This is a genomic window from Embleya sp. NPDC059237 (assembly GCF_042754105.1).
Classification (GTDB): domain Bacteria; phylum Actinomycetota; class Actinomycetes; order Streptomycetales; family Streptomycetaceae; genus Embleya.
The window spans coordinates 1209710-1266750 of sequence record NZ_JBHZAE010000001.1; the positions used below are offsets into that span (position 1 = coordinate 1209710).

The window sequence follows — 57041 nt, forward strand, 5'->3', positions numbered from 1 at the left end:
CGGTGGGCGTTGCGCTTGTGGTTGGGGGTGCCGGTGCGGGGCGGGTCGGAGTCGACGGGTCGGCCGCCGCCGGCGTGCGGGGCTCCAAGACCCCGGGGGCCCGACGAGACAGGTGCATTGGTCGGCGGAAAAGCGGCCGGCAGCGGCGGGCAGGGTGAGGGGTCGGATCGGGTTTGCCGGGTTGCTTTTTCGAGGGGTCGGGCACTTCCGGTGGGCGTTGCGCTTGTGGTTGGGGGTGCCGGTGCGGGGCGGGTCGGAGTCGACGGGTCGGCCGCCGCCGGCGTGCGGGGCTCCAAGACCCCGGGCTTCCGGCGAGACAAGCGCATTGCTCGGCGGAAAAGCGGCCGGCAGCGGCGGGCAGGGTGAGGGGTCGAGTTGGTCCGTCGAGGAGCCTTCCCGAGTGGGTCGGGGGGTTTCGAGGGGCGTTTGCGGGAGGGTTGGGGGTTCGGAACCGGATCTCGGTGGGTGGTTGTGGGCTTCGAGGTTTCGGTGACCTGCGGTTTCGCGTGCTCGGCGGGCGAAGTCGGGCGTCGAGTGCCGGTTTCGTGTGCTCCGACGCCCTCAATGCCGGTGTGGAGACCGAAACTGTGCAGTCGCAGTCAGCTTCGTATGCTGCGACCTCGCAGAGGCCGTTGAGGAAACCGAAAGTGCCCAGTGGAGGCCGTAACCGGATCCCGAGGCCCTCCAAGCAACTGCTTTTCCTGCTGACCTGGGGTTTTCTCTCGCGCCGAGATTGGGGCACCCCGCGCCGTCCGGGTTCGTGAACCGTCCGTCACCCACACGCCCAGCGCACCACGAAAACACCACCCCAACCCCCTCGTGAAGGCTCCCCGGCGGACTCGACTCGGCCCCTCACCCTGCCCGCCGCTGCCGGCCGCTTTTCCGCCGAGCAATGCGCTTGTCTCGCCGGAAGCCCGGGGTCTTGGAGCCCCGCACTCCGGCGGCGGCCGACCCCACGACTCCGGGCCGCCCCGGACCGGCACCCGCAACCATAAGCGTGACGCTCGCCGGAAGTGCCCGACCCCTCGAAAAAGCAACCCGGCGGACTCGACCCCGACTCCTCACCTGCCCGCCGCTGCCGGCCGCTTTTCCGCCGAGCAATGCGCTTGTCTCGCCCGAAGCTCGGGGTCTCGGAGCCCCGCACGCCGGCGGCGGCCCACCACCGACTCCGACCCGCCCCGCACCGGTCACCCGCACGCCAAGGCGCAACGCCCGCCGGAAACACCCGACCCCCTTGGGCAGGCAATCCGGCGGACTCGACTCGACCCGACCCCTTACCCCCGGCCGCTCCTCCGCCGGGCAACAGACCCGCCTCGTCGGGAAGCCCCACCTCGGAGTCCCGCATCGCCACGTTCGTACGTCACCCGCGCCGATCCACGCTTTCGGGTGACGACGAGCGCCGACTTTCAAAGTAGTTTCAAAGTCGTGGCTCCCGAAAACGCTGCGGTGAACTTCTCCGAACTGGTGAACAAGAACAAGCAGACGCTTGCCCTGCTCGACGAATCGCCGCGGCTGCTCCTACACCGGAGAGATGGCGAGGATCTGGTCCTCACCACGGCGACCCGGGTCGAGCAGGACCAGAGTGTGGTGTCGGCGGCCACGCGGATACTGACCGCGCTTGCGCGCCGGGAACCGGGAAGCACGGCCTTGCTTCTCGATGTGTTGCCGGATGCCTTCCCCTGGGTGCGTCTCCTGCCGGAATCCGACGTCCACGCCTTCGCCGTCGAACTGGTCGACACGATGCGTGCCGCCGACTCCCTCGGCAACAACGCCTCGGCTGCCCAACTGCTCACCGCGTGGCGACACACCGCCGAGGTCTACTCGGACCCCGAACTCCTGGCCGCGCTGACCAGGGACCACGACGAGGACCACGGCCCGATCCGCGACCCGCGAGGTATCGCGTGACCCCCGGTCGCGGCGACCGCGCCGCCCCTCCGGCCCACACGTCGCGACGCCTGCTGGGTGACCTTTGCCGGGACGGGACACCCGGACACCCTCGGGACACCGGCCGCTCACCGTGATCGGCCCGTGCCACGCCGGGTGTTCCCCCGGTGACCACCCCCCCGAGTCGGAGACGGCGTCGGTGTCGGTGTCGGTGTCGTGTGGACGCAAGGGGTTCCCCCACGACAGGTTCCGGCGCGGGCCCTAGCGTGGCGGGTGGGGAACCTGAACGCGGAGTGGGGCGTCAGAGGGGCAAGGTTGTCGGGTGGGGTTCGTTCGGTGGAGCTAGGAGTGGGTGTGCGTCGCAATCGTGTGGGGAGACTCCGGGTCGGGGCCGTGGTGGCGGTGTGCATATCGCTCGCGGCGTTGAGTGCTTGTGGCAGCGAGTCGAGTCCCCTGTCCACCATCGAGAAGAGCACGCCGACCGCGCCGGTCACCGACAGCGCCTCGTCCGGGCTCGACGAGACCGTGCGCAACGAGGACCTGGACGTCGGCGAACTCGCGCGCCGCGCCAAGCAGTCGGCCGCCAACATCAAGACCGTGCACGTCGTCGCGGACATCGTCTCCGACGGCAAGGCGATCAAGCTGGACCTCAAGGTGGACCGCGGCAGCGAGGACTTCCAGGGCACCATCGAGCAGAACGACGTACGCCTGGAGGTGCGTCGGATCGGCGACGCCATGTACGTCCGGGGCGACGAACAGGCGTACCGCTCGCTGGTCGGCACGGTGGACGGCGAACTCGCCGCCAAGCTGCTCGCCGGGAAGTGGCTCAAGGGCGACGCCAACAGCGAGAAGCTGCGCGGAGTGCGCAACATCACCACCGTGGCCGACCCGGGCGCGGCGCTCAAGGATTTCCCCGAGGACGGCGTCAAGCTGCCCATCGAGACGATCAACAACCGGCGGATGATCCCGCTCACCGGCCCGCCCGGACGCGACGACGGCAAGGTCTACATCGAGGCCCAGGGCGGCAAGCCCTACCCGGTGCTGATCGTGTCCAAGGGTGGCAAGGGCAACAAGAGCAGCGGCTCGATCAGCTACGGCGACTTCGACGTCCCGGTGAAGGTGACCGCGCCGCCCGCCGCCGAGGTGATCGAGATCCCCGACCGCGGCACCACGTCCAGCACGCCCCGACCGGGCAGCACGGCCTGACCGACCCTTGGCCGACCCATACCGGATATCCCTCGACTCGGAGCGAACGACACACTCGCGCCGCCGGACTGATCCACTCGCCCTAGGATGCTCTCCAGCCAGACGCGGCCCGTCTCGGGACGGGCCGGCGCAATCGGGGAACCACCGTAGAGGGGAGTTTGCGATGACGGTCGTTCTCGCACAGGGGGAGAGCGTCACCATCGGCAAGGGCGAGGCCGGTTCGGCCGCGCGGGTCCGGATGGGGCTGGGCTGGGACGCGGTCAAGCACAAGGGGCTGCGCCCGGGTCTGCAGGCGCTCACCGGCGTCGACCTCGACGCGTCCTGCCTGCTGTTCGACGCCGACCACCACCTCGTCGACACGGTGTGGCCGCGGCAGTTGGTCTCCAAGGACGGCGCCGTCACGCACACCGGCGACAACACCACCGGCGCGGGCGACGGCGACGACGAGTCGATCATCGTCGACCTCGCCGCGCTGTCGCCGCGCGTGACGGCACTGGTCTTCACGGTCAGCGCCGACTCCAGCCACGCCTTCTCGCGAGTCGCCAACGCCTACTGCCGGCTCGTCGACGAGCACGACGACAGCGAGATCGTGCGCTACGAACTGTCCGAACACGGCGGCCACGACGCGCAGATCATGGTCAAGCTGGCCCGCGTGGCCGACGGCTGGCAGGCCACCGCGATCGGCCGGGCCGCCAAGGGCAACACGTACCACGACCTGCTGCCGGAGATCCTCAAGCACCTGTAGCCACACCGGCCACCTGTAGCCACATCGGCACGGACCGGGCCCACAGGGGCGGACTACGCCGCGACGACGAACCCACGCTCGCGCGCGTAGTCCGCCAACGCCTCGCGCAACCGCCGCCGCCCCCGGTGCAGGCGCGACATCACCGTGCCCAGCGGCACCTTCGTGAACGCGGCGATCTCCTTGTACGGAAAGCCCTCGACGTCCGCGAGGTACACCGTCACCCGGAACTCCTCGGGCAGCGCCCGCAACGCGGCCACCACGTCCGAGTCCGGCAGGTGGTCCAGCGCCTCCAGCTCCGCCGAACGCAACCCCGTCGACTCGTGCGAGGCGGCCCGGTACAGCTGCCAGTCCTCGATCTCCTGCGTGGTCGACACCACCGGCTGCCGCTGCTTTCTGCGGTAGGAGGTGATGAAGGTGTTGGTGAGGATCCGATACAGCCAAGCCTTGAGATTGGTGCCGTCGCGGAACTGATGGAAGGACGCGTACGCCTTGGTGAACGTCTCCTGGACCAGGTCCTCGGCATCGGAGGCATTGCGGGTCATCCGCAACGCGGCCGGGTAGAGCGGCTCCAGGAACGGCACGGCGTCGCGCTCGAAGCGGTCCAGCCGCGGGCCGGGGGTGGTCAGCAGATCACTCACGTCGTCGCTCCCGGATCGAAGGGTACGGAGGGTGCGGAGGGTACGAGGGACACGAAAGGCGTGAAGGGCGTGAAGGGCATGAAGAGCGTGAAAGGTAAGTACCCATCGGCGCCGTCTGCCCGGCCCATCCCTCATCGCGCCAGGGTCATACAACTCCCCTGCCCATCATGTGCTCGTCGACGCCGGAATCAGTCGTGACATTGGTCCCTCCGCACGGGGTATGAGGGCCCGGGCGAACCCACCGGCCCGCGAAGCCGGCGCGAAGATGACGGAGGGTCAATATCCGTACACGATATGACGATTCGCCGTCGTTCCCCGGACCGCCCGCAACCCGTACCATCGAACGATGGGTAACTGTACGCGCACGATCGTGATCACAGCGCAACGGTCGGCGGGTCGGCTCCCCCAGCCCCTTCCCTCACATCTTCGCCACCGCCAGCCTCGCCAGCGACACCAACTGCTCCTTGCTCGGCGGCGGGTCGCCGCCGCCCGCGTTCAGCGAGAACACCGCCGTCTCGTCGCCTCGCCGGGCCGCGACGACCAGTACGCCGCCGATGGTGTCGGGCTGCACGTAGACCGCCGCGTCGCCCACCCCCGCCACCTTCTCGGTGCGCGCGTCGCCCAGCGTGCCCAGGTATGCCTCCAGCGCCTTGTCCACCCCGCCCGCCTTGGAGCGCGTGGCGATCGTGCTGACCACCGGGGTGCCGTCGGCCGCCGCGTAGTCGCAGCCCAGCGGATTCTGCGCGGCCTTCAGGCCCGGCAGCGCCAGCGCCTGCGAGACCTGGTCGGCGGTCAGGATCGAGCACGCGTCCACCGCCCGCAGGTCGCCGCTCGCACCGGTGCCGCCGCTCGCGGCCGGACTCGCGCCCTTGTCCCCGGCCGCCTTCGTACCGCCCCCGTCGCCGTCGTCGCACCCGGCCAGCGGCAGCACGACGGCCGCGACCACGACCGCCACGCCCATCCGAACCCTCACGGCGTTCCCCGTTCCCGTTTCCCGGGTCGTCCCCGGCTCGACTCCCGGGTTGTCCCCGGCCTCCCGCATGATCCGACATTTGATCCGCCATGTCCCGGCCGACGGTGCGATCGGGCCGCGACCGAGCCGCGACCGGGCCCACGCCGACACGCCCGCCCGCCCCCGCCGTTCGGGTCGAAATGTCTCGCGATGCGGGCTGCGAGCAAGGTCACACCCGCCCCGATGAACCCGATATCCCCAGGTGGGACACGGAATCCCGGTCCGCCCGCCGTGCCCGGCATGTGGACCGGGCCTGCGGGGCACCTGCACACGTGTCCTAAAGTCACGCAGGGTTCGACCCGTTGCCGAGACTCCACCCAGGGCCCGGCACTTCGTCGTCTCGAGGTACCCGTCCGATTTCCCCCGCACCCGGACACCCCGGGCAAGGAGGTACGCAGCTCGTGATCCGTAAGCTGTTGGTGGCCAACCGCGGCGAAATCGCCGTACGCGCCCTGCGCGCCGCCACCGAGCTCGACATCACCACGGTCGCCGTCTACGCGTACGAGGACCGTCACTCCCTGCATCGGCAGAAGGCGGACGAGAGCTACGAGATCGGCGAGCGCGGACACCCGCTGCGCGCCTACCTCGACGTGGACACCATCGTCGGCGCAGCGATCGCGTGCGGCGCCGACGCGATCTACCCCGGCTACGGCTTCCTGTCCGAGAACCCGCTGCTCGCCGAGGCGTGCGAGGCCAACGGGATCACCTTCGTCGGCCCCTCGGCCGCGGTGCTCTCGCTCGCGGGCAACAAGGTGCGCGCGCTGGAGGCGGCCAAGGGCGCCGGGCTGCCCACCCTGCACACCGCGCCGCCGCAGGACGACGTGGACGCGTTGGTGGCCGCGGCCGACGAGATCGGCTTCCCGATCTTCGTCAAGGCCGCCGCCGGCGGTGGCGGGCGCGGGCTGCGCAAGGTGGACCGGCGCGAGGACCTGCGCTCCTCGATCGAGACCGCGATGCGCGAGGCGCAGACCGCGTTCGGCGACCCGACGGTCTTCCTCGAAGAGGCCGTCATCCGCCCGCGCCACATCGAGGTACAGATCCTGGCCGGCGCCGACGGCGGCGTGGTGCACCTGTACGAGCGCGACTGCTCGATGCAGCGACGGCACCAGAAGGTTGTCGAGATCGCCCCCGCGCCCAACCTCGACCCCGAACTGCGCGACCGGATCTGCGCCGACGCGGTGCGCTTCGCCGAGGCCGTGGGCTACCGCAACGCGGGCACCGTGGAGTTCCTGCTCGACGAGCGCGGTCGCTACGTGTTCATCGAGATGAACCCGCGCATCCAGGTCGAGCACACGGTCACCGAGGAGATCACCGGCATCGACCTGGTCCAGGCCCAGCTGCGCGTCGCCGCCGGCGCGAGCCTGACCGACCTCGGCCTGGTGCAGAGCGAGATCCGGATCCAGGGCGCCGCGTTGCAGTGCCGGATCACCACCGAGGACCCCTCGGCCGACTTCCGCCCCGACACCGGCACGGTGTCCGCCTACCGCTCGCCGGGCGGCGCGGGCGTGCGGCTCGACGGCGGCACCTACACCGGCGCCGAAGTGTTGCCCTACTTCGACTCGATGCTGGTCAAGCTGACCTGCCGGGGCCGGACCTTCGGCGACGCGGTCAACCGGGCCCGGCGCGCGGTGGCCGAGTTCCGCATCCGCGGCGTGGCCACGAACATCCCGTTCCTGCAGGCCGTGTTGGACGACCCGGCCTTCCGCGACGGACGGATCACCACCTCGTTCATCGACGAGCACCCCGAGCTGGTGCGCTCGCGCCCCGGCGCCGACCGCGGCACCCGCCTGCTCGCCTACCTGGCCGACGTCACGGTCAACCGCCCGTACGGTCCGACGCCGAGCATCGCGGTGCCGCACACCAAGTTCCCCGAACTGCCCGCCGGCGAGCTGCCCTCGGGCAGCCGGGACCGGCTCCTGGAGCTGGGCGCGGCCGGTTTCGCTCGGGCGCTGCGCGAGCAGAGCGCGCTCGCGGTCACCGACACCACCTTCCGCGACGCGCACCAGTCGCTGCTCGCGACCCGGGTCCGCACCTACGACCTCGCCGCCGCGGCGCCCTATGTGGCGCGCCTGACGCCGGAGTTGCTGAGCGTCGAGGCGTGGGGTGGGGCGACCTACGACGTCGCGCTGCGCTTCCTCAAGGAGGACCCGTGGCAGCGGCTCGCGGCGCTGCGCGAGGGCATGCCCAACCTCAACATCCAGATGTTGCTGCGCGGACGCAACACGGTCGGCTACACGCCGTACCCGGACAAGGTGTGCGTGAAGTTCGTCGAGGAGGCGGCCCGCACCGGCATCGACATCTTCCGCATCTTCGACGCGCTCAACGACGTCGAGGCGATGCGACCGGCGATCGAGGCCATCCTGGGCACGCACGCGATCGCCGAGGGCACGCTCTGCTACACGAGCGACCTGTCCAACCCGGGCGAGAAGCTGTACACGCTGGACTACTACCTGCGGCTCGCCGAGCAGCTGGTCGAGGCCGGCGTACACGTGCTGTGCGTCAAGGACATGGCCGGCCTGCTCCGCGCGCCCGCCGCCCGGACCCTGATCGGCGCGCTGCGCGAGCGCTTCGACCTGCCGGTACACCTGCACACGCACGACACCGCAGGCGGGCAGCTCGCCACCTACCTGGCCGCGGTCGAGGCCGGTGTGGACGCGATCGACGGCGCCGCGGCCGCGCTGGCCGGTACCACCAGCCAGCCGCCGCTGTCCGCGATCGTGGCCGCGACCGACTACACCGAGCGGGCCACCGGCCTGTCCCTGGACGCGCTGTGCGCCCTGGAGCCCTACTGGGCCGCGGTGCGCGAGGCTTACGCGCCGTTCGAGTCGGGGCTGCCCGCGCCGACCGGGCGGGTGTACCGGCACGAGATCCCCGGTGGCCAGCTGTCCAACCTGCGTCAGCAGGCGATCGCGCTGGGCCTGGGCCACAAGTTCGAGGACATCGAGGACGCCTACGCGGCCTCGAACCGGATCCTCGGCAACATCGTCAAGGTCACCCCGTCCAGCAAGGTGGTCGGCGACCTGGCCCTGCACCTGAGCGCGGTGGGCGCGGACCCGGCCAAGTTCGAGGCCGACCCGGGCGCGTTCGACGTGCCCGACTCGGTGATCGGCTTCCTCCAGGGCGAGCTGGGCACCCCGCCCGGCGGCTGGCCGGAGCCGTTCCGCACCCGTGCCCTCGCGGGCCGCACGGCAAGCTCGACCCGCACGGTGGAGCTGACCCCGGAGCAGGACGCCGCGCTGGACGGCGACCGGCTGCGCGAGACGCTCAACCGGCTGCTGTTCCCCGGGCCGGCCCGGGACTACGACGAGGCCGAGCGGTTGTACGGCGACGTCTCCGCGGTGCCGACCGTGCCGTTCCTGTACGGCCTGGTCCAGGGCGAGGAACTGGCCATCAAGTTGGCCACGGGGGTGTCGCTCTACCTCGCGGTCGAGGCGGTCGGCGAGGCCGACGAGCGCGGCTTCCGCACCGTGTACTGCCGGATGAACGGCCAGCCCCGGGTGCTCTCGGTGCGCGACCGCTCGGTCAAGCCGGCGCGTCCGGAGAGCGAGCGGGCCAACCCGGAGAACCCGAAGCACGTGGCCGCGCCGTTCAGCGGCGTGGTCACCCTCCAGGTGGCCGTGGGCGACGAGGTCGAGGCCGGCGGCACGGTGGCGACCATCGAAGCGATGAAGATGGAGGCGTCGATCACGGCGCAGAGCGCGGGCACGGTGGCCCGGCTCGCGATCGGACAGGTGTCCTCGGTCGAGGCGGGGGACCTGCTGCTCGAACTGGGCTGAGCCGGGTCGGGCGGGCCGGGCCTCGGCTTGAGCCCGGCGGGGCCGACCCGGTCCCACTCGCGCTTCGGCGCGGGTCGGAGTCGATCGAAACCCGGACCGACCCGATCGTTTTCTCGAACGGCCCGAACCACACGAACCACCACCCGAGCATTCGGGTGGTGGTTCGTGGCGTTTTACGGACACGTTTGGCAGACGTTTGATTATCGAATGTTCGCTTTCACTGCGCCGTATGGGCTGCTTTCGTGCGTTTTTTCCGTTTCGCCGGTCCGTCGTTTGCCGAGGTGAGCCCGCATGTCGCGATCCTGACCTCAGGACGTACCCCCGGAGGGCTCTTGATCTTCCTGTGCTTCAGGTCACAGACTCGATGTCGCTCGGGGTTATCGGTGTCCATCCATCCGGATTGGGAGACCCTGCATGGCCGTGCGCCTGAGCACCCTCGACACGACCGCGGAACCCCGCGTCGCGGCACCCCCGCCGGCGCCGACCGTAGATCTCGACGACCTGTTGGCCCACCCGCACCTGGTCACCCGGCTGCCCACGCCGATGGCCCGGGCGGCCGGCGATCTGATGCTCGCCCGGCTCGCCACGCTGGAGCCGGGCACCGTGGACCACTCGTACCTGCGCGGACTGCTCGTCGAGCTGAACCTGCCGATGGTGCGGCACGCGGCCGGGCGCTACCGGCGACGCGGTGAGCCGGTCGAAGACATCGTCCAGGTGGGCACGATCGGCCTGATCAAGGCGATCGACCGCTACGAGGCGGATCGTGGCAGCAGCTTCATGGCCTACGCGATGCCGACCATCATCGGCGAGATCAAGCGTTTCTTCCGGGACACCTCCTGGTCGGTGCGGGTGCCGCGGCGGCTGCGCGAGCTGCGTACCGAGCTGCTGCGGGCCACCGACGAGCTGACCGCGATGCACGGGCGTACGCCCACGCCGCGCGAGCTGGCCGAGCGGTTGTGCATCACCGAGGAGGAGGTGCTGGAGGGGTTGGACGCCTGCACCGTGTACACCGCGACCTCGCTGGACGAGACCGCCTACGGGGACGCGGACGGGCAGGAGACGGTCGGCGACCGGCTCGGCTCCGAGGACCATGCGCTCGACCTGGTCGAGTACCGCGAGGCGCTGCGCCCGCTGCTGGCCGAGTTGCCGCAGCGTGAGCGGGCGATCCTGGTCATGCGGTTCTACGGCAACCTGACGCAGGCGCAGATCGGCGAGCGGATCGGCATCTCGCAGATGCACGTGTCCCGCCTTCTGGCCCGCACGCTGGCTTCGTTGCGTGAACGGTTGATGATCCCGGGCTGACGTTGATGCCTGATGCCTGACGCCTGCCGGCTCGGATGGGGACGGCGGGTGCGAGTCGGCGGGGCGCGTGCGTGGTGCGCGGGCCGTGTACGGTGCGCCGTGCGGGCACGGCCGATCGCGCCTCCCGTGGCCGCAGTGGCGTGCCGAGGTCGCCCGCGCCGCCCGGGACCGTGCGGGCCGGCGGGGCGGGCCGGGCTCGCCGCACGGGTACCGCAGCCGGGCCCGAGCGGCCGGGCGGGTGCTGCCGCAGAGCGGGACGTCCGCACGCGGATGGGCAGCGGAGTGCGGCGCGACGCGACACGACGAGCGCGGCCCGGTCGCGACGCCTGAGGCAACCGTGACCGCCGCGACCACCCGACTGCTTGGCCCGCTGCGACCGCCTGGGCCCGTCGTGATCACCAGGCACGCCGTGCCCGTGGCCGCGACGATCGCTCGGGCCCGCATGGCCGTCGTGACCACCCGGATCACCGTGACCGTTTGGTTCTCGTGGCCGCCTTGGTTTGCCCTGTCGCCCGTGGACGTCCGGATCCTCCGACCGCCTGGGTTCGCCTGGCGGCTGCGACCGCCGCGGCCCGCCGTGATCGTATGGGGCTGCCACGTCTGCCCGGGCCCTCCATGGCCGCCCGGGTCCGCCGTGTCCTCGTGGCCGCCGTGTCCTCCGGGCCCGCCGGTCGCGTGGTCGACTATCCCGGAGGGCGGCGTGCGTACGGCCTGTCCAGCCGCGTCAGCGGAACAGGACCTCGAAGGGGCGGCGGAAGTAGGCCAGTTTTTCCGGGGGCAGGGGGATTCGGTCGTCGCGGCCCGGGACCAGTGGGGCTATCTGGGAGGCCAGGCACGACAACGCCCTTTCCTTGCGGGCCTGTTGCACCTCGGTCAGGTCGACCCGCAGTGCCCGGCTCCACGGCACCCGGGCGTCGTCCGGCCGGGCCCACTGCCACATCCGCAGCGGGAACTCGACCAGCCCGACGCCGGTTTCCCGGCACGCCGCGTCGGCCGCGCGGCCGGTGCTCTCGTGATCCGCGAAGCCGTCCTCGCGCCAGTTCGTGGCGCACAGCGCGAAGCCCGCGACGAGCGGGATCAGCCGCTCCGCCAGGTCGCGTTCGTGGCTGCCGACCGTGCGGTCCGGGATGCGCAGTCGGATCACCTCCACCGGGGCTACCCCACCGGGATTGCCGACCAGTGTGGCGAACGCCCGGTCGGATTCCCGGATGCGTCGGGCGGCCAGTACCGATCCGGGTAAGCGGCTGCCCGGATGGGACGCGTCGCCGTCGGTCACGCTGACCACCCGGACCGGCGCGCCGCCCGCCACCGCCCGCGAGATGAATCCGCCCACCCCGAGCACCGCGTCCTCCGGGTGCGCGGCGACCACCACGAGGCCGCCGGCCAGGACCGGCCAGTCCTCGGGGAGGGTCACCGGCAGCGGTTGCCGTCGCCATTCGGACGTGGTGGTCCACGTGCTCCCGGAGCTCGAATCGGGTACGGCTGTACGCGATCCGCGGAAGGTGGGAAGGCTCATTGGGGCTCCCTGTCGAGTGGCGGAGTAGGGGTGACGATCTCCCGGAGGGGTGGTCGGCGCCTGGGTAAGACTTACGAGCATCCGTCACCCGAGCGGGTTTGACCATGCGCGACACGGGAATTGATGTGCCGTCAGGTGGCCGTCGGCACGGCCTCGGTGTCCTCCGTGCGCTTTCGCGCCGGGATCTGCGCGGCTTCGACCGGTTTGCGTCCGGGGATGAACAACGCGACACACAGGCCCAGGACCGCCGCTCCGCAGCCCAACCACAGCGAGGTCGTGAACGCGGCGCGGGAGGGGAACTCCCGCCCACCCGAACGCATCGTCAGGTTCGCGACCACGACGCCGATCACCGCGCTGGACGTCGACGTCCCGATCGAGCGCATCAACGTGTTCAGACCCGTCGCCGACCCGGTCTCGCCGATCGGCACGGCCTGCATGATCAGCGAGGGCATCGCCGCGTAGGCCAGGGCCACACCGACCGCCGACAGCACCGCCATCGCGACGATCTTCCAGATCGCGTCGAGCATGAACACCGAGCACGCGTAGCCGATCGCGATCACCAGGGTGCCCACCAGGAGCGAGACCTTCGGCCCATGGGCGGCCGAAAGCCGGGCGGACAGCGGCGAGATGAGCATCATCACGATCCCGGACGGCGCCATGCACAGACCCGCGACCACCATGCTCTTGCCCAGCCCGTAGCCGGTGCTCTCGGGATTCATCAGCACCTGCGGGAACACCAGCGACTGGGCGAACATCGCGAAACCGACCACGATCGAGGCAAGGTTGGTGAAGAGCACCTGAGGGCGGGCCGAGACGCGCAGGTCGACAAGCGGCTGCGCGGTGCGTAGTTCGAGCCATCCCCAGCCGAGCAAAACCACGACCGCGAGGCCGAGCAGACCGAGCGTGACGGCGCTGCCCCAGCCCCAGTCGGCGCCCTTGGTGATGGCGAGCAGCAGGGCGACGAGTCCGATGGACAGGCCACCCGCGCCGGCGAAGTCGAATCGTCCCGGCAGCCGGATCGGCGACTCGGGCACCAGGAGCAGTACGAGGACGATGTCCAGCGCGCCGATCGCGCCGGCCGCCCAGAACATCATGTGCCAGTCGGCGTTCTGCGCGATCAACGCGGCCACCGGCAGTCCGATCGCGCCGCCGATGCCGAGCGTCGCGCTCATCAGCGCGATCGAGGAACCCAGCTTCGCGGGCGGGAGTTCGTCGCGCATGATGCTGATACCGAGCGGGATCACGCCGAACGACGCGCCCTGGAGGAGCCGACCGCCCACCATCGGGAGCAGCGAGTCGGACAACGCGCACAACACCGAGCCGGCGACCATCAGGCCGAGGCTGACGACCAGGATCCGGCGTTTGCCGAACATGTCGCCGAGGCGCCCCATCACGGGTGTGCAGACCGCCCCCGACAGCAGAGTGGCGGTGACCACCCAGGAGGCGTCGGCGGGCGAGGTGTCGAGCATCCGGGGCAGGTTCGGCAGCAGCGGGACGACGAGGGTCTGCATCAGCGCGACGACGACGCCGCAGAAGGCGAGTACGGCCACGACCCGGCCGGCGCGATCCACGGCGGCGGGCGGATGGGGGAGGACGCCTGCATCGGCGCCTGCACCTGCGCCTGCGCCCGCACCCGCCGGGCTCGGCTTCGGTATGCCGCTCGAACCGGTCACTGACTGCCTCCTGGGACTTGTGGCGTAGGGCGTGCGTGCGTAGGGCGTGTGTGGGGCTGGGGTGCCGGCAGCGGCGGAATGATTGCCGCGGTCAATGAATGTGCACGATACACATGATGTGTATCGTGCACATTGCCTGGGCCCGGCGCTAGGGTCGTACACGGCGCATCGGGTGTGAAGGCGGGAGTGGATGTGTTGGAAGGCATCGAGCGGGAGCTGATGCTGATCGCTCGGCACCACGTCATGGGCAAGCGGCGGGGCGACGGCATGGAGCGGTCGGCCTACCTGCTGCTGACTCGCCTGGAGGTCGAGGGACCGATGACGATCGGCGCGCTGGCAGAAGCGTTTCGGCTCGACACCTCGACGGTGAACCGTCAGGTGGCCGCACTCCTGCGGGCAGGCGACGCCGAGCGCATCGCGGACCCGGACGGCGGCCTGGCCCGCAAACTGCGCATCACCGAGGCGGGCACCGAACACCTGGCGGCGGAACGCACCGGCCATTGCCGGGGCCTGGAACGTGTATTGGCATCCTGGGACGAGGGCGAACGCCGCGAACTGTTCGAGGTCCTGACCCGCTTCAACCGCGCGGTCGAGAGCACGGAGGGCCGCGAATGGCCCCGCCGCGAACCGGACGACACAACGGGCGAGACCGCACACACGGGCGGCGTCGCGCGCACGGGCGGCGTTGCGCGCGGGTGAGTCGACGGGGCCGGTGGGTGCGGTGAGCCGGGTCGGGGTGGGGGCGCGGTGGGGGGCACCGACGTGATGGCTTGTTCCAGGGCGCCGTGGCGGCGAGCGCTGCGAGGAGCCCGGTGGGCGGATGCTGCGGGCGGAGCCGGGGGCGTCCGGGCCGGCTGGTCACCGAGGATGCCCTCACGCGGATCCACACGACCTCGCGCGGCCACCCACGAGCGGTCGACAACTCTCCCCATAGGCTCTCGTCGCCGCCCGCGCGGCCGTGGGCGAGGTGGTCGGCGAGTGGGAACTCGTCTCGTCCGGCCGGGAATCGGTAGCCGAGCTTGCGGATCGACCAGCGGGTTTGCAGGCTTCGCTCCGGGTGCACGGTCGCGGATGCGCATGCTCGGGTGTGGGGCGGATGCCGCCAGGAAGGAGGCCCACCATGATCCTCCCGAAGGTCGGAGACCCTCGCTTCGTGACGATCCGCCGTGGTGGGACCCTCACCGATTCGGATCACCATCTCCTCGCCCTGTGGGCGGCAGCCTGCGCGGAGCACGTCCTTGACCTCTTCGAGTCGGCTCGGCCTCAGGACCCACGACCGCGCCAGGCGATCGAGCATGCCCGCGCCTGGGTGCGTGGCGAGGTCAAGATGATGCAGGCCCGCGCGGCGGGCGGCCATGCAATGGGCGCCGCTCGAGACCTGCGTGGCGCAGCACGGCATGCCGCTTACGCCGCCGGTCAGGCCGCAGTCGTTGCGCACGTCGCCGCGCACGAACTCGGAGCGGCTGCATATGCGATCAAGGCCGCACGCGCTGCCGCGCCAGAAGACGAGAGTGAGGCCGCGGGACGACTCGAGTGCCAGTGGCAGCGCGATCGGCTCCCGGAGGCGATTCGCGAGCTCGTACTCGACGATCAGCGATTGCGCAACGACATCTGCTGGTCGGTGTTTGACTGCTGAGGCTGATCCACCGGCACCTCGCCGAAGAAAACGACACCTGACCGACGACGGCGCGCCGAAACACCAACCGGCGGGGCGTCGCCGTCAGAGTTCGTCGGCATTGCGAACGCCGCCCGCCTCGGGGGTGGAGTCCGGTGCCGGTTCGGGGTCGGGGTCGGTGTTTGTTGTCGGCGCCGGGGGCGGCTTGGGGGCTGCGGAGGCTGCGGGGCCGGTGTCGGGATCGGGCTTGCGTTCGGCGGCGGACTTGGGATGGGGCTGCGGTTCGGGGTCGGGGGTTGAGGGAGTGTTGGCGGTGGGTGCCGGTGCCGATGCCGGTGGCGCTGCCGGTTCGGGTGTGGTGCTTTCGTCGGGTGTGGGCTCGGGCTTCGGGCCTTGCTTCGTGGTGGTGTCGGCCGTTGTGGCTTTGTGTGCCGGGGTTGTTTTGGGTGCGGGGTCCGAAACTGCCGAGGTTTGCGTGATTGCCGGCGTGGTTTTGGTGGCGGGCTTGGGTGTGGGCTTCGGGGGTGTGGAACTCGGCTTTGGTTCGGGGGTGTTCGGGGGCGTTTTGGGTTCGGGATTCTTTGTGGTGGGGGAACTTTCCTTCGATTGTGCCGCGTTGGTGGTTGTTTCGGTGGGTGTGGTTGATATTGGGAGGTCCTTGATTGGCTCCTCGTCGTACTCGTCCTCCATCTCTTCTCCGTCGTCTGCGAATCGGCGGCGGCCCGCGAGTGCCAACAGGGCGCCGGCTGCGACGAGGACCAAGCCCGCGACGAAGATGGTGGGCTCGTTCCCACTGGCGCCCGCCATGTCCGTTGTGATCGGCGCCATGTCTGCGAGGGTCCTCAACGGTGTGATCCGATCCATCGGTGAACAGGTCCGGTCGTCTTACTAGCAGACGCGGCGAACACGGGGAAACCGGCTTCGGGACGGGAGTTTCCCGCGTGAGAGTTTTCCTGGACGAAACACGAGCGCGCGAGGATCGGCCCGCGAACAAGGGGGCCGCGATGACCGTCATGGCGACACGTACGGGGCTTGGCTGGGAGCACGGGATCGACGACGTACCGTCCGACGTCGCGATCGCGGGAGGGTTGTGTGTGGTCGCGGGGGTCGCCGGCGGGGTGCGTCTCCTCGACGCGGCGACTGGGCGATTCCTGGCCCGGATCGTGGTGCCGGGCGGGGTGTACCGGGCCGAATTCTCGCCGGACGGCTCCGTGGTCGCCCTCGCCGGGCCCACCGGCTACGCCCTGTGGCGGGTCACCGACGGCGCCCTGGTGTTGCGGACGCCGGGCCTGCCCGCCCGCTGCGCGTGGTCCGCGGACGGTCGTTGCGCGGTGTCCTTCGGCGGCGTCGTACGGGTGTACGCGCCCGGCACCGGGACCGAGTCGTGGCGCGCCGTGGACGGGCGGGTGCGGGTGGACGACGTGGTCTGGGTCGACGGGGGCGGGCTCGCGGTCGCGCTCGGCGGCGAGGTGCACATGTACGGACCGCGCGGTCGCACGAATGTGTGGACGTGGCCGATCCCGGTGCGGCTGTTGGCCGGTACGCCGGGCGGGGCCTGGTTGTGTGCGGCGGGCGACGTGCCGGGGGTGCAGGTGCGCGGGGCCGGCGGCACGCACGAGGACCTGGATTCGGTCGGCGACCTGCCCGCCGTCGGGCTCGCCCTCGACGCGGGCGGCGGCCGGCTCGCGGTCGAGGACCGGGCCGGGCTGACCGTATGGGATCTCGCCGCCCGAGGCGGCCGGGTACGCCCGCGCCCGCGTCGGCTGCCCGCGCAACCTCGGGCGTGCGCGCCGCGGTGGCGGCCGGCCGGTGGCGGTCTGTTGGCCACGTCGGGGGGTGACGGGATGCTTGTGGTGTGGGATGTACGGGCGGGGTCGGCGCGCAAGGCGGCCACCCCGCTCGCGCGCCGGCACGTCTCGGCGCCGGTGGCCGCGCTCGCTTGGCACGGGACGGACGCGCTGCTGTTCGCGGACCGCGCCGGACGGGTCGGCGCCCGGTGGTTCCCGGAGTTGACCAACCGCTGACCGGGGGGCACCGGTGCCGCGAGCCGGTTCGATTAGGTTAGCCTCGCCTTACATATGCTGTGTACGGCCGGGAGGTCCGCCCATGGAACTGCTCGTGGAAGATCTGCATGCCGGATACCCGGGCCATCGTGCGGTGTCGGGCGTCGACCTTTCCGTCGCCTCGGGCACGGTGGTCGCGATCGTCGGGCCGAACGGCTGCGGGAAATCGACGCTGCTGCGCTCGATCGCGCGCCTGCACCGGCCGGAGTCGGGTCGGGTCGCGGTCGGCGGCGCGGACATCTGGGGGCTGAAGCCGCGTCAGGCCGCGCACCGCGTGGGCCTGTTGCCGCAGAATCCGCAGGCGCCGGAGGCGGTCACGGTGTCCGGCCTGGTGCGGTATGGGCGGCATCCGCACCAGGGTCTGTTCCGCCAGTGGTCGCGCGAGGACGAGCGGGTTTGCCGGGAGGCGTTGACCGCCACCGGCGTGCTCTCGTTGGCCGATCGGCGGCTCGATCGGCTCTCCGGCGGGCAGCGGCAGCGCTGTTGGGTCGCGATGGTGATCGCGCAGGAGGCGCCGGTGATGTTGCTCGACGAGCCGACCTCGGCGCTCGATCTCGGGCACGCGGTCGAGGTGTTGGGGCTGGTTCGGCGGGTGGCCGCGGGTGGGCGCACGGTGGTGATGGTGCTGCACGATCTGGCGTCGGCGGCGCGCTACGCGGATGTGCTGGTCGCGATGCGGGCGGGGCGGGTGATTGCGTCGGGGCCGCCTCGGGAGGTGGTGGACGCGGCGCTGGTGCGGGCGTTGTACGACGTGGACGCGGACATCCTGCGGGCGCCGGGCGACGGCACGCCCGTGGTGGTGCCGAGGCCCACGGACGGCGAGGCCGCCACGGTCGCGCCGGTCGCCTCCGGCTGAGCCGTCGCCTCGGGTCGAGCCCGGCCCCTGGCCGGTGCGCTTGGCCCGGTCGCGGATGGGCCAGGTGCCCGCTTGCCGTCCTCAAACGCCGGACGGGCTGATTGGGGTCTGGCCCCGGTCGTGCGTGGGCCCGTGCCCGCTTGGCGTCCTCAAACGCCGGACGGGCTGGTTTTGGTGGCGTTCGGGGGTTCGGCTGCGGGGGGGGGTGACTTGGTTTTTTACGGATGCGGCCGAGTGCTTCAGCCCGTCCGGCGTTTGAGGACGGTGAGCCGAGCATGGGTTGGTTGCGGTCGAGGGTGAGCACACCAGCCCGTCCGGCGTTTGAGGACGGTGAGCCGAGATGGGCTTGCCTGTGGACGTGGCCGACCCCATCAGCCCGTCCGGCGTTTGAGGATGGCTGGTGGGAACGTGGCCCATTCGCGAACGGGGCCGAGGGCGCCGACCCCGTTTCGGTGCGCGTTTCGCGACAGGTAGGTTGCCTACTGAGATGTGACGATGTGTCAGCTGATGAGGTGGGCGATGTTCGGCAGGAAGAAGAAGGCCCCGGTGGCGGCCGAGGGTCGGGACGTGGCGGCGTTGGTGCTTCGGGCCACGCTCGGCCCGATGTTGTTCGCGCACGGCTACAACAAGGTCGCCGGCCCCGGCGGCCTCGCCGGCACCACCGGCTGGTTCGAGTCGCTCGGTCTCCAGCCCGCCGAGGTGCATGCGCGCCTCGCGGCCGGGACCGAGATGGCGGCCGGCGTCGGCATCGTGCTCGGCGTGGCCAACCCGCTGCCGTCGGCGGCCACGGTGGGGCTGATGAGCGTCGCCGCCGCGACCGACCACAAGGGCAAGGGCTTTTTCGTGTTCAAGGGCGGCTGGGAGTACACCGCCGTGGTCGGCGGCGCCGCGGTCGCGCTGGCCGCGCTCGGCAACGGCAAGTACTCGATCGACGCCCTGGTCGGCCGCCGGCGATCCGGCCTGCGTCCGGCGCTGTTCGCCGCCGGCGTCGGGGTGGCGAACGCCGCGCTGTTGCTGAAGCTCTGCTACAAGCCGGAGCCGAAGGCGCCCGAGGCACCGGAGCCGGAGGCGAAGCCGGACGAGACGGTCGACGCGTAACACTTCGGACCGCTTCGATCACCTCGGCCCGCCCCGAACCCCTCGGGGCGGGCCGAGGTGTCCGCGCGAGCGGCTACGTTGGGGTCCTCGTTGATCCATGGGCGTATCGAACGCCGTCGTGTGGAGGTTCTTGCTGTGCAGACGTTGCCCGAGTCCTGGCAGCCCGTGCTTGCGGAGGAGCTGGCGAAGCCCTACTACGCCGAGCTGACCGCGTACGTGGACGCGGAACGCAAGGAACACCAGATCTTCCCGCCGGAGGACGAGGTGTTCGCGGCGCTGGAGGCGACGCCGTACCAGGACGTGCGGGTGCTGGTGGTCGGGCAGGACCCGTACCACGACGACAACCAGGCGCACGGCATGTCCTTCTCGGTCCGGCCCGAGGTACGCATCCCGCCGTCGCTGCGCAACATCTACAAGGAGATGAACGCCGACATCGGCCTGCCGATCCCCGACAACGGCTACCTGATGCCGTGGGCACGGCAGGGTGTGCTGCTGCTCAACACGGTGCTCACCGTGCGGGCGCACGAGGCCGCCTCGCACAAGGGCAAGGGCTGGGAGAAGTTCACCGACGCGGTGATCAAGGCGGTCAACGACCGGGACGAGCCGGTGGTGTTCGTGCTGTGGGGCGGGCACGCGAAGAAGAAGATCTCGCTGATCGACACCGCCAAGCACGCCATAGTGCAGGGCGCGCACCCCTCGCCGCTGTCCGCGAAGCTCTTCCACGGCAGCAAGCCGTTCTCGCAGATCGACGCCGCGCTCGAGGCCATGGGGCACAAGCCGATCGACTGGACGATCCCCAACGTGAAGAAGTAGCAAAACGAGAGGCGCAAGAAAAACGACATCCGGCGTTCCGGTTCGGTATCGGCTCGGCCGCTATCGGACCGGAAACGGGCGCCATTCGGGAATGGCCGGAAATCTCCTTGCATCGGTGCGGAATACGTGCCGCGTGCCCTTACGGTGTGGGGTTCCCCCATCCCGTGCCTCCCGAGGCGGCCCCCGTGTCCACGTCCACAGTTCGGCCCGTCACTCCCACCTCCACGCCCACCCCCACTCTCGACCTGACTCCCGGCTACGTCGCGCATCGCGGCCTGCGCGAGGAGTTGGCCCGGCTGACCGAGGTGACCCGACACCTCGATCCGGTCGACATCCTGCGCGTGCGCGCGGTCGAGGAACATCTCGCGCTGGTGCTGCGCTTCCTGCGCGCGCACCATCGCGAGGAACACATCGTCCTGTACCCGTCGGTCCGCGCCGGTTCGCCCCGGGCCGCCCGCACCGTGACCGCCTTCCAGGTCGACCACTCGACCCTGGAGGAGGCGATGCGCCTGGTCGCCGACCGGAGCGTGCCGCTGCGGGATCGTTCGCCCGCGATCGGGCGACTGTGCGAACTGGTCGCCCGGCACAGCCTGGCCGAGGAGCACGAGCTGTTCCCGCTGATGCGGCGGCACGTACGCGGCACGCCCGACGGGCGGATGCCGACCCGGACCGTGCGGGTCTGGGGCCGCGACCTCCCGGCCTTCGTGGCCTTCCACCTGCACCACGCCACCGGCGCCGAGCGGCGGCGGGTGCTGCGCTGGATCCCGCCGGGGACGGCGCTGCTGTGGCGGGCCGGCTGGCGGCGCGCCTACGAACGGCGTCGGCGCGCCGCGTACGGCGGCTCCTGACGACCGGGACGGGGCCGACGGGAGATTGAAGACACGCCCTAGATTCGGTCCCGAGCCGGGTCCGTCGTGTCGCTCGGCGCGGTCAGCTCGGCCAGGAGTTCGCGGACCCGCTCGATCTCCGGGCCGGTCGGCTGTACGTCGCCGAGCGCGCGGACCAACGCGTCCAGCGCGCGGGCCGGTTCGGGCTCGGCGAGCGTGGACAGGTCGTGGATCAGCCGCAGCAGCATGATCCGCGGCGCGGCGATCTGCTCGCGGGGCAACGGGCGTTCGAAGTAGTCCTCGGCCAGATCCAGCCACAGGTTCCACAGGTCGGGCCGAGCGATCCGGGGCACCGCCATGATCGCGTCGGTCAGCGCCCGGGTGTGCCCGGCGGTGACGGTGCGGCGGATCACCGGCGCGGCGGGCAGGCGCGGCGCGGGCACCGTGCGGACGACCGGCGCGGGCCCCGCGCCGGCCGAGTCCGCCCGGTCCGCCGGCGCCGTCCCATCCGACCCCGATCCACCCGCCCTCGCCCCGTCCCCCCGCGGCCCCGGGAACGGCGGTGGCTCCGTCGGCCGGGTCGGCCCGGTGATCGCCGCCATCAGCTCCGTCTGCGCGTCCGCCTCGGACTTGCCGTACAACGTCCGGCGCAACAACGGCCGCAGCACGGACGGGATCTGCTCGCGCGGGACCTCGTGCACCACCAGCGGGATCAGCCGCCGACCGCTGCCGCGCAGCGCGTCGGACATCGCGGTCCACTCGACCGTGGTCCAGCGCTCCGGGACGAAGTAGGCCGGGGAGAACAGCGCGATCATGTGCCCGGCGTTGTCCAGCGCGCGGCTGACCAGCGTGGTCAGGTTCTCGCCGGTGGCCCAGTCCCAGGCGTCGAGTTCGACGTCCAGACCGGCTTGGACCAGCTGCCCCGCGACCCACTTCGCCCAATCCGTGTCCGAACCGGCGTGACTGATGAAGTAACGCACCGTCTCGCCCCCGTACTCCCCGTCATTCGCCATACGCATCAGCATGGCGCACCCGCCGGCCGGATTCGGCCCCGTCGCCGGATGTACCCGTCGTGTCGGCCGCTCACCCGGGCAGGTTGTCGATCGCCCGGCAGACCTCCTCCACGCCCTGGGTGTTGGGCAGCACGTCGTGCAGCGCACGGCACAGGCACTGCAGCGAGTGGATCGGTTCCGGGCCGTTGACCAAAGTCCGCAACATGTGCAGCAGCATCGAGCGCGCGTCGGTCATGTGTCGGTGCAGCAACTGGTGTTCGAGGTAGTCCTCGGACAGATCCAGCCAGATCGACCAGGTGTCCGGCGCGCGCAGCCCGCGCACCGCGAGGAACAGGTCGGCGAGGTAGACGACCTGGTTCTGCGGGATGGTCCGGGACAGCTTGGCCATGTTGCCGAAGCGCAGCAGTTCGAGGGTCACCTCCGGGGACACCAGCCCCGTCGCGAACAGCTCCGCGATCCGGGCGATCGCGGCGGGTCGGTCGCCGACGAACGCGGCGATCGCCTCGGCGGTGACCAGTTCCAGCTCGAAGCCCCGGTGTGCGTCGAGGAGCATCAGGACGGACGACTGCCGGTCCAGCGGCGGCAGATCGACCGTGCTGCCCAGGTGCCGGGCCAGCGGATCGGTACTGGTGATCAGCACGTGGCCGGGCCCGGTCGGGATCATCTCGCCGATCAGACCGGGCCGGTCCACCTCGTCGAAGATCAGCAACCAGTCCTCGCGCGAGCGCAGTTCGTGCCCCGGGCCGACGGTCTGGCCGACTCGCCCGCCGAGGTCGGCCAGCTGTTCGAGCACGCGGTGCAGGAAGGCGACGCCGCTCTCGGCCGGACGGGCGGCGCAGTCGAACCACCACACCACGTCGTACAGGTGGCGGTGCCGGTAGGCGTACTCGCGGGCCAGGTGCGTGGTGCCCAGGCCGGGCAGGTCGTCCTGGGGACGCAGCACCACCCGATGTTCGATCTGCATCAGCGCGCGCAGGTCCGCGAGGGTGTTGTCGCGACCGTAGAACCGCCCTCTGGTGCCCGGGACGCGCCACACCGGCGGATTGTCGGTGGGCGAGCGCGGCGGGGGCGGAGGCGCGGCCCTGGGCGGCGGCGGGGTGATCACGGGCGGCGGGCCGGGCGCGGATGCCGGGGCGATCACGGGCGGCGGGTTCGCCGGCGGCGGCACTTTCGCGGACCCGGGCGCGGGCCCGGGTACAGGCGCCGGCCCAGGCACAGGCGCGTTCGTGGGCGGCCGGTCCGGCCTGGGCGGGCGCGGCGGCGGGGATATCGGGTCCGACACGGTCAGGAGAACCCCGTATTCCGCGCGGGCAGCGGTGCGAACCGGTGCACCGCGGCCACGAGCAGATCGCGTTGGCCGACCGCGTCCGCCTCGGTCAGGTCGACCGGCGGCACGCCGCGGAACATCGACGGCACCTGGGTGTGACCGATGACTATGGGCAGCAGCCGACCGCCCGCGTCCCCGTCGCCCAGCGCCTCCTCCCACTCGTCCATCGCCAACCGGCGCGCCTCGAAGTAGTGCTCGGAGAACAGCGCGAGCACGTGCTCGCCCATCCCGCGCGCGCGGGCCATCGCCTTGCCGAAGCTCTCGCCGGCGCTCCAGTCCCAGCGGCTCAGCGAGACCCGGTAGTCCTCGAACGTGAGCACCTCGCTGACCCAGTCGGCCCAGGCCAGGTCGTTGCCGACGTAGCTGATCACCAGGTCGGTGCGGGCCGGGGGGACCGGCTCCAGGATCGGCAACCGGCGTGGCACCTCGGGCATCGTGCGCGAGGAGCCGTCGTGGCTGCCGAACATCGGCTCCACCTCGTCCGCCTCGGCCGCGTTCAGCGGCGCCACGCGATGGCGCAGCGCCGCGGCCACCCGATCGGCTACGGTGCGAACCGCGCGGACGTAGCCGAGATCGCGGATGCCGCCGAGCCGCAACATGTCGAACACGCTCGGCCCGCGACCGGGCGCGGGGATCCCGACCGGCCACTCGATCGGGCCGACCGCGGGCGGCACGGGTTGTTCGATCGTGGTCCACGGTACGGCGATCAGGTTCGGCGCCGACACGCCCACGATCGACTCGTGTCGACGCAACCGGTCGGTGAACACCGCCCAGTCGCGCCCGCAGTCCAAGTCCTCGAAGTAGTCGTCGGAACACAGCGCGACCATCGCGCGCGCCTGGGCGGGCGGATCGCCGTCGGGCATCTGGATCGGACCGAAGGTCGGCTGCAGCCGGATCGCCGCCCGCACCCGGTCCATCCCGCGCCGCAGTTCCGCCTCGACGTCGTCGTGGAAGCGGGCAGCCCATTTGGGATCACGGTCGGCGACGTGACTCGTGAAGAAGTCGTAGTCCACCAAGCGACCCCCGGATCGTGCACCGTACAAAAGGACGGCCCAGCGACACCCGCGACCGCGCCGCGGGTCTGGCAAGTGCCGCCCCCATGCCGGTCGTTCGCGTGTACGACTCTGCCCACACAGAGCATCGCGCAGATCGACCCGGCCCGGCTAGTATAGGAAGGCTTGTGTAATCGTGGCGATACGTTCCGCACTCGAATGTACGGTTTCACTCGGACGGCACGCCCGAACGCTACCGGGCCGGACGGGCGAGACGAACCCGGCATCCGGCGACGCGGGGGAAACGGGGGTCCTGCGGATGCAACGAGAGCGCGGTGACGTGGAGTCGGCGCTGCCCGACCTCGACGGGCTCTGTCTCGACGACCTGGATCACCTGCCGGCATCGGTGCTGGCCTCGGCGCTGCGCCGACTGGTCCACGAGTCCGAGGAGCCCTCGGAGGCGGTGGTCGCGGGGTTCACGAGCGTGGTGGATCCGGTTCTCGTCGAGGCGGAGTTCGATCCCCGGGGCGGAAACGACCGTACCGGGGGTCCCCGGGCGGACGGGAGCGGCACCGTTCGGGCCTGACCGTGGGAGGTCCGATGCACGAAGCGATTCCGTTTCGGCAATTCGTGGTCAAGATCGCGGCACGATGTGATCTCGCGTGCGATCACTGTTATGTGTACGAACTCCGGGACCAGAGTTGGCGCGAGCGCCCCCGCGTGCCGACCGACGCGACCGTCGGCGCGCTCGGCGCCTGGTTGCGCGCACACGCCGAGCGGGCCGGCCTGCGGGTGCTCGACATCGTGCTGCACGGCGGCGAACCGCTGCTCGCGGGACCGGACCGGATCGACCGGATCGCACGCGAGCTGCGCGCCGCGCTCGCGGGTGTGGCCGAGTTGCGGATCACCATGCAGACCAACGGAGTTCGCCTCGACGAACGCTTCGCCGAGGTGCTGCTCGCGCACCGGATCCGGGTCGGCGTCTCGCTGGACGGCGACGCGCTCGCGCACGACCGGCACCGTCGCCACGCGGACGGACGCGGCAGCCACGCCGAGGCGGTCCGGGGCATCGCGCTGTTGCGTCGACCGCGCTACCGGCCCTTGTACGGCGGCCTGTTGTGCACGATCGACCTGGGCAACGACCCGGTGGCCACCTACGAGGAACTGCTCTCGCACGCCCCGCCGATGCTCGACCTGCTGCTGCCGCACGCCACCTGGGAGTTCCCGCCGCCGGGCGCACGCGAGGGCGAAACCCCGTACGCGGACTGGCTGATCGCGGTCTTCGACCGCTGGTACGGGGCGTCGGTGCGGGAGACGCGGGTGCGGATCCTGGAGGACCTGGTGGATCTGACCCTGGGTCGGGACGTACAGAGCGAGGTCCTGGGCCTGGGCCCGCCGGGCTCGGTGGTGGTGGAGACCGACGGCACGTTCGAACGCGAGGACTCGCTCAAGTCCGCCTACGACGGCGCGGCGGCCACCGGGCTGGACGTGTTCCGGCACGACCCGGCGACCGTGCTGGCCGCCCCCGCGTACGCCCGCGCGGCGGTCGGCGTGGCCGGGTTGAGCGCGACGTGCCGGCGCTGTCCGGTGGTGCGCACCTGCGGGGGCGGCCTGCGGGCGCACCGCTATCGCCCGGACAACGGCTTCGACAATCCGTCCGTGTACTGCGCCGACCTGCGCGCGCTGATCGACCATGTCGGCGCCCGCGTACGCGCCGATGTCCGTGCCCTGGTGGCCGATTCGAGGAGTCGCGGATGATCGGGACACATCGGCTCACCGGTTCGGCCTTCGATCGACTCGCCGCCGGACAGGGCGACTTCGCGGCCGTGTCCGCGCTCGCCCGGGCACAGGAGAGCCGCCGCCTGCTCCAGGTGTACGCGGTGGTCGCCACCGCCCGCGAGCGTCTGCCGAGCGCGCGCACCGCGCACCTCATCGACGCCCACGACCTGCTCGCACACGTCCAGCGCACCGCGCCGGACGCGGCGCGCACCGTGCTGATGCACCCGTATACCGGCGCGTGGGCGATGCGCGGCCTGCTGCGCCTGGGCCGGCCCGATCTCGACCCGGCCGCCCCCGATCTCGACGAACTCCTGGGCCACCTGGGTTCGATCGCGGCGGCGGCGGCACTGCGCGGGGATCCCGAACACGGTCCGCCCGGCCGGGTCGAGCTGAGCGCGGTCGGCGGCTGGGTGTATCTGCCCACGCTGGGGCGGGTGCGGGTGGCGGCGGACGCGGGTCGGATCGCGCTGACCGGGCGCCAGTGGTCGGTCGGCAGCCGGCTGGTCTCGCGCCGACAGGCCAACCGCAGGTGCTCCGCCACCGCCGCCGGGCTGAGCGCGACGCTTGCGATCGAGGACGTCGACCCCTATCGCGACGTGCATCGCTGGCAGCCGAGCGCACGTCTGACGGCTCGCCAAGTATCCTTGCTGCAACGGAATTTCGCCTCCGCCTGGGATCAGCTGGCACACTCTCACCGGGCCTACGCGGCCAGCCTGCCGGCGGCGTTGTCCACGCTGGTTCCGGTGGTGGGCGAGCCCGGCGTCAGCCTCAGTTCGTCGTCGCGGTACGCGTTCGGGGGTCTCGCGCTCACCCCCGAGGTGGGCCCGACCACCCTGGCCGTCACGCTCGTCCACGAGTTCCAGCACAACAAGCTCGGCGCGATACAGGACATCACGAATCTCTCGACACGTTCGACCGCCCGCTACCGGGCGCCCTGGCGGTTGGACCCCCGACCGGTGGGCGCGCTCTTGCAGGGCGCCTACGCGCATCTGGGGATCGCGGATTTCTGGCGGGTTCGCCGGCACGCCGTCACGGGAGAGGAGCAGGATCGGGCACAGGCCGAGTTCGCCGTACACCGCGAGCACGTCACCGAGGCGATCGCGACGTTGCGCGAGTGCGGTGAACTGACGCCGGACGGCGCACGTGTGGTGGATGCCATGGCGGGCACGGTGCAGTCGTGGTGGCGCGAGGACGTACCGGCCGAGGCGGCGCGCCGTGCGGCCGAACGGGTGCGTTCGGGGTATCGGGCCTGGGTCGCGCGCAACGGCGACCGGGGCCGGCGCGGTACCCGCGAGCGGGTCGTGGACGTGGGCGGAACGACACGAAACGAAAGATGAACATGAGATTACCTGATGTAACGAGGAGTAACGTCGCGTGATGGACTCGGGTAGCCTGGGAACAACGAGTGACCGCGGGGGAGGGCAAGCCCACGCGCGTCGCGACGAAGTGCCGACATCAGGGGTCGAGATGACACCAGTCTTCTTCACGAGTCGGTCGTGCGGCGATGAGCGGGCCTATGTCGAGCGTTTCCACGCCGATCTCGAACAGGCGGTCGCCGCCCGGCTCTCCCGGGGCGGCGGTGCGCGCGGTGTGCTGCCCTCGTGTACCGGTTCCGGTGTGGGCGCCACGCCCGAGGCGTTGGCCTGTTCGGTTCCCGCCGCCGTCGTGCTGGCGTCGCCCGACTATCTCGCCGATCCGCGCGCCATGCGCGAATGGGCCGTACTGGCCGAACGCGTGCGCGGACACCGGGCGCACACCGGCCGACAGGTGAACGCGGTGGTCACCGTGCGCTGGCGGGCCACCGACGCCCCGCTCGACGGGCAACCGAGCCCCGACTTCGGCGCCGAGAACGACTACGGCCCCATCTACGCCCGCCAGGGGTTGTTCGACCTGATGCGCCTGGAGGGGCACTCGGCCGACTATCGACATCTGGTCGCCGAGCTGGCGCGCGTGCTGGTCGCGGCCGAACGTGCCCCGCTGCGCCCGCTGCCGGCCGCCGAGGCGCGAGAGTTGTTCCCGACCGTGCGCGTCGAACCCAGCCCGAGCCCGCCTCCCGCGCGCACCGCGTTCGGGGCCTCCGCGCCGTTCGCCACCACCTTCCGGGGGCTGCCCGCCCGCGCTCGCGCCGGCTTGGACGCGGCCGCCCGACCCCGCTGGATCACGGCCCGACACAACCCTCGCCGCCCACTGTTGTGGGGACCCGGTGGCGACGTTGAGGAGCACTGAAGCGATGAGCGACAACCCAGCGGGCCCACCGGGAACCGTCGTCACGTTCTACTCGTACAAGGGCGGCACCGGCCGCACGATGGCGCTGGCCAACGTGGCCTGGATCCTGGCCTCGCGAGGCAAGCGTGTGCTCGTGGTGGACTGGGACCTGGAATCCCCCGGCCTGCACCGCTACTTCCACCCGTACCTGATCGACAAGCGGCTCGAGGACACGCGCGGCGTGCTCGACATGATCCGCGCCTTCGCCAAGGTGGTCGGCTCCGAGGCCAGCACCGACGCGATGATCGAGGCGAGCCGGATCGCGGAGAGCCGGGTGGACGGCTGCGCGGTCAAGGTCGACCGCGACTTCCCCGACGGCGGGCTGATCCGCTTCCTCGGCCCGGGCCGGCAGAACCACGAATACGCGGCGACCCTCGCCGGCTTCAACTGGGCCGACTTCTGCGAGAGTCCGCACGGCATCGGCTTCCTGGACGCGCTGCGCGAGGACATGCGCGCGTCCTACGACTACGCCCTGATCGACAGCCGCACCGGCCTCAACGACATCGCCGGCATCTGTACCACCCTGCTGCCCGACACCGTGGTGGACGGCTTCACCCTCAACGAGCAGGCCATCGACGGCGGCGTCAACGTGGCCCGCTCGATCGCCCGGCAGGCCGAGCGCCCGCTGCGCATCCTGCCCGTGCCGATGCGCGTCGAGGACGACGAGAAGGACAAGCTCGAAGCCGGCCGCGACCACGCGCGCGAGCGCTTCGCCGAATTCCTCGCGGAATACTCCGAGGCGGAGCGCACCAAGTACTGGGGCGAGGTGGAGATCCCGTACAAGGCGTTCTACGCCTACGAGGAGACCCTGGCCACCCTGGGCGACCGGCCGCTCCAGGAGGGCAGTCTGCTCGCCGCGTACGAGCGGCTGACCGGTGTGCTCACCGAAGGCGCGATCACCCGACTCGACCCCGTCGAGGAGGGCGAGCGCCGCCGCGAACTGCGCCGCTTCGAGCGCATCCGGTACACCGCCCCGGTCACCGTGCGCATCCTCTACAGCGCCCGCGACCGCATGTGGGTCGACTGGGTGCGCGCCCAACTGATCGCCGCCGGCACCCAGGTGGTCGGCACCGGTGGTTGCGACACGCCGCTGGAGCGGTTGGAGGACGTGGACAGCGTCGTGGTGCTGTCCTCGCCCGACTCGCTGCCCAGCCGGGCCTGGACCGCGATGCGCACCGCGCTGCGCCGGCTCGCCTCGGCGGATCGCGTGGGTGTGGTGACGCTGCGGGTGGACGACGGGCTCGACCTCGACCCGGGCGTGGGCGACACGGTCTCGCTGTCCGCGCTGTCCGAGGAGCACGCGCGCACCGCGCTGCTGGCCGCGTTCGGCCGCACCCCCTCGGAGGCGCCGCCAGCGGAGGGCCCCCGCTTCCCCGGCACCAAGCCCAGGGTGTCCCAACTGCTGCCCCGGCACTCGGCCTTCACCGGACGCGACGACATCCTCGAACGCCTGCGCGACCAGTTGGCCAAGGGTGCCACCGCGGTGTTGCCCCAGGCCCTGCACGGCCTGGGCGGCGTCGGCAAGACCCAGGTCGCGCTGGAGTACGCGCACCGCTTCGCCGCCGACTACGACATCATCTGGTGGGTGTCCGCCGAGCAGGCACAGGGCGTTGCCGCGCAACTCGCCCGACTGGGCGTCCGGCTCGACCTGTCCACCGGGGAGAACGTGGGCGACGCGGCGGCAACGGTGCTCCAGAGCCTGCAACAGGGCGAGCCCTACGACCGCTGGCTGGTGATCTACGACAACGCCGACGAGCCCGCCTCGCTGGCCCACCTGATGCCGCAGGGCAGCGTCAACGGCCACGTCCTGGTCACCTCGCGCAACGACCTGTGGGCGCGCAGCGCCCGCCCGCTCGAAGTACCGGTGTTCCGCCGCGACGAGAGCGTCGCGCTGCTCCAGCGCCGGGTGCCGGCGCTGACCGAGGCCGACGCGCAGAAGGTCGCCACCGCGCTGGGCGACCTGCCGCTTGCGGTCGAACAGGCGGGTGCCTGGCTGGCCGAGTCGGCGATGCCGGTCGAGGACTACCTGGAGCGGGTGAACACGCGGGTCACCGCGATCCTGGAGGAGGGTCAGCCGCCGGATTACCCGACCACCGCCGCCGCGACGTGGACCGTCTCCCTGGACGAGCTGAAGGAACGGCAGCCGGCCGCGGTGCGCCTGTTGGAGCTGTGCGCCTACCTGTCGCCCGACTCCATCTCGATGCGCCTGCTGCGCTCGCGCGAGGTGCTCCAGGAACTGATCCGGGTGGACAGCTCGCTCGGCGACACGCTGTTGTTGTCCCGGATCTTCCAGCAACTCGGTCGATACGCGCTGGCCCGGGTGGACCGGGGCGCGGACACCATCCAGGTGCACCGCCTGGTCCAGGCCGTGCTGCGGGACCAGATGCCGCCCGAGGACAACGCCGCGCGGCGCGCCCGAACCCTGGAGATCCTGGCCGCGAACGCCCCCGGCGACGTGGACGACCCGGCGAACCAGGAGGCGTACGAGGAGCTGTACAAGCACCTCGTGCCCTCGCGCGCCCTGGAGAGCGACTCCGAGGGCGTGCGCCGCTGGATCGTCGAGCAGGTGCGCTTCGCCTGGCGCTCCGACGACTGGGAGTTCGCCCAGTACATCGCCGAGGTCGCGCTGGACCGCTGGCGCGCACGATTCAGTCGGCACGATCCGCTGACGCTGCGGATGTGCACCCAACTGGCGAACGTGTACCGGTCCCAGGGCAAGTACCGCAAGGCGTACGACCTGGACCGGGCCACCCTGGAGGCGCAGCGCGCGGCACTGGGACCGGACCACCCGCACACCCTGATCACCGGGCGCGGCTACGGCGGCGACCTGCGTTCACTCGGACGTTTCGAGACCGCGCTCGAATCGGACCGGGAGAACTACCGGCGATTCAGCGAGGTATTCGGCGAGGACACCAACGACGCCCTGCTCGCGGCGAACAACCTCGGCGTCTCGCTGCGGCTGACCGGTCGCCTGGAGGAGGCGCGCGAGGTGCACCAGACCGCCTACGACTGGCGTCGGCGGATCCAGGGCGAGGAGCACCCGCGGACGTGCTTCCTGGCCAACCAGGTCGGCCAGGACCTCCGTGAGCTGGGCGACTACGCGGGCTCGCGGGCGGTGCTGCAGCGCACGCTGGCCCTCGAGGAGGCCAACGGTCGGGTCCGGGACGCGCTGCGCACCTCCAAGAACCTCGCGGTGACGATCCGGCAGACGGGGGACGCCCGCTACGCCAGGTCGCTGGACAGCGACACGTTGGAGAAGTACCGCGCCTTCCTGAGCCCGACGCACCCCGACATGCTGGCTTGCGCGCTCAACCTCGCGGCCGACCACCGCGCGATGGGCAACAACGAGCAGGCCCTCGAACTGGCCCAGGACACCTATCAGGGCTATCGGGAGCAGTTCGGCGGGCAACACCCGTTCACCTTCGGATGCGGCAGCAACCTGTCGAGCTACCTGCGGGCGGTCGACCGGCTCGAAGAGGCGCTGGCGCTGGGGCGCAGGTGTATCGAGGGTCTGCGCGAAGCGCTGGGCGAGAAGCACCCGTTCACCCTCGCGGCCGCGGTGAACCACGCGAACAACCTCTATCGGGCGGGCGAGGTCGACGAGTGCGCCGAACTCGACCGGGTCACCTACGAGCGGTACGAGGAGCTGCTGGGCTCGGAGCACCCGCACACCCTGGTGGCGGCCTGCAACCGGGTGCACAGCCTGCGTGAGATCGGTCGCAGGGAGGAGTCCCTCGACTGGTTCACCCGCACGGAGCGCGCGTGTCGACGCAAGCTCGGCGACGAACACCCGATCACCCAGGGGCTGCGCGAGCACCGCCGACTGGAGACCGACATCGAGGTGCCGCCGACCTGATCGGCGCAGCTCCCACGGTCACACTCCGGGCCGGTCCGACCTCGTGTCGGGCCGGCCCGGCCGTGTTCGGGGGCGATTCGGGGGCGGTTCGCAGGGGCCGCGACACGCCGGGACAGGCCGGGGACACACCGGGAACACGTCGTCACAGTGCGCGACTCGCCATGTCTCGCCGCGACTCGATGCGCAGAAGTGTGACGTTTTGCACCTTTGTCGACACTTTCTGTTAGTTTTTGTCCCGGTGACACATGCACGCACGTTCCGCCGTTCCCACCGGCAACTCTTCGCGCTGTCCCGAAATCGGCGCGGCCGTTCCGTCCCCTGCGCTCCCGAGCGCGCCTCCCGAGGAGTCACCCCCATGGCCTTGTCCATCTCCACCGTCCTCCTGCTGGGCGTCATCGTCTTCATCTTCATCCGCAAGGGCGGCATGCGAATCCCGCACGCGATCGTGTGCGCGCTGCTCGGGTTCTATCTGGCGAGCACCTCGATCGCGCCGAGCATTCACAGCAGCGGCAAGAGCGTCGCGAACCTGCTGAGCAATCTGAACTTCTGATCGCGGCGGTCACCCGAACCGGCCCGGCGGCAGCTCCGCCGGGCCGGTCTTCGCCGTTTCGGCGGCGGGACCCCGGGGTGGCGGCGGGCTTGGGTGGAGGCGACTTCGGGTGGCGGCAGGACCTCGGGTGATGGACGGAGGAGGGCGGCATGGCGGACACGGGCGCGGTCGGGGCACCCCTGGTGGTCGTGGGCATCGACGGTTCGGAGCACGGCGATCGGGCGCTGGCCCGGGCCGCGGAGGAGGCCGCCCGCGCGGGCGCGCTGTTGCGGGTGGTGCACGCGATCCGGGTGCCGATGGCCACGCCCGGGTTCGAGCCGGTGGAGCCGAACGAGGACACCCGGCGCGCCGCCGAGGAGCTGGTCCGCGATGCCGCGGCGGCGGCGCTGCGCCGTTGTCCGAACCTGGCCGTCGACGCCCGGGTGGGCTACGGCCTGCCGGGCGACGCGCTGCTCGCGGCGGCCGAGGGGGCGATGTTGCTGGTCGCCGGATCGCGTGGGCGCGGCGGGTTCGTCGGGCTCCTGCTCGGCTCGGTGTCGCGGCATCTGGCGGCGCGTACCGAGTGTCCGCTGCTGATCGTGCGCGGCGAGCACCGGGCGGCGGCCGACGGGGCCGGGGCGGGCGGGGCGGATGTACTGCTCGGCGTCCAGGGCGACGGCGACGGCCGGGCGGTGTCGGCCGCGTTCGAGGCGGCCCGGGATCGCGGGCTGCCGGTGCACGCGGTGCACGCGTGGAGTTGGCCCGGATACGCGGGCCTGGCCGGGCCGAGCGAGGCGGACATGCGCGCGGTCGCCGAGGTGCACGCGACGGCCCTCGAGCAGGCGTTGGCGGCGGCGCGCGAGCGGTTCCCCGACGTCGAGGTGCGCGCGGAATCGGTCATGGCGGACGCCGCGGCCACGCTCGTCGAGGCGTCGGTCGGCAGCGCGCTGGCGGTGGTCGGCGTCCGGCGCCGGCGCGGCCCGCTGCGGCACTGGGTCGGCCACGTCGCGACGACCACGATCGAACACGCGCGGTGCCCGGTCCTGGTGGTGCCGCAGCACTGACCCCCGAACCTGCTTCGGCGGTAGGGCCGCCGTTCCATCCCGCCGTTCCATCATTGATTCAATCAGTGATTGAAAATGCCGGCGGTTCGTGATTTGGTGCCTGCCGTGACCGCACAATCCCGGGCCCGGCTGCTCGACGAGGCCGAACGGCTCTTCCTCGCCCAGGGCTACGACAGGGTCTCCGTGCGGGCGGTCAACGCCGCCGCGGGGATGAATCCGGCCGCCGTGCACTACCACTTCGGCTCCAAGCGGGACCTGGTGGTCGCGCTGCTGCAACAGCGCCTGGGCCCGCTGTGGGCCGAACCGCTGGCCGCGCTGGACCGGGACCGGGCGGCCGGGTGGACGCCCACCGTCGCCGAGGTGGTCACGGTGATCGTCGAACCGTTCGACCGGCTGGCCCGCGAGCCGAGCGGGCCGATGTTGCTGCAACTGCTCGCCCGGACCGTGCTGTCCGGGCGGGAACTGCCCTGGGACGACCCGTGGTTCCGGCACCGGCCCTGGCGCGAACTGCTGGCCGGTGCCCGGCCGGACCTGGGCGAGCGGGAGATCGCGGACCGCTGGCGGCTCGCCTTCGACCTGCTGCTCCAGCTCTACGGCCAACCCGTGGCCGACGTGTTCGTCCCCCCGCCCGCCGCCGCGACCGTCGCCGCCTTCGTCACCGCCGGTCTGGACGCCCCGCGCCCGGCCGATCCGTCCCCTCCCGAACGAGGTGCCCCGTGATACCCGACGTCTTCGCCCCCGCCAAGCTCGGCCCGCTCACGCTGCGCAACCGGATCGTCAAGGCCGCCACATTCGAGGGCGCCACCCCGGACGCCCTGGTCACCGACGACCTGATCGAGTACCACCGCCGTCCCGCCGCCGGCGGCATCGGGATGACCACCGTCGCCTACTGCGCGGTCGCCCCCGAGGGCCGCACCGACCGGCACCAGATCTGGATGCGCCCCGAGGCGGTGCCGGGGCTGCGCCGGCTCACCGACGCGGTGCACGCCGAGGGCGCGGCGGTCTCCGCCCAGATCGGCCACGCCGGCCCGGTGGCCAACGCCGCCTCCAACGGCCGGCCGGCCCTGTCCGCGGGTCGGATGTTCAACCCGCTGGGCATGCGCACCACGCTGGCCGCCGGTGAGCAGGACATCGCCCGAATCACCCGCGCGCACGCCGAGGCCGCGCTGTTCGCGATCGAGGCCGGGTTCGACGCGGTGGAGATCCACCTGGGCCACAACTACTTCGCCAGCGCCTTCCTCAGCCCCAAGCTCAACCATCGCAAGGACGCGTACGGCGGCTCGCTCGCCAATCGGGCCAAGGTCGCGCGCGGGGTGTGTCGCGCGGTGCGCGATGCGGTGGGCGACCGGATCGCGGTGACCGCCAAGCTCAACATGGAGGACGGCGTCCCGGGCGGGATCTGGCTGGACGAGAGCATCCAGACGGCGCGCTGGTTGGAGGAGGACGGCTCGCTGGATGCGCTGGAGCTGACGGCGGGCAGTTCGCTGCTCAATCCGATGTACCTCTTCCGCGGCGACGCCCCGGTGCCGGAGTTCGCCGCGACCTTCCCGCAGCCGCAACGTACGGGGGTCAAGCTGATCGGCAAGCGCATCCTGCGGTCGTACCCCTACGAGGAGGCCTATCTGCTGGCCTCCGCCCGGCAGTTCCGGGCCGAGTTGAAGCTGCCGCTGATCCTGCTCGGCGGCATCACCAACCGGGACACGATGGACCTGGCGATGGCCGAGGGCTTCGAGTTCGTGGCGATGGGCCGCGCGGTGCTGCGCGAGCCGGACCTGGTCAACCGCATCGCGGCCGAGCCGAAGACCCGGTCGTTGTGCGTGCACTGCAACAAATGTATGCCGACGATCTACAGCCGCACCCGCTGCGTGCTGATCGAGCCGGAGGCGTAACCGCCGGTGTGGCCGCGCGGCGGCCGTGCTTCCACTTCCGTGCTCGGCGACGGGGCACACGTCGCCGAGCACGGCAGCGGAACGGCCGGACGGGTCGCGCACGCGCGCCCGTCCGGCGTTCGGGGACACCGACCGCGGTCGGTGTCGCGGCGTCGGTCAGAGCAGGTAGCGGGTGACCGAGTCGATCACGCAGGCGGGCTTGGTCGATCCCTCGATCTCGACGGTGATGCGGTTGACCACCTGGACGCCCCCGGCGATGTCCGCGACCGCCACGATCTCCGCGCCGCCGCGGACTCGCGAGCCGACCGGGACCGGGGCCGGGAAACGCACCTTCTCCATGCCGTAGTTCACTCCCATCGAGATGTTGCGCACCTCCAGGATCTGCGGCAGGAACAGATTGGACAGCGCCAGGGTCAGGTAGCCGTGTGCGATCGGCGCGCCGAACGGACCCTCCTTCGCCTTCTCCACGTCGACGTGGATCCACTGGTGGTCCCCGGTCGCGTCGGCGAACAGGTTGATCCGCTCCTGGGTGATCTCCAGCCAGTCGCTGTGGCCCAGGTGTTTGCCCACCGCGTCCTTGATCTGTTGGAGGTCGGTGAAGACGGTGACCGCCATGGGTGCTCCAATCGTTTCTGATGGTCTGTCAGATCAGCTGCTCCGGGTATACCAGACCGCCTCCGACGAGGCGTTTCGGGGACGCCCGGCGGCGCTCAGCCGATCGGGATCCAGGCCACTTGGCGCACGTCGGCGAGCCGGTCGACGGAGATGCCCGCGGCCGAGACGGTCCACAACTCGTCGCCCACCACCAGCGAGCGCAGGATCCTGGAGTCGGGGTGGGTGACCCGGCCCACCTCGACGATCCGGGTGCCGTCGACGCGCAACACCAGCGCGTAGGAGCTGCGCGTGCCCGGATACTTCTCGCCGGGGGCGATCTGCGTCCGGTCGGGCATCGAGTAGGCACCGGTCACCGGCACCACCACGGTGCCGTCCTTGGGCCAGTACAGGAACGCGTGCGCGTCCTGCTCCGCCTGCGAGCTGCCGCTGGGGATCGTGTACTGCGCGACCCGGGTCGGATCGGCCAGGGTGCGTACGTCGAACAGGGACACCTGGGTGCCCAGGCGCATGCCGCCGTCGGTGGCGTCCTGGCCGACGCCGATCAGCCGGCCGTCGGCGATCGGGTGCAGGTAGGCCGAGTAGCCGTTGATCTTCAGTTCGCCGACGGTGCGGGGATTGCGCGGGTCGCTCAGGTCGATCGTGTACAGCGGGTCGGTCTGCCGGAAGGTCACCACGTAGGCGATCGGTCCGGCGAAACGCACGCCCATGATCCGCTCGGTGCGGCCGAGTCCGCCCACCCGGCCGATCTGGGTCAGCTTGTCGCCGTTGCGGGCCAGCACGGTGATCGCCGATTCGCTGCTCGAACGCGGGGCGATCGGGGGCTGCGCGGTCGGCGGCCGGGCGCTCGGCATGCTCGGCGGGGTCGGTCGGGTGTCGGTGCCGTCGCTCGGCGCGATGGCGGACCCGGACGAGCCGTCGGGGGCGCTGCCGGGCACCGAGCCGGCCGGGGCTGCGCTGCCCTGGGCGGCGCTCGGCGCGACGGTGCCGGGCTTGGCGGTGCCCGGCGCGCCCGGCATCGAACCGCCCGGTGCGGTGGTGCTTCGGGTGGTGCCGCCGGGCGGGATGTTGCCGGGGCCGCTCTGCGCGATCGTCGGGTCGCCCGGGCTCAGGGTCGTCGCCACCCGCAGGTTGCCGCCGAGTTCGGACATCGCGTACTGGTTGACCATCGTGCCGGAGACCACGCCGGTGGCCACCAGCTTCGGGGTGCCCTTGCCGGAGATGTCGAGCTGGTTGATCGCGGTGGTCGTGGTCGGCGGGCGGCCACCGATCACCTTCGCGTCGTTCGAGACGGCGCGCCGGGAGGCGGTGGTCGCCAGGTACAGGTTGGACTCCGAGGCGTACACGTTGTTCACGTCGGCGGCCACCGTCACCGGGTCGCCCTTGCCCAGGTCGCGGGTCAGGTCGAAGGACAACACGCTCAGCGTCGCGGCGCCGGTGTGTCCCGGCTCGCCCGCTCGGCTCGCCGGGCGGCTGACCCGGTCGCAGCCGACCAGGTTGCCGGATTCGGTGCGGCCGTTCGCGGCGAGGGTGAACTGCGGCAGCCAGTCCCCGACGGTCGAGCGGCGGATCCGGTCGACGGCCTTGTCCTTGTCCGAGGTCCGGTACGTCGACATGTTCAGGCGCGGACGGGAGCGAACCACGATGCGCGCGGTGCTGCCGACCTGGCGCGCGTCGGCGTAGGCGCCGTCCACGGTCAGGTCGCCCAGGCTCCGTGGCGCACCGGTGAGGTCGACCAGGACGAAGCGCGCCCGCATGTTCGTCCCCGGCAGCCCCGGATCGCCGGGGATCGGCGCCATCTTGCCCGAACCGCCTTTGCTCTTCGGCAGGTTCGCGCCGGCGTCCAGGATCAGCAGGGCCCGGTCGCCGGACAACAACAGCTCGGTCGCGCGCGCCCCCGGCACGGCCAGCGACCCGGTGACTTTGTGGGTGGCGGTGTCGACCACGGTCAACCGCCCGTCGGCCACGGTCAGCACCCGGCGCCCGTCGCTCTTGACCAGGTCGGGCTCGTCGACGCCGACCTCCTGGGTGTTCGTGGTCGAGTGCTCCGGCGTCGTGGGCGCGGCGGGCGCGGCCAGATCCGCCGACATGCCCTCCGCCGCCTTGGGCGCGGCGAGCGGAGCGCCGGCGTCCGGCTTCCTGTCGACGGGCACCGACCGGGTGTTCTCGTCCATGTTCCGCAGCGCCGCCGCGCGGAAGTCGTCGACCAGCGCGTCACACGAGTCGAACGCGGTCAGCCGTACCGACTCGGTGTTCGAGGCGGTCGTGCGCTGCGGGTCCGGCTCGGAGCCGCCGGAAGAGGTGCAGCCGCCGACGACGAGTCCCGCCGCCAGCACGAATATCGGCAGGGCCGCGGCCCCGCGCGTGGAACCGTCGTGGATTCGCATGGCCCTGTGACGGAGCGGCTCGCGGAACGGTTCCCTCGCCGCCGAAGAGGGTCGGAAACCGGCCCGGACGGGCCCGCCGCCGGCTGCGGGACGGCCGCCGTGGGGCGGATCCGGGTCATCCTTGCGGCTGTTGTCTCGGGGTCGGGCCAAGGGTTATCCCTGATGGACCACGCTCCGTTCACGGCGCATGCTGTACGGAGCCGTGTGCACAGCGAGAGGAGCCGCGCATGCACCCGAATTCCGGTCCTCACCCACCCCATTGGTACGGCATGCCTCCGCACATGCGGGTGGGCGACGCGGATCGTGAGCGCACGATCGAGCACTTGAAGTTCGCGTTCGGCGAAGGCCGGTTGACCGCCGACGAGTTCGAGGAGCGGGTGGCCTCCGCGCTGGCCGGGAAGACCCGGGCGGACCTGGAGAGCCTGCTGGAGGACCTGCTGATGCCGATGCCGGCTCCACCGCCGCTCGTGCCGCACCCGATGCCCGGGCCGCCGCCGTGGTGGCTCAACCGGCCGGCGGGACCGTTCGCGCGCATGCAGCCGGGGCGTGAACGGGGGTGGAGCGCGGCGGCGCACTGGAGCGGGTTCTGCGCTCCGGTACTGGGTCCGTTCCTGATCCGCCGGAGTGTGGGCAAGGAGTCGCCGTTCGTGCGGGACAACGCGAGCGCGGCGCTCAACTTCCAACTGACCTGTCTGCTCTCGTTCGTGCTCGCCCCGCTCCTGGCCCTGCTCGGCGACGCGGGCGGCGTGCTGATCGGCGCCATGTACTCGGCGATCGCGGTCTGCGCGATCATCGGCGGGGCGCGGGCGGCGGGTGGCGATGTGATGCGTTATCCGATCAGCCTGCGGGTGGTGAAGTGACGCGGCCGGTCGGCGGTGGGCGGGGGGTCGGATAGCGGGGGGTTGGCTCAGGCTCCCGCCGGGTTCGCCCGGCGTGCGGGTCGGCTGCTGCGGCCGAGTCGGCTCGGCCGGGTCCAGAGCAGGAGTTCGCCACCCGGCGGGGAGACCACACCCCCGTGCGCGGGGTCGCCCGCGAACCACACGTCACCGCCGTCGCACTTGTGCAGGTGCCACCAGCGGTGCGACATGGACACCACGGTCAGCGCGTATTGCGTGCCGTCGCCGGTGCGGTCGCCGATCACCAGCGGCGGTCCCCACGCGCCGTCCCCGTCGGCGGGATCGCGGAACCGGCAGGAGCAGGTGACCCAGGGATGCCGGGCCAGTGTGCGTCGCATGCGCCGGGCCAGGACGAGCGCGCCGATTCCGATCACCAGGGCCGTCGCGCCGACCACGAGCGGGACCATGCCCCAGCCGCCGAGGGCCGCGCCGTCGCCACCGTCGTCGCCGGCGGACAGGATCGCGAACCATGCCCCGGTGCACGCCAGACCCACGACCGTCACCGCCACGGCGCGAAGCCGGTACCGCCGCAGTGCCCGGGCGGTCGCGTGCAGGGAGAGCGCCACACACTCCCGCCGCTCGCTACCCATGGCAGCACCCTAAGCAGGCGCGGGCGGCAATGGTGAACCGGTGCGTGTCGGGCGTTTCCGGTACGGGTCGATCGGGTGGGTAGGGTCGGCCGACGGGGTGCGTCGGCCGGCCCCCACGGGCGCCGGCACGGCTCGGCGCGGACGGGTCAGTAGCGCAGGCCGTGCCCGAAGGCGAAGACCGGGTCCTTACCGTCTCGGGGTACGTCCGAGCGCTGCGCGCGTACGTCGGCCATCGAGCGCGGCAGTTCGAACGGCAGCTTGCCCTCGGGCCGTACCCGAGCGAACAGCGCGTCGAGCAGCGGGCCGTCGGCGCAGCCGTAGTTCGCCACCAGCGCGGCGGCGGCCTCGGCGATCTCCGGGAGCACCGCCGGGCGCTCCAGATACACGTCCACGATCGTCGGTACCGTCGCGCACAGCTCCAGGATCGCGGCCAGCTCGACCGCGTCGAACTCCAGCGAACCCGCGTGGAAGAACTGTTCGAAACCGCCCTCGCGCGGCTCGAACGGGGTCTTGACCCGGACGATCGCCACGTCGGCCTCTGCGGGCGTGGCCACGACCGTGCCGTAGCCGGCCGCCACTTCGGCGTCCAGGCCCCGGACGTACACGCGCGAACCCTCGGCCAACGGCAGGAGCGACTCGCCGCGTCGGGTGTCGCCCTCGGGCGCGTCGTTCTTCAGTACGGTGACCGACCTGCTCTGCGCGCGCAGCCCGGCGGCGATGCCGGCGGGCGCGCCGACGGACGCGGCGGCGCCGGCCGGGTCGACGAAGGGGTGGTCGAACAGGCCGAGCACGAACTTCTCCCGCAGCAGGCGCCGCGCCGACACGTCGAGCCGCTCCTCGGTGAGCCGGCCCGCCTCGACCAACGCGACGATCTGCTCGGGGACGTGCTCGCCGCCGAACTGGTCGCAGCCCGCCTCCAGGACGCGCAGCACCCGGTCGGGGACGGACAACTCCTCCACGCCCCAGGCCCGGGCGGGCATGGCCTGGCCCATGATGTTCGCGTCGGAGATCAGGCCCCAGTCGGTGCACACGATGCCGTCGAAGCCGAGTCGTTCCCGGAGCAGGCCGGTGATGATGCCCCGGTTGAAGCCGAACGCGACCTCCTCGTGCTCGGTCCCGATCGGCATCCCGTAGTACGGCATCATCTGCGACGTGCCGGCCGCCAGCGCCTCCTTGAACGGCGCCAAGTGGTAGTCGAAGTGGTCACCCGGGTAGACCTGCTCGCGCCCGTACGCGAAGTGCGGGTCCTCGCCGTCGAGTTGCGGGCCGCCGCCGGGGAAGTGTTTGGTCATGCAGGCCACCGACGCGGTGTTCGGCCTTTCGCCCTGCGCGCCCCGGATGTAGGCGGCGACGAGCTTGCCGGTCAGTTCGGCGTCCTCGCCGAAGGTGCCGTTGATCCGCGACCAGCGCGGCTCGGTGGCCAGGTCGATCTGCGGGTGCAGCGCGAGCCGGATGCCGACCGCGAGGTATTCGCGCCGCATCAGGTCGGCGAACTCGCGGACCAGGTCCGCGTCGCCGATCGCGGCCAGGCCCAGCGTCTCGGGGTACTGGGAGAAACCCTCGGCGTACGCGGCGGTGCCGGGGTTGTCGGTGAAGTGGTGCCGGGGGTCCGTGGACAGCGTGATCGGGATGCCCAGCCGGGTCTCCAGCGCCAGTTCCTGGATCCGGTTGTGCCACTGCGCGATGTGCTCGGGACGACCGCCGCCCATCAGGTTGAAGTGGTTCATCCCCTTGTCGGCGATCATCTGCCGGACGGTGAACTCGAACGGCAGCGTGTCCGGATCGTCGAGCAGCGTGCCCTCGGGGCCCGTGACCGCGATGGTCTGGAACATCAGACCGGCCTTCTCGGCGACCGTCATCCGGCCGAGCAGGTCCTCCACCCGCTCCTCGATCGACAACGACGCGTCCTCGTAGGGGCAGGTCGCGGCCCGGAAGCGCGTGCGCGCGGTGGTCTCGGTCATGAGTCCTCCAAAAACCTAGTGGTCAGTAGGTTTTTAGCACGGGGGAGGCCGCGGACTCCAGCGCCTGCCGCGGTTCACCCGGGGGTCACGAAGGCTCCGTACAATGGGCCGAATGCGCGCCGGGGGGCATCGGCGCGCCTCGGCGCAGCCGCCGGGGATGCGCGGTGGGTCGCCCGATCCGTCGGGTTCCGGCGCATTCGGCGCGGCCGGCGCGGTCGGCGAATTCACACCATGGGCACGAGGGGCGGACGCAGGTTGGACACCGTGCGGGGCTTGCTCGACTCGCTCCGGGACTTCCTCGACCACGGCGCGTGGACGCAGTGGCCGCTGCCGGCCTCGGTGGCGGTGTTCGTCCTCGTCTGCGCGGTGGGCGTCACCGCGCTGGTGCCCAAGTCGTTGTTCGCCCCGGTGGCGGGTGCCCTGTTCGGCGCGATCGGCGGCACGGTGGTCACCCTGGTCGGGGCCACGCTCGGCGCGCTGATCAGCCTGTACCTCGGCCGCCGGCTCGGCCGGGAACGGATCGGCGGCTGGCTGCACAAGCGCGAGGCGCTGGCCGTCCTCGATCGCAAACTCTCCCGCAACGGGCTGGTGCCGATCACGGTCCTGCGGATGATCCCGGTCCTGCCCTCCTCCGTGGTCAGCTACGGCGCGGCGGCCACCCGGATCAGCACGAGCCACTTCACGATCGGGACGGCGCTCGGCATGTTGCCGATGACGCTGGTCCAGTGCGCCGCCGGGGCCTCGGTCCGACACGGCCTGTCCACACCGGTGGTGGTCAGCGTGTTCGTCGGCTGCGTCCTGTTGGCGCTGGGCATGGTCGCGGTGCGGCGCCGGGGCGGGGAGCCGTCGGCGACGGTGGCGCCGCCGGCCTCGGACGGGGCCGAGTAGGCGGGGCGATCCGCGGGGACGGGTGATGGCGTCGGCTCGGCGCCGCGTACCCACGCGTGGGTCGGACCGGAAGCCTAGGGTGGGCGCATGTGGGCGAAGACGGGGGAGTGGCGGGCCGCGCGGAGAGCGGACCGGATAGTCGGTGTGGATGTTGCCCGCGCGCTCGCGGTCCTGGGCATGTTCGCCTCGCACGTCGGGCCCGACCCCTACGACGGGGGCGTGGACACGCTGATCCAGGGCGTCACCGGCCGCGCCTCCGCGCTGTTCGCGTTCCTGGCCGGCGTCTCGCTGGTGCTGATGAGCGGCCGGGCGCCGCTGCGCGGCTGGGATCGGGGCAACGCCGCCGTGGTCACCCGGGTGCTGATCCGGGCCGTGCTGCTGCTCCCGCTCGGGATTTGGCTGGCCGACCTGGACACCGGTGTCCTGGTCATCCTGGCCTTCTACGGCCTCTACTTCATGCTCGCCTGGCCCGCGCTGTGGCTGAGCACGCGCACCCTCGTGTGGGTCGCCGCGGGGTGGGCGCTGCTCGGGCCGATCGCCTCGTTCGTGCTGCGCCTGGCCGGGGACACCGGCGATGTTCGTTATGTCGCGCCCGGGTTCGCCGATTGGCGGCAGGGGCCGGGCCACATGTTCGAGACGTTGTTCCTGACCGGCAGCTATCCGGCGATCACCTGGATGCCGTTCGTGCTCGCCGGGATGGCGGTCGGGCGGCTGCGGCTGGGCGAAGCGCGGGTACAGCGCGCGCTGGTCGGGATCGGGGCCGCGCTGGCCGTGCTCGGCTACGGCGGATCCTGGCTCGTGGTCCGACTGTTCACCGGCGATCGGCTGGCGCGGATCGCCGAGCCGGAGGGCGTGTCGGACGTGATCCACGGCCGGGTCGGCTCGGTACCGGTGTCCGATCCCGCGTGGCTCACCGTCGCCGAGGGCCACACCGGTACGCCGTTCGAGATCGTCGGCGCGATCGGCGTCGCTCTCGCACTGCTCGGCCTCGCCCTGCTCGCCTGCCGCCCCTGGCTCGGCCGGATCGTGCTCGACCCGCTGATCGCGGTCGGCTCGATGGCGCTCACCGTGTACACCGCCCACCTGATCGTGATCGACCGCTGGCTCCCGCTCGCGTCCGGGGAGACCTGGCGGCGGCTGATCGGCTTCTTCGTGGTCACGATGCTGCTGTGCTGGGCCTGGCGGCACACGCTGCGCAAGGGGCCGATGGAGGCCGCGCTGCATCTGCTCTCCGCGCTCCCCGCACGGTGGGTGCGGGGAGCCGCGGGGGGTGGGTCGCCTCGCCCGGTCGCGGCCTCGGAGGAGCCGGTCAGATGAGCAGGCCCTGCGCCCTGGCGCGGCTCAGCCAGGTCGGATACTCGTTGGTCATCAGCTCGTAGAGCTGCCCGTCGGGGACGTTGGCCGGGTCCTGGACCGAGAAGAAGTCGGCGTTGTCGACGTAGCGGCCGGTCAGGTCGTCCAGCTCCTCCAGGAACGAGAAGCCGCCCGGCCGGCCCAGTCCCATGAACTGCCAGAAGATCGGCTCGAAGCTGGAGTAGGTGATCTGCTCGCGCGTCGCCTCGCGCGAGGTGGTCTGGCCGTCGGTGATGAACATGACGTATACGGGCAGGTCGTTGGCCAGCGGTTGGTACCGGGGCGCGCTGCTGCCGAAGTAGTGCTCGCGGACCAGCCGCATCGCGCCGGCGTAGTCGGTCGAGCCCTCCAGGCCGGGGCTGCGCCGGATCCGCTCGGCCCAGCCGTTGTACTGGCCGAGCCCGAGCTGCCCGGCCACGTGTCCCCGGGAGCCGAAGAGGAACACGTCCACGGCCGCGTTGTCGTCGAAGCGCAGACCGAGCGAGAGCACGCGCTCGGCGAGCGCCTGGACCTTGCCCTTCTTGAACAGCGACTGCATCGAGTAGGAGATGTCCAGGCAGAGCGCGACGCGCGCGGTGTGTTCGCCGAGTCCGCGCTTTTCCAGGCTCACCGCGGCCTGCTTGGTCAGGTTGAGCAGTTGCGGGTGGCCCTCGTCGGCCAGCCGCTTCTCCATGTCGATCAGGGTCCGCTTCTTGAGGCTGATCGCGGGGGCGGCGGGCGGGGGAGAGGTGGGCGGCGGGGGTACGGGGGAGCCGGGCGCGGCGGCGGGTGGGGCGAACGCGGTCGGGGCGGGGGCGCTGGGGGCGGGCGGGGCGCTCTGTGGGCCGGCCGCGTCGTCGGCGGCGACCTCGATGCCGAAGTCGGTGGCAAGGCCGGACAGCCCGGACGCGTACCCCTGGCCCACGGCGCGGAACTTCCAGGCGCCCTTGCGCAGGTAGAACTCGCCGAACAGGAACGCCGTCTCGGTGGACGCCTCGTCGATGTCGAACTCGGCGATCGGCCCGCCCTGCGCGGTCACCACGTGCAACGCGAGCCCGGGCACCTGGCCGAAGCTGCCGCCGTCGGCCGACGCGCCGATCACCACGCGCTCGACGTCCGCCGGGATCGCCGCGAGGTCGACCCGGATGGTGTCCGTGACGACGCCGCCGGCGGTCGGCTGCTTCCCCTCGTGCCGGACCGCGCCGGTGGCGTCGGAGGGCTGGTTGTAGAAGACGAAATCGGCTTCCGTGCGCACCTTGCCGGCGGCGTTCAGGAGCAGCGCCGAGGCGTCCACGTCGGGGGCTCCCGCCGCGCGCCAGGTCAGGACCGCACGCAACTCGGCGGTCGGTACCGGAGTGTTCCCACCTTTGCTTATCTTCGCCATGCGCCCATCTTGCCCGCGCCATCGACCTCCCGTACGAGCCCGCCCACCCCCACGCACCCCAACCAGTGCGGGACGTCGGGGCGAGACGAGGGTGGGAGCGCGGGGCGGATCGGCACGATCGAGCGGGATGGCGGGGGCTGCCGGCTCGGCCCGCGCGGTGTGGCGCCCCCGCCCACCCGGCCGCGCCTGCGCGTGCCGCGCTCCCGTCCGCGCCCGCGCGTGCCGCGCTCCCGTCTGCGCCTGCGCGCGCCGCGCCCCCACCCGCCCTGCCGTGCCCACGCCGGCTTGGCCGTGCCCGCCGTCCCACGGCTTGCCCACGCCGGCTTGTCCCTGCCGCATCGCGCCGGCCGTGATCGGCCTGCTCCCCGGGCTTCGACTCCCTGTCACCCCCACCACGCGCCCCGCCCGGCCGCTGCCGTGGCGCGCTGCTGTTCCTTCGGCCCCGTTCCGCCGGTCCCGTCCCCTGCGGGCCCTGTCACGCACCGACTCCCGTCGGATCGGCATTGGCACCGTCCCGCGCTTCGGCCCGCTGCGACCCGCCTCCCGCGCCGCGTGCCGTGCCCGTCTCGGTCCGGTCTCGTGCTTCGTGCCCGTCCCGGTCCGGTCTCGCGTGCCGTGCCCGTCTCGGTCCGGTCTCGCGCTTCGCGCCCGTCTCGGTCCGGTCTCGCGTGCCGTGCCCGTCTCGGTCCGGTCCCGCGCTTCGTGCCCGTCCCGCCCCGGTCCCGCGCTTCGCGTCCGTCCCGGTCCGGTCCCGCGGGCCGTGCCCGTCGCGGTCCGGTTTCGGGCTTTGTGCGGGCTGTGTTGTTGGGGGTGATCACAAGCTGGTGTGGGGGTGGGCAAGGTGTGGCTTGGAGTGGTCGTGGGTGGGCGGGTTGTGGTGGGACTCGATCTCGGTCTCGTTCTGTGTTAGTCTGAAGCCTGTTGCAGTTGTGGTTCGCATCATCTTCTGAGTGCGCCTGTAGAGCTGTTCACTACGGGCGCATTTTGCATTTCGGTAGCTTCCGAAATGAGGGCGAAAAACGCGGCGACGCCCGGATTCACGAAGTGTGGATTCGTTCATCGGCCCACATGTAGGGAGAAAAATATGGCTACCGGAACCGTGAAGTGGTTCAACTCGGAAAAGGGCTTCGGCTTCATCGCGCAGGACGGTGGCGGCGACGACGTCTTCGCTCACTTCTCCGCGATCCAGGGCAACGGCTACCGTGAGCTCATCGAGGGCGAAGCCGTCGAATTCGACGTCGTGCAGGGCCAGAAGGGTCTCCAGGCGGAGAACATCAACCGCCTCTGATCTTCACTGATCGGCACGACCGAGGGCCGGCCGCCGCACTTCGAGTGCGACGTGCCGGCCCTCGGCATTTCCGGTTCTCGGCGGATCAGGCCCGCTGCTGCGCCACCCCCGGGGCCCCCGGCGCGCCGTCGGCGGCCAGCGCGGCCAATTCCTCCTCCACCCGCCGTGCGTGCGCCGCCTCGTCCTCCCGCGCCTTGCGCGGACTCCAGCGCCCGGCCATCACGAACACGCTCGGGACGAACAGCGCCTGGCACGCCAGGGTCAGCCACCACCAGCGCATCCACTCGTCGCTCGTCCGGTCCTTGGCCTTCCGCACCTCCTCGCCGTGGTCGATCAGCACGGCGAGCGACTGCTGCTTCTGCTCGACCAGATTCAGCTTGGCGAGGTCGCCCCCGGCCAGCTGCAACGCCTTGACCTGCAGCTCGATCGGGATCGCCGCGCGGTTGGGGTATTTGGACATCTGGATGAACAGCGCCGGGTCCTTCTGTACCAACTCCAGCGCCGCCCCCGCGTCCGCCTGCGCCGCGACCACCTCCTCGCCGTGGTTGACCAACGGCGTCGCGGAGGTGACGATGACCGGCGTGAACACCGCGGACACCGACACCACGATGCGGATGATCCAGCCCCACACCGCCAGCCCCGTCGCGGTCGCCGCCGGGTTGTGCTTCTCGACCGTCTCCGTGTACCCGGCCATCCACGGCGCCCAGGCCATCCCGCTGCTCGCGCCGATGCCGACCAGGAGCCAGGCGAACGTGTAGTAGCCGGTGTCCGGATGGTCGGTGGTCAGGGCGAACAGGTACGTGAACACCACCGTGCCCACGCCGCCCACGATCATGAACGGCTTGCGCACCCGGGTCAGGTCGGACGCGACGCCCACCACGACGAGCGCGATCGCGTTCGCCCCCCAGTACCAGTTGGCGAGGGCGTTGGTCCGCTGCTCGGAGTACCCGTAGACGGTCGAGTAGTAGACCACCAGGTTGCCGACGACCGTGTAGTAGAACATCAGGTGCAGGCTGATCCCGAGCGCCGGCGCGAGGATGTCCAGGCGCATCATCTGCCGCCAGTGGTTCTTCTGCGCGGCCTCGACGTCCAGGCCGCGCGCCCTGGCCTCGATCAGCGCCTTGTCCCGCAGCGAGACCATGAGTTGGTCGCGCAGCGCCGGGGACAACTCGCGCAGGCCGAACAGCGCGACCACGAACACGACCAGGCCGGTGATGCCGGCGTACCGGAACTCGGTCTGCCAACTGCTGGAGTCCAGCGTGTTGCTGCTGACCGTGGTGACCACGAGGCTGCCGATGATCGGCCCCAGCGTCCAGAAGCCCATCGCGCCGGCCCGGCCGACCTGCGGCGAGAAGTCGCGGATCAGCGCGGGCGTGGCGACCAGGGCCATGCCCTCGACCACGTTCACCAGGGCCATGAAGAACATGAACCAGCCCTTGCTCTGCGCGTTGGGCAGCGCGAACAGGACGAGCACGCCGGTGAGCAGCAGGCCGTACACAACCAGGTTGGCCCGCCCCCACCGGTCGGCGAGTCCCGCGAGCAGCGAGGCGAATGCGCCGACCGCGTTGCCGACGACCGAGATCATCGTCGCGTACATGAAGGTCATGCCGTACTCGTGCATCAGCAGCGTGGAGACCGCGTACTGGATGTAGAGCTCGTAATACAGGATCACCGACGCGACGACCACGATGGACAGGTAGAGGATCCGTGGCCCGTTGGCCGGGTAGCGGTGCAACTGCCGATACCACAGGCCGTGCACGATCGCGGGCAACCGGGCGGGGGGTGCCGGGGGCGGGGGTTCGGGATCTCTGTCGGCGGGCGCATCCGACGGGGACGTGCTGGATGACATGCGGCCTCCTCGACGAGCGTGGGTCTATCGAGGTACTGGGGTGCGGGAACACGGCCGTGCGCGGACGTCGGGCCAGGGGGAAGGGACGCCCCCCTGGGCCAACGCGTGGAGTGACCTTAGTACCGGCCGGTAGCGCGCTACCAGAGCGATCGGCAAGAAATGGAACGGGTTTCGATTTCGGGGTGGTGAGGGCGGCTGTACCTGGGCGGACGCGCCGGGGTGGTGGGGCGGAGTGGGATGGAGGTGACCCCAAGGTCGGATTTGCGGGGGGTGTCGGTGGCACGCGAGAGGCGGCGCTTGCGGAGTGTGGTGCGCGTGCGGCGCGGCGTAGGGACAAAGCTGGATGATATTGCCGAACTTGGGTGATCTATTGGGAAATACTTGCGCACACGGTTCCGGCCCGCGGCTCGCGGTCGCGCTCTACGGTGGAGCCACCGTTATCGCCCAATGCAAGGGGTATCGCGTGGAATCGATCTCGGTGGACCTGCTCAGCGGGCTTGCCGCAGGGGCCGGCGGCGACGCCGGTCGACTGGCCTGGACACGCCTCGTCGAACTTGTCCGCATGCCGCTGCCGGACACGGACCGGCCCGGCGGTACAGGGGGCTCGCCGATGGCCGGATCCGAGGGGATACCGCAGTCGCGGGCGTCGGATGCGGCGGCCTTGGGGTCTGGCGGGCCGGGCGCGTCGGGCGCGTCGGAGGCTCAGGACGTGCCGCATCGGTCGGCGCCGGTGCCCACGGGCGAGCTGGAGCTGACGCTGCTCGGGCACGAGACACCGGGAGGGCTGCGGGCGTACACCCGCGCGCACGCGCTCGCCGGCGCGTTGGCGTTACGGGCCGAGCGTGATCCGGACTTCGCCCGCTCGATCGGGCACTGGTACGCCGAGGCCCGACGGATCGGCCTGGACGGCCCGGACGCGTCGGGCGAGGGCGGGGGCTCGGGTTCGGGTGGGCGCGGTGGGTGCTGCGGACGGGGTGGGCACGGCGTGATCGTGCTGGGGGAGGGGGTGGACGGGCTCGATGGGCCGTTCCGGCTCGGGCCGGCGGGGGGATGGGCGATGGGGGGTGACCCCGAGGGGCCGGGGTCGGTGTGGCCGGCGGATGGCGCGGGTGAGGGCGGGGAGGCGGGCGCGCCGCCGGGCTGAGCGGTGGTGGGCGGCGGGCGGTGCCGGTCTGCGGCGGGGCGTCCCCGGCCGCGTTCAGGTCTTTGCGTGCCTGCGGCGGACCGGTGCGCCCCGGACCGTGCTCGGCCGGCGATCCGGATTCGGATCCGGATTGGGCTCGGGGCAGGCCTCGGGGCGCGGGTCGGCTGGGGCCTCGGGGCGCGGTTCGGGGTGGGGACGGGGCTCCGCCGAGGTCGGGTCGACGATGAAGCGCATCCGGTCCAGGTGCGCCCGCGCACTGTGCAGGCCGCGTTCGGCCGGGCCGGGGACGAGTTCGCGCATCGCCACCACGGCGGGCCCCAGGCGGACCGCCTCCCGGGCATCGGTCACCCGCAGCCACACCTTGAGCGCGTTGTCGGCGGCGGCGATCGTACTCGGGTGTTGCGGGCCGACCGCCTCGGCGCCGCGCTCGGCGACCTGGCAGTAGATCAGGATCGCGTCCGCGACCCGGCCCAGACCGGCGCTGACGAACGCCAACATCGCCTGCGCGTCCAGCGTGCCCGGGTGCGTGGGGCCGACCAACTTCTCCATGTGCATGCCGAGTTCGGCGGCCTTCTGCCACGCCTCCATGCCGCGCCCGGTGTCCGCCGCGTGCCGGATGGCGGCCAACTCGTTCCAGTACGTGGGCAGGATGTCCGCCGGGCGGATCAACGCCCCGGACGCCGTGGCCCCTTGTGCCAGTGCGCGGCGGGCGGGGATGGGGCCGACGGCTCGCCCGCGTACCGGCATCGACATCGGTCGATGGGGCCCGATTCCGCGGTGCGGGGCCAGCGCCGGGGGCAGCTGCGTGGGACTCGTGGTCGGCGGGCGGCGCGCGGGAGTCGGCGTCAGGGCGCCCGCGTCGGTCTGGATCCGCACGGTTATCCGAGGCGGGAGCGGCGGGGGCGGCGCCTCGGACCGCGGGTGCGGCGCGGGGCCGGCCCCGCGCTGTTGCGGCTTGGCACCGGTTGCCGAGCGGGACGACGTCGTGCCGGCCGTGGTCGCACGGCGCATCAGGCCGCCCGACGGGCCGGTGCCGGCGGCGTGCGGGGTGGCGCCCTGCGGGCCGATGTCGGGCGGGCCGACGCCGGTCGCCGGGCCCGGGAACTCCGGTTCGCGGTCCAGGAGGGCGGCGTTGGCCGGTGGGCCGGGTTGGGGTCGGCCGGACGGGGCGCCGCCGGTGCGGGCGTTCGGCGTCGGCGTACCGTCCTTGCCGGCGGGACCGCGCAGGGGTGGGCTGCCGGGTCGGGCGGCGCCGGCGCGGAGTGCGTCGCGCAGGCTGGTACCCGGGACCTCGGGCTCGTCGTCCGGCCCGGAGGACAGTGCCGAGCGGACCAGACCCAACGTCCGGCGGCCGACGCCCGGTTCCTCGCGCTGCCGGGCGGGGGCGGCCGACGCCGTTCCCGCCGGCTCGCGATGGGTGGGCTCGACCACAGCGTCGCCGACTGCGCCGCCGCCGACCACGCCCGAGCCGCGCAGGCCGGAACGTTGCGCCGGAGTCATCCCGTTGGGCGGCACCGCGGACAACGCCGAGACTCCCGTTCCGGCCGCGCCGGCGCCGCCGCCGCGCGGGGAGACCGCCTTCAGTCGGCGAACGGCTGTACGCAGGGTGGGCGGACGGGCCTCGGGTGAGCAGTTGGCCAGTGCGAGCGACCCGGCGGAGGGCGCGAACTCGACGGTGTCCGGAGCCAGTCGGGCCCGCTCGGCCAGGAGCGGATGGATCTCCTCGGCCGGTACGGGGTCGGGCAGTTCGGCGAAGCCCTGCCCGAGCGCGGCAACGAGGGTGCGGGTGAACGGATTCGGCGGACCCTTGACGTCGGGAGGGTTCACCACGCCCCACAGCGGAATGCCCGTGCACAGTTCGTGGGACCGTTCGCGGATCGCCTCCCAGGCTTCCCGTCCGGCCGTCAGATCACAGATCACGAGGGTGTTCTCGGTCGGCCGCGGGCCGAGCAGCTCGACCACCCAGGACCACGGAAGCCCGTCGTAGCGCACCGAGTTGGGCGTGGAATCACGCAGCCCCAGGTGCAGTTCGCGCCGCCGCCGGTCGATCAGGAGACGACCGGTCAGGTACACGATCACCGGCCCGTCCACGGCGCCGGCAGCCTGGAGATAGGCGCGTACCGCGTGCGGTTGCACGGCGTCGGGCAGCTGGATCACGTCCGCGGCGGCGTCCGGGAAGAGCTGATGCGGTGTCAGCGCCGACATCGCGACCAGGTTCCCACCGCTGTCCGACCGCCGCCCGCGCCCGGCTCTTCCACCCTCCACGAGCAGCAACTGGCCACGCTCGGACGGAACCCGGATGACCCGCCCCCCACGTTCGCTCATGTGTGCCTCCCCGGCCGAGCCTTCTTGGGTGGTCCACCACGCACCTGAAGATTAGGGCTATCGACCGACCATGGTCGACATATCGGACCGGTTGGCCGGTCAGCCGTGCCCCCGCACGCAGTCGCAACGAAGCAAAACCGGGGCGCACAAGGGGCGCACCCTCGACCGTCGGCGGCGGGGGTTCGTGCGAGTGCGGGTGGCTGCGGGGTGTGGGCCGTATGGCGAGAGCGGTGCTCTTGTTTGGGTGCAGTGCTCTGGTGTCTGGCAGACTGGCCGTATGACCGCAGCTTCCCGCACCGCGCGTGATCGTGCCCGGGCCGAACTCACTCACGAGATCAAGGATGTCGCGCGACGACACCTCGCCGCCGAGGGTGCCCAGCGGTTGTCGTTGCGTGCGGTGGCCCGTGAGCTGGGGATGGCTTCGTCGGCGCTGTATCGATACTTCCCGAGCCGGGACGAGTTGCTGACCGCGCTGATCGTGGACGCCTACGATGCGGTGGGCGAGCGGGTCGAGCGTGCCGTCGAGGCGGCGGGGCCGGCCGCGCATCCGCGTGCCGCCTGGCGTGGGCTATGCGGCGCGGTGCGGGCGTGGGCTCGGGAGCATCCGCACGAGTATGCGCTCATCTATGGTTCGCCGGTCCCCGGCTATCAGGCGCCGGACGACACTCTGGCCCCCTTCTCGCGGGTGCCGTTCGCGCTTCTCGGGATCCTCCGCGACTCCGGACAGGATCCTGCCCGGCCCTCCGGGGAGGCGGATCTGCCCGGGCCGTTGGCGAAGCAGTTCGAGGCCGTGGTGGCGGCGGGTGGTCTGGAGGTCTCGCCGGCGACGTTGGCGCGGGCGATGTTCGCCTGGGCCGGCGTGTTCGGGATCGTGAGCTTCGAGCTGTTCGGACAACTCGCCGGGAGTGCCGATCCCGCCGATCCGTTCTTCGCGTATGCCGTCGACCGGCATGCCGACCTGCTCGGGCTGGCCTGACCGATGGGCCGGCTCTCCCGCGCGCAGGTCTTGGACGCGGCGCTCGCACTCGCCGATCGTGACGGCATCGCCAAGTTGTCGATGCGGCGACTCGGTGCGGAGCTGGGGGTCGAGGCGATGACGCTGTACTACTACGTGCCGAACAAGGACGCCGTGCTGGACGGCCTGGTCGAGCGGATCGTGGCCAGTGTGGCGCCTCGACCGCGTGGCCCGCGGGCGGTGTGGCTGGGCGAGTTCGCCCACGCGTTCCGCGCCGAACTGCTGCGCCACCCGGCGGTCGTTCCGCTCGTCGCGACGCGTCCGGTCGCGACTCCGGAGGCGTTGGCCGCCGTGGAGCGGGCCGCGGCGGCGCTGGTCGGGGAGGGGTTGGCGCCGCTGCGGGCGTTCCAACTGCTCAACGCGGTCACCACGTTCGTGATCGGGCATACGTTGGCCGAGTTGGATCCCGAGGGCGGGGAGCCCCGGGACGACCCGGCGGTGGATGCGGCGGAACTGCCCTGTTTGGCCGAGGCGTTGGCGGCGGGATTGGGTACGCGGGCCGACCACGACGAGCGTTTCGAATCGGCGATCAGGGCTCTGTTGGCGGGGATCGAGTAGGCGTTTCCGGGGAACGGGCGTTTTGCGCGGGGTGGGTGGGTGGGGCGGTCGGGCTAGTCCTGGACCAGGACCACGGCTGTGCCGTATGCGCAGATTTCCGTGCCGTTGCCCGCGTCGGTGACGTCGTATCGCATGGCGAGAATCGCGTTGGCGCCGCGACCGCGGGCCTGTTCGACCAGGCGCTCGGCCGCTTCGGTTCGGCTCTGTACCAGGGTTTTGGTGAGGCCGCGCAGTTCGCCGCCCACCATCGATTTGAGGCCCGCGCCGAGCTGGCTGCCGATGTTGCGTGAGCGCACGGTGAGGCCGAAGACCTCGCCGATCACCCGTTGCACGCGGTAGCCAGGTACGTCGTTGGTGGTGACCACGAGCACGCCCGGGTCGTTGGGCGCGCCGCCGTACGCGTCGAGATCGCTCATGTCGGCCTCCGGGGTCGGGGGATCGGGGAGTGGGGGAATCGGGGAGTCGGGGAATCGGGACGGGTTCGCTCTGTGTGACAGGTGGCCGCGCGGCGGCCGTCCCACACGTGATGCCACCGGTTCGGCGGATGGGCCGGGGGCCGGACCTTGACCATTTTTACGCTGTAAGACAAGCTGTGATCGCGCCGCTTCTTACACTGTAAGAGGTGCTCGGGCGCGACGACGAAAGCACGGAAACACGGAAACGAGGGGGAATGCGGCGATGCTCATCGGTGCGATGGTGCGGCGGCTCAACGACGGTGTGGACTACGCGACCTTCCGCGACGCGTGGCTCCCGGACGAGCGGTTCGAGGGCGACCCCCGACGGGTGCTCAGCGCGATCGACCTGGCCGACCCGCAGCAGTTGTTGACCGTTGCGATGATCGACGCGACGCCCGAGGAGATCCCCGGATGGGTGGCCCGCATCGGGGCGAGCGAGCAGCGCCGGGCGGAGCGGATCAAGGGGCTCGTCGGTCCGTGGCAACTCAACGCCACCTACCGGATCGTCGGCGACGACAACCTCGCCGCCGTGATCGCGCGTTGACGGTCCGGGCCCGATGCGATTCGCCCGCCCCGGCGCATCCACCCGAAAACCTTTGTGCCGCAGCCGTGTTCCCCTGCTAGCGTCGCGGCGTGGCGAAATTGAACCAGATCATCGCGGTGGAGAAGGGCGTCAAGACCAAGTCCTTCCAGGAATTGACGGATGCCCACCAGCGGGTCCAGAAGGGCGCGTTGTTGTCGGGTATCTCGCGCACCTACCAACCCAAGGACGAGGAGGGCGAGCAACTGCCGCCCGAGTCGACCCGGGTGCAGGTCAAGGGCGAGGAAGTGCTGCGTTCCGTCACCGGCACGCTGACCCGGCTCTTCGACGTTACCGCGACCAAGGACTGGGCCAACTGCGAGGCGCGCGCCGACGTGGTCGTGGACGGCACGCCGTTGCTGCGCGACGTCCCGGTGTCGTACCTGCTCTTCCTGGAGAAGCAACTGGTCGACGTGCACACCTTCGTGCGCAAGCTGCCGATCCTGGACGCCGCCGAGACGTGGACGCTCGACCCCTCCACGGACTCCTGGCGCACCGAGCCGGTGCGTACCGTGCGGACCAAGAAGGTCCCGCGCAACCACGTCAAGGCCGAGGCGACGGAACACCACCCGGCCCAGGTCGAGATGTACTTCGAGGACATCGCCGCCGGCTACTGGACCACCGTCAAGTTCTCGGGCGCGCTGCCCGCCCGGCGCGTGAACGAACTCGTCGAGCGGGTCGAAAAACTGCAGCGGGCGGTCAAGTTCGCGCGTGAGGAAGCCAACGGCGCGGAAGTGACGGACCGTCGGATCGGCGACGCCGTCTTCGCCTACCTGCTCGGCAACGGCCAGGGCGAGTAGGCTTCGAGAATCCCCCGACCGGAGGGTCGGGGGTGCGCGAGGAGCGCAAGCTGAAACTGAAGCTTGTCGTGACGAACGCGGGTAACGGTGGAGGTTCGAATCCTTCCCCCGGCACCACGAGCCGGGGTGGCCCAAGTCGGCAGAGGCAGCCCGCGATCAATCTCAGACTATTGCTCCAGACTCAGCATCGCCGCCCATCGCCGGATCGACCGGACGGGGCTCCGGTCGTCGGTTGCTGGTTCGACTCCAGCCCGGGCCGCTCGTGGCCTGGTAGTTCAAAGGTAGAACGCGACGACTTTCAAGACGACCCCGGTCCTTAAACGTGCCGGCGTGCCCGATAGGGCGGCACAGCGGGCCTCCGCGGGCAGGCTAGCCCCGCGGAGGCCCACCCTCTTGTTCGGACTCAGACTTTCGTCGATTCGCGCCAGCGGGTGAGGACTTCGAGGTCGCCGTCGAGGCGGCAGCCGGTGGAATCGACCCGGTTCCACAGCAGCAGGTACAGCCTTTCGGCCGGGCCGGAGACCGTGAGGTCGGCGGGTTCGGCGGCGCGTACGACGCGTCGATCGGCGGTGCCGAGCCGCATGGTCCAGGCGGCCGAGGTGTCGTCCGGGGTGATCGCGATGCTCAGCGGCGGGTCGGTGACCGCCTTGTTCCGGGCGTGGGCGAGGAACCCGCACAGCAGTTCGTCGATTCCGTCGGCGGCGAAGTCCGCGGGCACGGCGGAGGGCAGACCGGCCGCGAGTTCCGCGTCGACGCGATGAACGGCCGTCTCGTGCGCCTGGCGTCGGGTCCAGAAGCCGACCGTGGACGGCGCCTCGAAGAAGGTCCACCCCGGGGCGTCGGGGGCCGCCGTGCCGAGTGTCTTCACCAGGTCGGCGTGGGTGCTTCGGTACCACTCGAAGAGGTCCCGGTCGGTGGGGGCGCGGAACAGCTCGGTCGTGTCCTCCCGGCTCGGCCGTTCGACGCTGCCGGATTCCACGATGTACGCGGCCCATCGGTGCACGCCGCCCAGGTGTTCGAGGAGATCACGTACCCGCCAGTCGGGGCAGGACGGCACTTCCGCGTCGAGGCCGGCCCGTTCGGCCGAACGGGCGAGCGCCTCGCCGTCGGCGCGCAGCATGTCGAGGTGCGTGGCAATGTCCATTGGGCCACGTTCTCATGGGGGATCGGCGGGGGTACAGGCTCGATGGGCGGCGGGCAACCGGTCGCCCGGGACGAATCGCGGCGATGGGTCGTCGG

General features: G+C 71.5%; 47 protein-coding genes. 30 read left to right on the forward strand and 17 right to left on the reverse strand.

Annotated features, from left to right (window positions below; genetic code table 11):
* The first annotated feature begins 1425 nt into the window (after positions 1–1425).
* From ACFXKZ_RS05315 to ACFXKZ_RS05325, 3 genes are all read left to right on the forward strand, one after another.
* A complete protein-coding gene (locus ACFXKZ_RS05315; protein WP_379996587.1) occupies positions 1426–1905 on the forward strand; it encodes a hypothetical protein in 480 nt (159 codons plus the stop codon).
* Between the two features lie 333 nt (positions 1906–2238).
* Complete coding sequence (locus tag ACFXKZ_RS05320; RefSeq protein WP_379996589.1) at positions 2239–3090, forward strand: hypothetical protein; 852 nt, start codon at positions 2239–2241, stop codon at positions 3088–3090.
* Between the two features lie 163 nt (positions 3091–3253).
* Positions 3254–3835, forward strand: coding sequence for a TerD family protein (locus tag ACFXKZ_RS05325; protein ID WP_379996591.1), 582 nt, complete (start codon positions 3254–3256; stop codon positions 3833–3835).
* 53 nt (positions 3836–3888) lie between these two features.
* Here the strand turns inward: ACFXKZ_RS05325 and ACFXKZ_RS05330 are convergent, their stop codons facing one another.
* Both ACFXKZ_RS05330 and ACFXKZ_RS05335 read right to left on the reverse strand, forming a co-directional pair.
* Entirely contained in the window at positions 3889–4473 is a 585-nt protein-coding gene (locus tag ACFXKZ_RS05330) for a sigma-70 family RNA polymerase sigma factor (RefSeq protein WP_379996593.1), read from the reverse strand.
* 418 nt (positions 4474–4891) lie between these two features.
* Positions 4892–5446, reverse strand: coding sequence for a DUF3558 family protein (locus ACFXKZ_RS05335; RefSeq protein WP_379996594.1), 555 nt, complete (start codon positions 5444–5446; stop codon positions 4892–4894).
* Between the two features lie 440 nt (positions 5447–5886).
* Between ACFXKZ_RS05335 and ACFXKZ_RS05340 the strand changes: the two genes are divergently transcribed.
* Positions 5887–9261 carry a pyruvate carboxylase gene (locus ACFXKZ_RS05340; protein WP_379996596.1) on the forward strand — a complete coding sequence of 1125 codons (3375 nt, stop codon included), beginning with the start codon at positions 5887–5889 and terminating at the stop codon, positions 9259–9261.
* Positions 9262–9675: 414 nt separating this feature from the next.
* Positions 9676–10563 carry an RNA polymerase sigma factor SigF gene (locus ACFXKZ_RS05345; RefSeq protein ID WP_379996598.1) on the forward strand — a complete coding sequence of 296 codons (888 nt, stop codon included), beginning with the start codon at positions 9676–9678 and terminating at the stop codon, positions 10561–10563.
* A gap of 724 nt (positions 10564–11287) precedes the next feature.
* On the opposite strand, the gene ACFXKZ_RS05350 is transcribed toward ACFXKZ_RS05345, so the two are convergent.
* Positions 11288–12079 carry a PIG-L deacetylase family protein gene (locus ACFXKZ_RS05350; protein ID WP_379996600.1) on the reverse strand — a complete coding sequence of 264 codons (792 nt, stop codon included), beginning with the start codon at positions 12077–12079 and terminating at the stop codon, positions 11288–11290.
* 131 nt (positions 12080–12210) lie between these two features.
* Complete coding sequence (locus ACFXKZ_RS05355; protein ID WP_379996602.1) at positions 12211–13650, reverse strand: MFS transporter; 1440 nt, start codon at positions 13648–13650, stop codon at positions 12211–12213.
* Between the two features lie 321 nt (positions 13651–13971).
* On the opposite strand from ACFXKZ_RS05355, the gene ACFXKZ_RS05360 reads away from it, so the two are divergent.
* Positions 13972–14451 carry a MarR family winged helix-turn-helix transcriptional regulator gene (locus tag ACFXKZ_RS05360; protein WP_379997314.1) on the forward strand — a complete coding sequence of 160 codons (480 nt, stop codon included), beginning with the start codon at positions 13972–13974 and terminating at the stop codon, positions 14449–14451.
* Between the two features lie 421 nt (positions 14452–14872).
* Positions 14873–15388: a putative immunity protein gene (locus ACFXKZ_RS05365; RefSeq protein WP_379996604.1), complete on the forward strand. Its 516-nt coding sequence runs from the start codon at positions 14873–14875 to the stop codon at positions 15386–15388.
* Between the two features lie 84 nt (positions 15389–15472).
* On the opposite strand, the gene ACFXKZ_RS05370 is transcribed toward ACFXKZ_RS05365, so the two are convergent.
* The gene (locus ACFXKZ_RS05370; RefSeq protein ID WP_379996606.1) at positions 15473–16195 is read right to left on the reverse strand and encodes a hypothetical protein; all 723 of its coding nucleotides are present in this window, start codon (positions 16193–16195) and stop codon (positions 15473–15475) included.
* A gap of 185 nt (positions 16196–16380) precedes the next feature.
* Here ACFXKZ_RS05370 and ACFXKZ_RS05375 point away from each other — a divergent pair, with 185 nt between their 5' ends.
* The 5 genes from ACFXKZ_RS05375 (at position 16381) to ACFXKZ_RS05395 (ending at position 21045) form a co-directional block, all read left to right on the forward strand.
* Entirely contained in the window at positions 16381–17391 is a 1011-nt protein-coding gene (locus ACFXKZ_RS05375) for a hypothetical protein (RefSeq protein WP_379996608.1), read from the forward strand.
* An 82-nt stretch (positions 17392–17473) separates the two neighbouring features.
* Complete coding sequence (locus tag ACFXKZ_RS05380; protein WP_379996610.1) at positions 17474–18286, forward strand: ABC transporter ATP-binding protein; 813 nt, start codon at positions 17474–17476, stop codon at positions 18284–18286.
* Positions 18287–18805: 519 nt separating this feature from the next.
* Positions 18806–19384: a DoxX family protein gene (locus ACFXKZ_RS05385; protein WP_379996612.1), complete on the forward strand. Its 579-nt coding sequence runs from the start codon at positions 18806–18808 to the stop codon at positions 19382–19384.
* Between the two features lie 135 nt (positions 19385–19519).
* On the forward strand, positions 19520–20197 hold the full coding sequence (locus ACFXKZ_RS05390) for a uracil-DNA glycosylase (RefSeq protein WP_379996614.1): 678 nt from the start codon (positions 19520–19522) through the stop codon (positions 20195–20197).
* 185 nt (positions 20198–20382) lie between these two features.
* On the forward strand, positions 20383–21045 hold the full coding sequence (locus tag ACFXKZ_RS05395) for a hemerythrin domain-containing protein (RefSeq protein ID WP_379996616.1): 663 nt from the start codon (positions 20383–20385) through the stop codon (positions 21043–21045).
* 38 nt (positions 21046–21083) lie between these two features.
* Here the strand turns inward: ACFXKZ_RS05395 and ACFXKZ_RS05400 are convergent, their stop codons facing one another.
* The 3 genes from ACFXKZ_RS05400 to ACFXKZ_RS05410 all read right to left on the reverse strand — a co-directional run bounded on the left by ACFXKZ_RS05400 (position 21084) and on the right by ACFXKZ_RS05410 (position 24377).
* A complete protein-coding gene (locus ACFXKZ_RS05400) occupies positions 21084–22037 on the reverse strand; it encodes a TIR domain-containing protein (protein ID WP_379996618.1) in 954 nt (317 codons plus the stop codon).
* A 70-nt stretch (positions 22038–22107) separates the two neighbouring features.
* On the reverse strand, positions 22108–23073 hold the full coding sequence (locus ACFXKZ_RS05405; protein WP_379996620.1) for a hypothetical protein: 966 nt from the start codon (positions 23071–23073) through the stop codon (positions 22108–22110).
* Between the two features lie 248 nt (positions 23074–23321).
* The gene (locus ACFXKZ_RS05410) at positions 23322–24377 is read right to left on the reverse strand and encodes a TIR domain-containing protein (RefSeq protein WP_379996622.1); all 1056 of its coding nucleotides are present in this window, start codon (positions 24375–24377) and stop codon (positions 23322–23324) included.
* 298 nt (positions 24378–24675) lie between these two features.
* Here ACFXKZ_RS05410 and fxsA point away from each other — a divergent pair, with 298 nt between their 5' ends.
* The 9 genes from fxsA (at position 24676) to ACFXKZ_RS05455 (ending at position 35738) form a co-directional block, all read left to right on the forward strand.
* Positions 24676–24942: an FxSxx-COOH cyclophane-containing RiPP peptide gene (gene fxsA, locus ACFXKZ_RS05415; RefSeq protein WP_379996624.1), complete on the forward strand. Its 267-nt coding sequence runs from the start codon at positions 24676–24678 to the stop codon at positions 24940–24942.
* A 14-nt stretch (positions 24943–24956) separates the two neighbouring features.
* Entirely contained in the window at positions 24957–26114 is a 1158-nt protein-coding gene (locus ACFXKZ_RS05420; RefSeq protein WP_379996626.1) for an FxsB family cyclophane-forming radical SAM/SPASM peptide maturase, read from the forward strand.
* Positions 26111–27472 carry an HEXXH motif domain-containing protein gene (locus tag ACFXKZ_RS05425; protein ID WP_379996628.1) on the forward strand — a complete coding sequence of 454 codons (1362 nt, stop codon included), beginning with the start codon at positions 26111–26113 and terminating at the stop codon, positions 27470–27472. The genes ACFXKZ_RS05420 and ACFXKZ_RS05425 overlap by 4 nt, the downstream gene beginning before the upstream one ends.
* A 130-nt stretch (positions 27473–27602) precedes the next feature.
* Positions 27603–28361, forward strand: coding sequence for a hypothetical protein (locus tag ACFXKZ_RS05430; protein WP_379996630.1), 759 nt, complete (start codon positions 27603–27605; stop codon positions 28359–28361).
* A gap of 4 nt (positions 28362–28365) precedes the next feature.
* Positions 28366–32256, forward strand: coding sequence for an FxSxx-COOH system tetratricopeptide repeat protein (fxsT, locus tag ACFXKZ_RS05435; protein ID WP_379996632.1), 3891 nt, complete (start codon positions 28366–28368; stop codon positions 32254–32256).
* Positions 32257–32611: 355 nt separating this feature from the next.
* Entirely contained in the window at positions 32612–32806 is a 195-nt protein-coding gene (locus ACFXKZ_RS05440; RefSeq protein WP_379996634.1) for a DUF2304 domain-containing protein, read from the forward strand.
* A gap of 149 nt (positions 32807–32955) precedes the next feature.
* On the forward strand, positions 32956–33849 hold the full coding sequence (locus ACFXKZ_RS05445) for a universal stress protein (RefSeq protein ID WP_379996636.1): 894 nt from the start codon (positions 32956–32958) through the stop codon (positions 33847–33849).
* A gap of 105 nt (positions 33850–33954) precedes the next feature.
* Entirely contained in the window at positions 33955–34569 is a 615-nt protein-coding gene (locus ACFXKZ_RS05450) for a TetR/AcrR family transcriptional regulator (RefSeq protein ID WP_379996637.1), read from the forward strand.
* On the forward strand, positions 34566–35738 hold the full coding sequence (locus ACFXKZ_RS05455; protein ID WP_379996639.1) for an NADH:flavin oxidoreductase: 1173 nt from the start codon (positions 34566–34568) through the stop codon (positions 35736–35738). The genes ACFXKZ_RS05450 and ACFXKZ_RS05455 overlap by 4 nt, the downstream gene beginning before the upstream one ends.
* 156 nt (positions 35739–35894) lie before the next feature.
* On the opposite strand, the gene ACFXKZ_RS05460 is transcribed toward ACFXKZ_RS05455, so the two are convergent.
* Positions 35895–36353 (reverse strand): MaoC family dehydratase, encoded by a 459-nt coding sequence (locus tag ACFXKZ_RS05460; protein WP_379996641.1) that lies wholly within the window; start codon positions 36351–36353, stop codon positions 35895–35897.
* 95 nt (positions 36354–36448) lie between these two features.
* The gene (locus ACFXKZ_RS05465) at positions 36449–38737 is read right to left on the reverse strand and encodes a beta-propeller domain-containing protein (protein WP_379996643.1); all 2289 of its coding nucleotides are present in this window, start codon (positions 38735–38737) and stop codon (positions 36449–36451) included.
* Between the two features lie 227 nt (positions 38738–38964).
* On the opposite strand from ACFXKZ_RS05465, the gene ACFXKZ_RS05470 reads away from it, so the two are divergent.
* Positions 38965–39597 (forward strand): DUF1707 and DUF4870 domain-containing protein, encoded by a 633-nt coding sequence (locus tag ACFXKZ_RS05470; RefSeq protein WP_379996644.1) that lies wholly within the window; start codon positions 38965–38967, stop codon positions 39595–39597.
* A gap of 47 nt (positions 39598–39644) precedes the next feature.
* Here the strand turns inward: ACFXKZ_RS05470 and ACFXKZ_RS05475 are convergent, their stop codons facing one another.
* Both ACFXKZ_RS05475 and ACFXKZ_RS05480 read right to left on the reverse strand, forming a co-directional pair.
* The gene (locus ACFXKZ_RS05475) at positions 39645–40223 is read right to left on the reverse strand and encodes a hypothetical protein (RefSeq protein ID WP_379996646.1); all 579 of its coding nucleotides are present in this window, start codon (positions 40221–40223) and stop codon (positions 39645–39647) included.
* Positions 40224–40369: 146 nt separating this feature from the next.
* Complete coding sequence (locus ACFXKZ_RS05480; RefSeq protein WP_379996648.1) at positions 40370–42184, reverse strand: glycoside hydrolase family 3 protein; 1815 nt, start codon at positions 42182–42184, stop codon at positions 40370–40372.
* 273 nt (positions 42185–42457) lie between these two features.
* Between ACFXKZ_RS05480 and ACFXKZ_RS05485 the strand changes: the two genes are divergently transcribed.
* Together ACFXKZ_RS05485 and ACFXKZ_RS05490 are read left to right on the forward strand one after the other, a co-directional pair.
* Positions 42458–43072: a TVP38/TMEM64 family protein gene (locus tag ACFXKZ_RS05485; RefSeq protein WP_379996650.1), complete on the forward strand. Its 615-nt coding sequence runs from the start codon at positions 42458–42460 to the stop codon at positions 43070–43072.
* A gap of 87 nt (positions 43073–43159) precedes the next feature.
* On the forward strand, positions 43160–44389 hold the full coding sequence (locus tag ACFXKZ_RS05490) for a DUF418 domain-containing protein (protein ID WP_379996652.1): 1230 nt from the start codon (positions 43160–43162) through the stop codon (positions 44387–44389).
* On the opposite strand, the gene ACFXKZ_RS05495 is transcribed toward ACFXKZ_RS05490, so the two are convergent.
* Positions 44382–45788 carry a VWA domain-containing protein gene (locus ACFXKZ_RS05495; RefSeq protein WP_379996654.1) on the reverse strand — a complete coding sequence of 469 codons (1407 nt, stop codon included), beginning with the start codon at positions 45786–45788 and terminating at the stop codon, positions 44382–44384. The two genes, ACFXKZ_RS05490 and ACFXKZ_RS05495, sit on opposite strands and share 8 nt — an antisense overlap.
* A 1084-nt stretch (positions 45789–46872) precedes the next feature.
* Here ACFXKZ_RS05495 and ACFXKZ_RS05500 point away from each other — a divergent pair.
* Complete coding sequence (locus ACFXKZ_RS05500; RefSeq protein WP_078974744.1) at positions 46873–47076, forward strand: cold-shock protein; 204 nt, start codon at positions 46873–46875, stop codon at positions 47074–47076.
* An 85-nt stretch (positions 47077–47161) separates the two neighbouring features.
* Here ACFXKZ_RS05500 and ACFXKZ_RS05505 read toward each other — a convergent pair whose 3' ends face one another.
* The gene (locus tag ACFXKZ_RS05505; RefSeq protein WP_379996656.1) at positions 47162–48925 is read right to left on the reverse strand and encodes an MFS transporter; all 1764 of its coding nucleotides are present in this window, start codon (positions 48923–48925) and stop codon (positions 47162–47164) included.
* Positions 48926–49388: 463 nt separating this feature from the next.
* Here ACFXKZ_RS05505 and ACFXKZ_RS05510 point away from each other — a divergent pair, with 463 nt between their 5' ends.
* Positions 49389–50069, forward strand: a complete 681-nt coding sequence (locus tag ACFXKZ_RS05510) for a hypothetical protein (RefSeq protein ID WP_379996658.1) — start codon at positions 49389–49391, stop codon at positions 50067–50069.
* Positions 50070–50123: 54 nt separating this feature from the next.
* Here the strand turns inward: ACFXKZ_RS05510 and ACFXKZ_RS05515 are convergent, their stop codons facing one another.
* Positions 50124–52394, reverse strand: coding sequence for a hypothetical protein (locus ACFXKZ_RS05515; protein WP_379996660.1), 2271 nt, complete (start codon positions 52392–52394; stop codon positions 50124–50126).
* A gap of 277 nt (positions 52395–52671) precedes the next feature.
* On the opposite strand from ACFXKZ_RS05515, the gene ACFXKZ_RS05520 reads away from it, so the two are divergent.
* The gene (locus tag ACFXKZ_RS05520) at positions 52672–53370 is read left to right on the forward strand and encodes a TetR/AcrR family transcriptional regulator (protein WP_379996662.1); all 699 of its coding nucleotides are present in this window, start codon (positions 52672–52674) and stop codon (positions 53368–53370) included.
* Positions 53371–53373: 3 nt separating this feature from the next.
* Positions 53374–53967, forward strand: coding sequence for a TetR/AcrR family transcriptional regulator C-terminal domain-containing protein (locus ACFXKZ_RS05525; RefSeq protein ID WP_379996664.1), 594 nt, complete (start codon positions 53374–53376; stop codon positions 53965–53967).
* Between the two features lie 53 nt (positions 53968–54020).
* Here ACFXKZ_RS05525 and ACFXKZ_RS05530 read toward each other — a convergent pair whose 3' ends face one another.
* Positions 54021–54383, reverse strand: coding sequence for a YbjQ family protein (locus ACFXKZ_RS05530; protein WP_379996666.1), 363 nt, complete (start codon positions 54381–54383; stop codon positions 54021–54023).
* A gap of 262 nt (positions 54384–54645) precedes the next feature.
* On the opposite strand from ACFXKZ_RS05530, the gene ACFXKZ_RS05535 reads away from it, so the two are divergent.
* A complete protein-coding gene (locus ACFXKZ_RS05535; protein ID WP_379996668.1) occupies positions 54646–54966 on the forward strand; it encodes a hypothetical protein in 321 nt (106 codons plus the stop codon).
* 89 nt (positions 54967–55055) lie between these two features.
* The gene (locus ACFXKZ_RS05540; RefSeq protein ID WP_078974739.1) at positions 55056–55802 is read left to right on the forward strand and encodes a hypothetical protein; all 747 of its coding nucleotides are present in this window, start codon (positions 55056–55058) and stop codon (positions 55800–55802) included.
* Between the two features lie 403 nt (positions 55803–56205).
* Here ACFXKZ_RS05540 and ACFXKZ_RS05545 read toward each other — a convergent pair whose 3' ends face one another.
* Positions 56206–56946, reverse strand: a complete 741-nt coding sequence (locus ACFXKZ_RS05545; protein WP_379996670.1) for a maleylpyruvate isomerase family mycothiol-dependent enzyme — start codon at positions 56944–56946, stop codon at positions 56206–56208.
* Between the last annotated feature and the right edge of the window lie 95 nt (positions 56947–57041).

What these genes read in the sequence shown, in the direction of transcription:
- ACFXKZ_RS05325 (WP_379996591.1), top strand. Translation starts at nt 3,254, where the DNA reads ATGACGGTCGTTCTCGCACAGGGGGAGAGCGTCACCATCGGCAAGGGC.
- ACFXKZ_RS05345 (WP_379996598.1), top strand. Translation starts at nt 9,676, where the DNA reads ATGGCCGTGCGCCTGAGCACCCTCGACACGACCGCGGAACCCCGCGTC.
- ACFXKZ_RS05350 (WP_379996600.1), bottom strand. Translation starts at nt 12,079, where the DNA reads ATGAGCCTTCCCACCTTCCGCGGATCGCGTACAGCCGTACCCGATTCG.
- ACFXKZ_RS05360 (WP_379997314.1), top strand. Translation starts at nt 13,972, where the DNA reads ATGCTGATCGCTCGGCACCACGTCATGGGCAAGCGGCGGGGCGACGGC.
- ACFXKZ_RS05365 (WP_379996604.1), top strand. Translation starts at nt 14,873, where the DNA reads ATGATCCTCCCGAAGGTCGGAGACCCTCGCTTCGTGACGATCCGCCGT.
- ACFXKZ_RS05370 (WP_379996606.1), bottom strand. Translation starts at nt 16,195, where the DNA reads ATGGCGCCGATCACAACGGACATGGCGGGCGCCAGTGGGAACGAGCCC.
- ACFXKZ_RS05375 (WP_379996608.1), top strand. Translation starts at nt 16,381, where the DNA reads ATGGCGACACGTACGGGGCTTGGCTGGGAGCACGGGATCGACGACGTA.
- ACFXKZ_RS05380 (WP_379996610.1), top strand. Translation starts at nt 17,474, where the DNA reads ATGGAACTGCTCGTGGAAGATCTGCATGCCGGATACCCGGGCCATCGT.
- ACFXKZ_RS05385 (WP_379996612.1), top strand. Translation starts at nt 18,806, where the DNA reads ATGTTCGGCAGGAAGAAGAAGGCCCCGGTGGCGGCCGAGGGTCGGGAC.
- ACFXKZ_RS05400 (WP_379996618.1), bottom strand. Translation starts at nt 22,037, where the DNA reads ATGGCGAATGACGGGGAGTACGGGGGCGAGACGGTGCGTTACTTCATC.
- fxsA (WP_379996624.1), top strand. Translation starts at nt 24,676, where the DNA reads ATGCAACGAGAGCGCGGTGACGTGGAGTCGGCGCTGCCCGACCTCGAC.
- ACFXKZ_RS05420 (WP_379996626.1), top strand. Translation starts at nt 24,957, where the DNA reads ATGCACGAAGCGATTCCGTTTCGGCAATTCGTGGTCAAGATCGCGGCA.
- ACFXKZ_RS05425 (WP_379996628.1), top strand. Translation starts at nt 26,111, where the DNA reads ATGATCGGGACACATCGGCTCACCGGTTCGGCCTTCGATCGACTCGCC.
- ACFXKZ_RS05430 (WP_379996630.1), top strand. Translation starts at nt 27,603, where the DNA reads ATGACACCAGTCTTCTTCACGAGTCGGTCGTGCGGCGATGAGCGGGCC.
- fxsT (WP_379996632.1), top strand. Translation starts at nt 28,366, where the DNA reads ATGAGCGACAACCCAGCGGGCCCACCGGGAACCGTCGTCACGTTCTAC.
- ACFXKZ_RS05440 (WP_379996634.1), top strand. Translation starts at nt 32,612, where the DNA reads ATGGCCTTGTCCATCTCCACCGTCCTCCTGCTGGGCGTCATCGTCTTC.
- ACFXKZ_RS05445 (WP_379996636.1), top strand. Translation starts at nt 32,956, where the DNA reads ATGGCGGACACGGGCGCGGTCGGGGCACCCCTGGTGGTCGTGGGCATC.
- ACFXKZ_RS05460 (WP_379996641.1), bottom strand. Translation starts at nt 36,353, where the DNA reads ATGGCGGTCACCGTCTTCACCGACCTCCAACAGATCAAGGACGCGGTG.
- ACFXKZ_RS05465 (WP_379996643.1), bottom strand. Translation starts at nt 38,737, where the DNA reads ATGCGAATCCACGACGGTTCCACGCGCGGGGCCGCGGCCCTGCCGATA.
- ACFXKZ_RS05470 (WP_379996644.1), top strand. Translation starts at nt 38,965, where the DNA reads ATGCACCCGAATTCCGGTCCTCACCCACCCCATTGGTACGGCATGCCT.
- ACFXKZ_RS05475 (WP_379996646.1), bottom strand. Translation starts at nt 40,223, where the DNA reads ATGGGTAGCGAGCGGCGGGAGTGTGTGGCGCTCTCCCTGCACGCGACC.
- ACFXKZ_RS05480 (WP_379996648.1), bottom strand. Translation starts at nt 42,184, where the DNA reads ATGACCGAGACCACCGCGCGCACGCGCTTCCGGGCCGCGACCTGCCCC.
- ACFXKZ_RS05490 (WP_379996652.1), top strand. Translation starts at nt 43,160, where the DNA reads ATGTGGGCGAAGACGGGGGAGTGGCGGGCCGCGCGGAGAGCGGACCGG.
- ACFXKZ_RS05495 (WP_379996654.1), bottom strand. Translation starts at nt 45,788, where the DNA reads ATGGCGAAGATAAGCAAAGGTGGGAACACTCCGGTACCGACCGCCGAG.
- ACFXKZ_RS05500 (WP_078974744.1), top strand. Translation starts at nt 46,873, where the DNA reads ATGGCTACCGGAACCGTGAAGTGGTTCAACTCGGAAAAGGGCTTCGGC.
- ACFXKZ_RS05505 (WP_379996656.1), bottom strand. Translation starts at nt 48,925, where the DNA reads ATGTCATCCAGCACGTCCCCGTCGGATGCGCCCGCCGACAGAGATCCC.
- ACFXKZ_RS05515 (WP_379996660.1), bottom strand. Translation starts at nt 52,394, where the DNA reads ATGAGCGAACGTGGGGGGCGGGTCATCCGGGTTCCGTCCGAGCGTGGC.
- ACFXKZ_RS05520 (WP_379996662.1), top strand. Translation starts at nt 52,672, where the DNA reads ATGACCGCAGCTTCCCGCACCGCGCGTGATCGTGCCCGGGCCGAACTC.
- ACFXKZ_RS05525 (WP_379996664.1), top strand. Translation starts at nt 53,374, where the DNA reads ATGGGCCGGCTCTCCCGCGCGCAGGTCTTGGACGCGGCGCTCGCACTC.
- ACFXKZ_RS05530 (WP_379996666.1), bottom strand. Translation starts at nt 54,383, where the DNA reads ATGAGCGATCTCGACGCGTACGGCGGCGCGCCCAACGACCCGGGCGTG.
- ACFXKZ_RS05535 (WP_379996668.1), top strand. Translation starts at nt 54,646, where the DNA reads ATGCTCATCGGTGCGATGGTGCGGCGGCTCAACGACGGTGTGGACTAC.
- ACFXKZ_RS05545 (WP_379996670.1), bottom strand. Translation starts at nt 56,946, where the DNA reads ATGGACATTGCCACGCACCTCGACATGCTGCGCGCCGACGGCGAGGCG.